Annotated in this window: 44 protein-coding genes and 1 pseudogene; 32 read left to right on the plus strand and 13 right to left on the minus strand. The window is 51.3% G+C overall.

Annotated features, from left to right (window positions below; all coding sequences use genetic code 11):
• Positions 1–446: 446 nt before the first annotated feature.
• The 17 genes and pseudogenes from ABD949_RS19730 (at position 447) to ABD949_RS19810 (ending at position 23,291) form a co-directional block, all read left to right on the plus strand.
• On the plus strand, positions 447–1,352 hold the full coding sequence (locus ABD949_RS19730; RefSeq protein WP_345246182.1) for a hypothetical protein: 906 nt from the start codon (positions 447–449) through the stop codon (positions 1,350–1,352).
• 9 nt (positions 1,353–1,361) lie between these two features.
• Positions 1,362–3,626 carry a pyridoxal-dependent decarboxylase gene (locus ABD949_RS19735; protein WP_345246184.1) on the plus strand — a complete coding sequence of 755 codons (2,265 nt, stop codon included), beginning with the start codon at positions 1,362–1,364 and terminating at the stop codon, positions 3,624–3,626.
• A gap of 40 nt (positions 3,627–3,666) precedes the next feature.
• Positions 3,667–4,773 (plus strand): nucleotidyl cyclase domain-containing protein, encoded by a 1,107-nt coding sequence (locus tag ABD949_RS19740; protein ID WP_345246186.1) that lies wholly within the window; start codon positions 3,667–3,669, stop codon positions 4,771–4,773.
• Between the two features lie 624 nt (positions 4,774–5,397).
• A complete protein-coding gene (locus ABD949_RS19745) occupies positions 5,398–7,806 on the plus strand; it encodes an ABC transporter permease (protein ID WP_345246188.1) in 2,409 nt (802 codons plus the stop codon).
• Positions 7,807–7,900: 94 nt separating this feature from the next.
• Positions 7,901–9,178, plus strand: a complete 1,278-nt coding sequence (locus ABD949_RS19750) for a flavin-containing monooxygenase (RefSeq protein ID WP_345246190.1) — start codon at positions 7,901–7,903, stop codon at positions 9,176–9,178.
• A 387-nt stretch (positions 9,179–9,565) separates the two neighbouring features.
• A complete protein-coding gene (locus ABD949_RS19755; protein WP_345246192.1) occupies positions 9,566–11,743 on the plus strand; it encodes a hypothetical protein in 2,178 nt (725 codons plus the stop codon).
• Between the two features lie 327 nt (positions 11,744–12,070).
• A complete protein-coding gene (locus tag ABD949_RS19760) occupies positions 12,071–12,829 on the plus strand; it encodes an acetylxylan esterase (protein WP_345246194.1) in 759 nt (252 codons plus the stop codon).
• 65 nt (positions 12,830–12,894) lie between these two features.
• Entirely contained in the window at positions 12,895–14,337 is a 1,443-nt protein-coding gene (locus tag ABD949_RS19765; RefSeq protein WP_345246196.1) for a family 43 glycosylhydrolase, read from the plus strand.
• Positions 14,338–14,356: 19 nt separating this feature from the next.
• Positions 14,357–14,818 carry a DinB family protein gene (locus tag ABD949_RS19770; protein WP_345246198.1) on the plus strand — a complete coding sequence of 154 codons (462 nt, stop codon included), beginning with the start codon at positions 14,357–14,359 and terminating at the stop codon, positions 14,816–14,818.
• Between the two features lie 194 nt (positions 14,819–15,012).
• Positions 15,013–15,765, plus strand: coding sequence for a YoaK family protein (locus ABD949_RS19775; protein ID WP_345246200.1), 753 nt, complete (start codon positions 15,013–15,015; stop codon positions 15,763–15,765).
• 235 nt (positions 15,766–16,000) lie between these two features.
• Positions 16,001–17,698 (plus strand): right-handed parallel beta-helix repeat-containing protein, encoded by a 1,698-nt coding sequence (locus tag ABD949_RS19780; RefSeq protein WP_345246202.1) that lies wholly within the window; start codon positions 16,001–16,003, stop codon positions 17,696–17,698.
• Positions 17,699–17,782: 84 nt separating this feature from the next.
• Positions 17,783–19,399, plus strand: coding sequence for a nucleoside hydrolase-like domain-containing protein (locus ABD949_RS19785; RefSeq protein WP_345246204.1), 1,617 nt, complete (start codon positions 17,783–17,785; stop codon positions 19,397–19,399).
• Positions 19,400–19,424: 25 nt separating this feature from the next.
• A pseudogene (locus tag ABD949_RS19790) lies at positions 19,425–19,604 on the plus strand (NAD(+)--rifampin ADP-ribosyltransferase); the annotation flags it as partial.
• A 46-nt stretch (positions 19,605–19,650) separates the two neighbouring features.
• On the plus strand, positions 19,651–20,013 hold the full coding sequence (locus ABD949_RS19795) for an iron chaperone (protein WP_345246206.1): 363 nt from the start codon (positions 19,651–19,653) through the stop codon (positions 20,011–20,013).
• A 91-nt stretch (positions 20,014–20,104) separates the two neighbouring features.
• Positions 20,105–20,788, plus strand: coding sequence for a GNAT family N-acetyltransferase (locus ABD949_RS19800; protein WP_345246208.1), 684 nt, complete (start codon positions 20,105–20,107; stop codon positions 20,786–20,788).
• A 24-nt stretch (positions 20,789–20,812) separates the two neighbouring features.
• The gene (locus tag ABD949_RS19805) at positions 20,813–22,222 is read left to right on the plus strand and encodes an ATP-binding protein (RefSeq protein ID WP_345246209.1); all 1,410 of its coding nucleotides are present in this window, start codon (positions 20,813–20,815) and stop codon (positions 22,220–22,222) included.
• A gap of 160 nt (positions 22,223–22,382) precedes the next feature.
• Entirely contained in the window at positions 22,383–23,291 is a 909-nt protein-coding gene (locus tag ABD949_RS19810) for an NAD(P)/FAD-dependent oxidoreductase (protein WP_345246210.1), read from the plus strand.
• A 67-nt stretch (positions 23,292–23,358) separates the two neighbouring features.
• Here ABD949_RS19810 and ABD949_RS19815 read toward each other — a convergent pair whose 3' ends face one another.
• Positions 23,359–24,171 (minus strand): class I SAM-dependent methyltransferase, encoded by an 813-nt coding sequence (locus tag ABD949_RS19815; protein WP_345246211.1) that lies wholly within the window; start codon positions 24,169–24,171, stop codon positions 23,359–23,361.
• Between the two features lie 126 nt (positions 24,172–24,297).
• On the opposite strand from ABD949_RS19815, the gene ABD949_RS19820 reads away from it, so the two are divergent.
• From ABD949_RS19820 to ABD949_RS19840, 5 genes are all read left to right on the plus strand, one after another.
• The gene (locus ABD949_RS19820; RefSeq protein WP_345246212.1) at positions 24,298–25,341 is read left to right on the plus strand and encodes an NHL domain-containing protein; all 1,044 of its coding nucleotides are present in this window, start codon (positions 24,298–24,300) and stop codon (positions 25,339–25,341) included.
• A 155-nt stretch (positions 25,342–25,496) separates the two neighbouring features.
• The gene (locus ABD949_RS19825) at positions 25,497–26,228 is read left to right on the plus strand and encodes an alpha/beta hydrolase (protein WP_345246214.1); all 732 of its coding nucleotides are present in this window, start codon (positions 25,497–25,499) and stop codon (positions 26,226–26,228) included.
• Positions 26,229–26,379: 151 nt separating this feature from the next.
• Complete coding sequence (locus ABD949_RS19830) at positions 26,380–27,540, plus strand: helix-turn-helix domain-containing protein (protein ID WP_345246217.1); 1,161 nt, start codon at positions 26,380–26,382, stop codon at positions 27,538–27,540.
• A 156-nt stretch (positions 27,541–27,696) separates the two neighbouring features.
• Entirely contained in the window at positions 27,697–28,707 is a 1,011-nt protein-coding gene (locus ABD949_RS19835) for an alpha/beta fold hydrolase (RefSeq protein ID WP_345246219.1), read from the plus strand.
• Between the two features lie 24 nt (positions 28,708–28,731).
• Positions 28,732–29,406 (plus strand): hypothetical protein, encoded by a 675-nt coding sequence (locus tag ABD949_RS19840; RefSeq protein ID WP_345246221.1) that lies wholly within the window; start codon positions 28,732–28,734, stop codon positions 29,404–29,406.
• A gap of 89 nt (positions 29,407–29,495) precedes the next feature.
• Here ABD949_RS19840 and ABD949_RS19845 read toward each other — a convergent pair whose 3' ends face one another.
• Positions 29,496–30,212 (minus strand): DUF4386 domain-containing protein, encoded by a 717-nt coding sequence (locus ABD949_RS19845; RefSeq protein WP_345246223.1) that lies wholly within the window; start codon positions 30,210–30,212, stop codon positions 29,496–29,498.
• A gap of 156 nt (positions 30,213–30,368) precedes the next feature.
• Here ABD949_RS19845 and ABD949_RS19850 point away from each other — a divergent pair, with 156 nt between their 5' ends.
• The 6 genes from ABD949_RS19850 (at position 30,369) to ABD949_RS19875 (ending at position 36,263) form a co-directional block, all read left to right on the plus strand.
• Positions 30,369–31,610, plus strand: coding sequence for an MFS transporter (locus ABD949_RS19850; protein WP_345246225.1), 1,242 nt, complete (start codon positions 30,369–30,371; stop codon positions 31,608–31,610).
• 47 nt (positions 31,611–31,657) lie between these two features.
• Positions 31,658–32,419, plus strand: coding sequence for an alpha/beta fold hydrolase (locus ABD949_RS19855; RefSeq protein ID WP_345246227.1), 762 nt, complete (start codon positions 31,658–31,660; stop codon positions 32,417–32,419).
• Between the two features lie 135 nt (positions 32,420–32,554).
• On the plus strand, positions 32,555–33,577 hold the full coding sequence (locus ABD949_RS19860; protein ID WP_345246229.1) for a Gfo/Idh/MocA family protein: 1,023 nt from the start codon (positions 32,555–32,557) through the stop codon (positions 33,575–33,577).
• 12 nt (positions 33,578–33,589) lie between these two features.
• Positions 33,590–34,381 (plus strand): PIG-L deacetylase family protein, encoded by a 792-nt coding sequence (locus tag ABD949_RS19865; protein WP_345246231.1) that lies wholly within the window; start codon positions 33,590–33,592, stop codon positions 34,379–34,381.
• Positions 34,371–35,300: a sugar phosphate isomerase family gene (locus tag ABD949_RS19870; RefSeq protein WP_345246233.1), complete on the plus strand. Its 930-nt coding sequence runs from the start codon at positions 34,371–34,373 to the stop codon at positions 35,298–35,300. Before ABD949_RS19865 ends, ABD949_RS19870 begins: the two co-directional genes overlap by 11 nt.
• A gap of 24 nt (positions 35,301–35,324) precedes the next feature.
• Positions 35,325–36,263 (plus strand): dienelactone hydrolase family protein, encoded by a 939-nt coding sequence (locus ABD949_RS19875; protein ID WP_345246235.1) that lies wholly within the window; start codon positions 35,325–35,327, stop codon positions 36,261–36,263.
• A gap of 25 nt (positions 36,264–36,288) precedes the next feature.
• Here the strand turns inward: ABD949_RS19875 and ABD949_RS19880 are convergent, their stop codons facing one another.
• The 7 genes from ABD949_RS19880 to ABD949_RS19910 all read right to left on the minus strand — a co-directional run bounded on the left by ABD949_RS19880 (position 36,289) and on the right by ABD949_RS19910 (position 44,083).
• Positions 36,289–36,639 (minus strand): L-rhamnose mutarotase, encoded by a 351-nt coding sequence (locus ABD949_RS19880; RefSeq protein ID WP_345246237.1) that lies wholly within the window; start codon positions 36,637–36,639, stop codon positions 36,289–36,291.
• 37 nt (positions 36,640–36,676) lie between these two features.
• The gene (locus ABD949_RS19885; RefSeq protein WP_345246239.1) at positions 36,677–37,489 is read right to left on the minus strand and encodes a TIM barrel protein; all 813 of its coding nucleotides are present in this window, start codon (positions 37,487–37,489) and stop codon (positions 36,677–36,679) included.
• Between the two features lie 6 nt (positions 37,490–37,495).
• Positions 37,496–38,527, minus strand: coding sequence for a zinc-binding alcohol dehydrogenase family protein (locus ABD949_RS19890; protein ID WP_345246241.1), 1,032 nt, complete (start codon positions 38,525–38,527; stop codon positions 37,496–37,498).
• The gene (locus tag ABD949_RS19895; RefSeq protein WP_345246243.1) at positions 38,527–39,477 is read right to left on the minus strand and encodes an aldo/keto reductase; all 951 of its coding nucleotides are present in this window, start codon (positions 39,475–39,477) and stop codon (positions 38,527–38,529) included. Before ABD949_RS19895 ends, ABD949_RS19890 begins: the two co-directional genes overlap by 1 nt.
• 144 nt (positions 39,478–39,621) lie before the next feature.
• Positions 39,622–40,326, minus strand: coding sequence for a pseudouridine synthase (locus ABD949_RS19900; RefSeq protein WP_345246245.1), 705 nt, complete (start codon positions 40,324–40,326; stop codon positions 39,622–39,624).
• Positions 40,327–40,389: 63 nt separating this feature from the next.
• Positions 40,390–42,849: a helix-turn-helix domain-containing protein gene (locus tag ABD949_RS19905; protein ID WP_345246247.1), complete on the minus strand. Its 2,460-nt coding sequence runs from the start codon at positions 42,847–42,849 to the stop codon at positions 40,390–40,392.
• Between the two features lie 88 nt (positions 42,850–42,937).
• Positions 42,938–44,083, minus strand: coding sequence for a DUF819 family protein (locus tag ABD949_RS19910; RefSeq protein WP_345246248.1), 1,146 nt, complete (start codon positions 44,081–44,083; stop codon positions 42,938–42,940).
• 220 nt (positions 44,084–44,303) lie between these two features.
• Between ABD949_RS19910 and argH the strand changes: the two genes are divergently transcribed.
• Entirely contained in the window at positions 44,304–45,638 is a 1,335-nt protein-coding gene (gene argH, locus ABD949_RS19915) for an argininosuccinate lyase (protein WP_345246250.1), read from the plus strand.
• A 65-nt stretch (positions 45,639–45,703) separates the two neighbouring features.
• On the opposite strand, the gene ABD949_RS19920 is transcribed toward argH, so the two are convergent.
• Positions 45,704–46,519 (minus strand): SMP-30/gluconolactonase/LRE family protein, encoded by an 816-nt coding sequence (locus ABD949_RS19920; RefSeq protein WP_425576778.1) that lies wholly within the window; start codon positions 46,517–46,519, stop codon positions 45,704–45,706.
• Between the two features lie 305 nt (positions 46,520–46,824).
• Here ABD949_RS19920 and ABD949_RS19925 point away from each other — a divergent pair, with 305 nt between their 5' ends.
• Complete coding sequence (locus tag ABD949_RS19925) at positions 46,825–46,989, plus strand: hypothetical protein (protein ID WP_345246254.1); 165 nt, start codon at positions 46,825–46,827, stop codon at positions 46,987–46,989.
• 66 nt (positions 46,990–47,055) lie between these two features.
• On the opposite strand, the gene ABD949_RS19930 is transcribed toward ABD949_RS19925, so the two are convergent.
• The 3 genes from ABD949_RS19930 to ABD949_RS19940 form a co-directional block, all read right to left on the minus strand.
• Complete coding sequence (locus ABD949_RS19930) at positions 47,056–48,309, minus strand: MFS transporter (protein WP_345246256.1); 1,254 nt, start codon at positions 48,307–48,309, stop codon at positions 47,056–47,058.
• 121 nt (positions 48,310–48,430) lie between these two features.
• Positions 48,431–48,616 (minus strand): hypothetical protein, encoded by a 186-nt coding sequence (locus ABD949_RS19935; protein WP_345246258.1) that lies wholly within the window; start codon positions 48,614–48,616, stop codon positions 48,431–48,433.
• A gap of 107 nt (positions 48,617–48,723) precedes the next feature.
• Positions 48,724–51,021: a GDSL-type esterase/lipase family protein gene (locus tag ABD949_RS19940; RefSeq protein WP_345246260.1), complete on the minus strand. Its 2,298-nt coding sequence runs from the start codon at positions 51,019–51,021 to the stop codon at positions 48,724–48,726.
• A 733-nt stretch (positions 51,022–51,754) separates the two neighbouring features.
• On the opposite strand from ABD949_RS19940, the gene ABD949_RS19945 reads away from it, so the two are divergent.
• Complete coding sequence (locus tag ABD949_RS19945; RefSeq protein ID WP_345246262.1) at positions 51,755–52,654, plus strand: site-specific DNA-methyltransferase; 900 nt, start codon at positions 51,755–51,757, stop codon at positions 52,652–52,654.
• A gap of 22 nt (positions 52,655–52,676) precedes the next feature.
• Positions 52,677–52,976, plus strand: a complete 300-nt coding sequence (locus tag ABD949_RS19950) for a transposase (protein ID WP_345246264.1) — start codon at positions 52,677–52,679, stop codon at positions 52,974–52,976.
• Positions 52,977–53,062 lie beyond the last annotated feature (86 nt).

A 53,062-nucleotide genomic window follows, 5' to 3' on the forward strand; every position in this document is an offset into this window, starting at 1 on the left:
CGCCGACTCAGCAAAGATTATGAATGTGACTGTTCATCGGCCGAATCCTTTGTGTATCTGGCGAACATTTATCGCATTAGCCGTAAAATTTAAACAGGTTCTTAATGTTTAGACCAGGTATATAATTAAGAAATATTTTTAGTTTTATAGTACAACTTTCTACAATTATAGAAAGCAAAACGTTATTCCGATTGGAGGAAATAGTGGTGTGTATTTGGCGTTCTTTTTTTGGTTTTTCAAGGTAATATTGGCATCCACATCTAAAAACACTCTCCGTACTTGAAGCCAATTTTGAACACTAAGGTTGATTTCTTATGTCTAAATATGGTTTGAGGAAATTAAACAATAAGCTTAAAAAGTCACAATTGAAAAATCCTAAGAGTACAAATATCTTACATAAAAGAAAGACTAAATTTTGAAATCATTTAAAACCCTTTTTTATCCAAATGGACACACAAACTATCAAAAATGATCCCGATCACCATGCATTTTGTCTTGTGGGGGTAGATACCTTATTCCTCGTTCATCAAATCATGACCCATATGGAGGCTCATTCCTATGAATTGATACTTGAGGTCACTATTCCTGAAGATGTTAAAAAGAAAATTTTAGCAGACAGAATGAAAAATGGAAATTCGTATTATTTGGCCAACTGGTTTGGTTCTGAAGACATTGAAGCCTTTACAGTACCAAGCCTTGCTTCCGGAAACAGAAAAAAGTTTAACGCAAATGTATGGACTTCAGTCGAACCCGCTCAGGAGGTTCCAACTGAACTTGTTCCCGACCAAAAGAAGGGCCCCGACAAAAGACTAAAGGGTATGCACTTGCCTCCAGCTACCTTACCTCAACCACCTTGGGCCGGGTATTGGGGAAAACCGGAAGTTAAACCATGGCTGACTAATGTGATGGTTACGGTAGAAAGGGTAGTTCATTATAGACACATTAACAGAAATGAAAATTCAAGACGATTTGAAGATTACATACTGTTTGGAAGGGGGAAAGAAGCCCATATAATGCATTCTGTCATATGGCAACCAGAGTATGATCATGTAGCCACATTGAAAGAAGCACCTGATTGGATAGATGAAGAGCAATTGATTGCAACAATACATGTCTGCTTCCCTCATCTGCCTTATGACAACTACAGCACCTATTGTGACAATCCATTGAAAGATAAAACTCGTCATCAAGTGCTATATCATGGACTAAGTCAATATAGAGATATGTTCGGAAATCTCCAGAATAAGCTCCCTGAACTCTACATCGACGTTGAACATACCTGGTGGTTCTCTACTAAAGTCATCAATTATTGGAACTATCAGTTCTGTCAAGACAGCAAAGAAATCAGCTAAACTATCATCATGGATATAAACAAGAAAATTGAAGCCCTTAGGGGGCAAATGGCTCTTGCCAAATCTAACGGTACCCAGTCTATGGGTACGTGGTTTTTGGGGCCTAAAGGAGAAAGTCATAATCTACTGAAAGAAATGTTGGAGGAAGCACTTCACCATGCAACTGATGGTAGAGAATCTACTTACCCTAATGACCCAGAATGGGCGAATACAGATTCTCCCGAGTATAAAGCAGAGAGCAAAGTCATCATGAGCAACTTCAAGCAATTGGTGAGAAACTTGGAGACTTACAGTGTTCCCTTTAGCAGTTACCGATATCAGGGCCATATGCTTTGGGATCAATCTCTTCCTTCAGTAGCAGGCTATTTTGCAGCAATGCTTTACAATCAAAATAACGTAGCTGCAGAAGCGAGTCCACTGACTACTGCATTCGAGATAGAGGTGGCAAATGACTTATGCCATATGGTTGGTTACATGGATGATGGAGATGTAGAACCTTGGGGACATATCACTTGTGATGGAACCATGGCCAATATTGAAGCAATGTGGTCTGGTAGAAACACCAAACTCTATCCTTTTGCCGTACTGGCAGCTTTCATTAAAGAAGATTATCTATCTAAACTAAGTAAATTAGAAGTTCAACTAACCGGTAAAAACGCGCCTAGGAAAAAGATACTTGACATGGGCTGGTGGGAATTGATCAACCTGAAGAGAGATGTTATTTTAAGCATTCCCACGCGCCTGTTGCAATTAGCTAAACAGGCGGGGGTTGATAGTACTACGCTTGAGAATCTGATCCAGAAATACACGGTTCAGCAACTAGGCCTTATGAGATTTGCCAATTATATGGATGAACTCTTAGAGGCCGATGGTGAATTCCGGGAGGCTTTAGGCAATATGAAATTGGTTGGCCCTGCCACCATGCATTATTCACTACCCAAGGCTGCAACCCTTATTGGGCTAGGGAGCGGCTCTTTTACCAAAATCCAGATCCAGAGTAATGCAAGAATGGAGATTGATCACTTGGAAAAAACCGTTCAGGAACATTACGAAAAGAAAATTCCGATTATAACTGTTGTGGCTGTAATGGGCACCACTGAAGAGAGTGCTGTTGACGACCTTTCAGGTGTTCTCGAACTCAGGGAGAAAATGAGAGAAAATGGTATGGAATTTTTCGTGCATGCCGATGGAGCATGGGGAGGGTATTTTGCATCAATGTTGAATGCCCCTTCAGAACAATCAGATGCACACCACCACCTTAGAACACATAGACAGTTAGCGCAAGGAAATCAATCAGGGGATGCGCACAAGGAAAATATTGACGCAGCAATCGCATATCAACAACTCAAAAATGCGAGTAAAAATCCACGGGCACATGAAATGTTTATGTTCACTGCTAGCACTGGATTGAACACTCACACTGCCAAACAGTTGGCCAGGCTAAAAGATGCTGACACTATTACAATTGATCCTCATAAATCTGGATTTGCATTATACCCTGCTGGAAGCTTAGTATACAAGGATCATCGAATGCCTCAAATGATTCAGATCACAGCTCCTGTAGTTTATCATGGAGGAGATGCACCTACCACAGGAGTATTTGGTGTAGAAGGATCTAAACCTGGTGCATCAGCAGCCAGCGTCTATTTTAGCCATCGGATCATTAAGCCAGATCAAAGTGGATATGGGAGAGTACTTGGAAGATGTACATTTAACACTAAGCGTTTATTCGCTCAAATGATGGCTATAGAATCAGAGGATTTCAAACTTGCTGCTCTCACAGATCTGAAACCTGAAGAAATAGAAAGAATTAAAGAGTGGACAAAACTTTCTAATCTCGAATTATGGGAAAGACTTAGTGAGAGCAAGATTGAATTCGATCTTTTCCAAAGAACAGGGCCAGATCTGAATATTATCTCCTATGCATTGAATCCTATAATTAATGGTAAAGAAAATAAAGACCCCAAAGTCACCAACGACTTTAACAATTCCTTGTTTGAAAAATTAAGTAATCAAAATACAGATGAGCCGCTTCCTGAAGTCATTGTGACCAGCTCAACTTTCGACTCTGAAAATTCTTCAAATGCAATCAGGTCATTAAGAAATCAACTAAAAATTGATCAAGATGATACTTTAGATATGAATTTTTTGATAACTACGGTAATGAATCCCTGGCTATCAGATACAGATCAGGGTAAACGAAATATGATTCCTGAGATAGTGGGCTATTTGCAGAAAGCCGCTGAAGATCTTGTGCATTCAAAGTATAAATAGTCTCGAACTGAAAACTTTTAGCTAAACAATTTTATACGGTATGGAAACTCTTAAAGGACATGCTACGAAGATGATGAAGACAAAAACTTCATCGAGCCCTAATGCAATTGAAGATTTTAATCATGCGTGGGAAGTGCTTTTTGCATACAGTGGTCCTAGCATGGTATTAAGAGACGTCGTACTGGGTGCCTTGCCGGGGAAGTTTCCCAGTCTTGCCGTAAGACAGGTAATTATGGATAAACATCATGCCATGCATGATTCAATTAAACAAATTGCTTCTTCCGAGCAAGGACAAGTAGACACCTGTGTGTTTTGCAAACTTGCATTTGGCTCCATATACGAAGATCCAAATTTCGGGCGCATAACAATCACAAGAAATAAAAGGAACAAATATTACTGCAATACTTGCGACATGTTCTTGCGCATTTGCCCGGGACATGCATCTCTTGAACTGCCTGTTATGGTAGTTGACGTTAAAGGATCAAGGAAAATCCGTAATAACCCGGAAGTTAGTCTTTATCAGTATTCTAAAATGCTCTCAGATTTTCAATGTTTAGCCGCAGCTGTTATCCAAAAAAATTTGGGCATGGTACTAAACACTGTCGGAGATGCTGTTATCGGAATATGGCCATCTGGTTTTATACCTGAAGAACTTAGAAAAAAACACAATTGGAATGAAAAAGAGCCGGCAAAACTAGCTGCTAAGCTTGCCTTAATTGCAAGTGCGGAACTTGCTAAGCTAAGTCCAGATTCTCATGAATCTGGCAAACTTCCGTTTAAAGGGGCTCTTGATTCAACAGTAATGTCCATTTTTTCTGTTCAATCAAGGAACAAAATAAAAGAGTTCGAATTTTCTGATCTGGATGCTGCGCTTAGCGGAGATCCAATTGTTGATGACTTCGGTAATTTCCCAAATGATGAAGACGATGGTGAATTACAGAAAGGTCCCACGAGCATAGATGTGGCTGGAGAGGCAATAGAATTCACGTCAGAGTTATCGGGCCATAGTTTCTTAAAGGCAGGAGAATTTGCTATTACACAAAGATTAGACAAGGTTGCCGGCAACACTGACTTTGAATATGACGTTCTTGACGAATTCAAAGAACCTATCAGGGTATTAAAAAGAGCTAAATCAATGACATTCTGATAGATGTCATTGATTATAACCGCCCGCTAGCTAACAAAAAAAACCAAAATTCCTTTCACGCTTTTTTCTGGGTTTTTAATCATAGGCGGTTTGTTCTCCTGCGGATTTAAAAAATAAGATTTTGTACGATTTAGCTTTAACAGAAAAAGTGGAAACCTGCCTTTCGGAAGAAGTGGTTATCGAGTATTTGGAAGTGCTGAACAAGGATAAATTTTCCCGGTTTGCCAGCTTCAAGACGAAAGCACAAGTAGTGTTGAACAAACTGCGAGAAATTGCAACTTTCTACAAAACAGACTGAAAAGTCGAAGATTTGACCGATACAAGCGATAACAAGTTTATGCAATTGGCAGCAGTAAGTGCAGCAGACTACTTTATAACAGTAAACACGCTTGACTTCACAATAACCGAGTTTGAATATACCCGCGTTTTGACACCGAGGGAGTATTGGGACAATTACAACCCGAAAGAATAACAATTTTAGCCAACACTGCCTTTGTAACAAGGCGGGTAAGGAGACGTTGTAATCCTTACCCAAGTCAGTCCTACTATGTACAAAACACTTTGTTTTAAGAAACAGAGGTTTCTCGGAGTGGTTTTTTACCGGCACAAGCGCAGATTCAAGATTTGTTTACAAACATCCAATACCACGCCATGTTCAAAAATTACTTTAAGACCGCTACACGTAACCTGTCGAAAAACAAATTTTTCACAACCTTAAATGTCTTTGGCCTGGCACTGGGCATGTCGCTCAACCTACTGGTCGTTGCCATGATCGTGTTCATCTACCAATTCGATAACTTTCATCCGAATAAAGAGAACATATACCGGGTAATCACTCACGTTCAGGATCGGCAGGAGAACCCGTCGTTCGCATCCGTGCCCATCGGTGCGACTCAACTGCTGAAAGGCAATGTCATAGGGGTGGAAAAGGTTGTTCGTATTCACCAATCGCTTCCCCGACATGTTCGTTATGCCGACAATAAAATTCCTGTAAGCGGATACTTTGCGGATGCAGCGTATCTCTCGATGTTTAACTTTCCCCTGCTGCGGGGCAACCCCGCCACTTCGCTGGCACAGCCCAATACGATGGTTGTTACCGAGGCCGCTGCGGCCAGAATCTTTGGGAAAAAGGACCCGATGGGCGAAATTGTATCCATCGAGCCATTTGGTGAAGTGATGGTCACTGGGGTAGCGAAAGACATGCCGAAGAATTCGCACTTGAAAGTCGAAGCGTTGGTCTCATTCGCCACGCTCACCTCGCATCATGGCGCGTCTTTTACAACCGACGAAAAGAATTGGAATAACTTCCGCAATTCATACACGTATCTGCAACTCGCTGACAATTCGAGTCCCTCGGCCATCGAAGCGTTCCTCAACAGTGTTGCAAAAGAAAAATATACGACACCTGAGTTCCAGGCTTCGTTCGAACTTCAGCGGTTCGATACCATTGTTCCCGGGCCTGAGCTGGATAATGACATGGGCAACGAATGGAGCTACCAGGAAATGGCGCTCATGGGAGTTTTACCCCTGATTATACTCCTCACAGCATGCAGCAACTACGTGAGCCTCGCTATCTCCCAGTCGCTCAAACGGATGAAAGAGATCGGGGTGCGGAAGGTGATGGGCGCACGGAAAAGACAGATCTTTATGCAGTTTGTGATGGAAAGCACCATTATTATGCTGCTGGCGGTGTCACTGTCGTATTTGTTCTTTAATCCAGTTCGCGAAGCCCTGTCGCTTACCGCCGAACATGATTCGGTTGATTTGAATCCGACGCCCGGAACGTTTGCCGGTTTCATAGCCTTCGCCCTCCTGGTTGGGGTTGCTGCGGGCATTGTTCCGGCGCTCCATTTTTCAAAAATCGGCCCCACCCTGGCGCTGAAAGGGAAGGAGCCGCAAACAAAAAAGGGAGGCTGGTTTTCGCTGCGCAAAGTCGTGATCACCTCCCAATTCATCCTGTCGCTGGGTTTTATCATGGCCATGGTGGTTATGATGCAACAGTATCGGTACTCCATCCATTATGATTTTGGATTCGACCAGGAGAACATACTCAACGTTGACCTTCAACAGGCGGATCCGCAATTGGTCAAAAATGAATTTGGAAAGCTTTCCTTCGTTTCTCCGATCGCTATGTCGTCGCACCCACTGGGAGCCGGTAACGTACCGGGGTTATATGTGAAGCGGGTGGCCCATTCAGATTCCATAGCCGCGAGCAAGATGGCCATCGATGAAAACTTTATAACCAACATGGGTCTGCACCTCGTGCTGGGAAGGAACTTCACCAACGATGCCGGCGTAAACTCGCGTTTGATCATCATCAATGAAGTATTTGCAAAAAAGCTGAGCCCGGATGACGCTTCCGGCGCCATCGATCAGGTGATCATCCTGCCCGATAAACGAGAAGTGAGGGTGGCGGGTATTTTGAAAGATTTCCACTACGCAAACCTGAAATCTCCCATTGGAAACTTTTTCTTCGAATATGCGCCCGAGAACTTCAACTATGCGAATTTTCACCTCCTATCAACCAACAAGCCCCAGGCTTTCAGGGACATGGAAGCAGCCTGGAAAACTGTCGGGAAAGGGGACACGTTTAAAGCCGAATTCCTGGCCGACCAGATCCGCGATGCCTATTCGTTTTATAACAGCATTGTGAAGATGTGGGGGTTCCTGGGACTGTTGGCCATCACCATAGCATGCCTGGGGCTATTGGGCACGGTCGTGTTCACGGTCAAAAACCGGGTCAAAGAAGTGAGTATCCGGAAAGTGATGGGTGCCTCTTCCGGAAGCCTGGTGTACCTGCTATCCCGGGACTTCCTGGTGCTGCTGGCCATTGCGGCTGCCGTTACCATTCCAGGCGTCTACCTGTTAATGGAGTTGATGCTGCAAGAGGGCCAGTATTATCATGCGCCCATTGGTGCGGTTGAAATCGTCATAAGCCTGGCGGTGGTGTTAGCCCTTGGACTGACAACCATCTTCTCCCAAACGTTGAAGGCGGCCAATACAAATCCGGTGGATAATCTTAGGATGGAGTAATCCAGACAACGGTTTTTCCAAACCGGAAGCTAACTGGTCAGGTACTATTTTCCCATTAATGCGTACCTTACCTTTCGGGTAAACTCCTACCATCATGGATCATCCTTTAGTTGATGTTGTTGTCGTCGGTGCGGGTCATGCAGGCCTCAGCATCAGCAAACTGTTAGCCGATCACCAGCTTTCGCACCGGGTATTCGAACGGGGTCAGATTGGCGAAACGTGGCGCTCCCAACGCTGGCAGTCCTTTAAACTGAATTCGGTCAACCGACTAAGCCTGTTACCGGGACAAAGCCCCGTTTTCGAGGATTCAGAGGCTTTTTCGTATGCCCCGGCCTTTGTCAATCAACTGGAAGCCTATGTTCGGGAGTTCAACCTGCCCGTTGTTGAGCATGCGGTTGTTACGGCGATCGAAAAAGAGGAAGCCCGCTCTGGCTTTGCCATTACCGTAACCATAAACGGCGTTCCGCAGACCTGTTACAGCCGACAAGTGGTTGTTGCTTCCGGCGGGCAGAACAAACTAACCATTCCGCCTTTCGCGCACCAGATCGCTGCCGGCATTGTACAGCAACATGCCGCTGAATACCGCAGTGCGGCACAGTTGCCGCCAGGAGCCGTGCTGGTGGTGGGCAGTGCGCAATCGGGCACGCAAATAGCCGAAGACCTGAGCAACGCGGGCCGAACCGTTTTCCTGTCTACCTGCAAAGTGGGCCGTATACCCCGAACGTACCGGGGTAAGGATATCTTCGACTGGATGTTCGGCATGGGCCTGTACGATACGATGCGTGATGAGGCTAGTCCCGAATTACTGCGCACGAGACCACCGCAGGTTTCCGGCGTCGGCATCCGCGGAAAAACCTGCAGCCTGCAATCCCTGGCCCAAAAAGGCGCGGTGATTTTGGGCAAAGCCGACCATGCCGATCGTGACACCGTCTACTTACAGCCCAATGCGGCTGAGCATGTGCTGTTTGCAGATGCGTTTTCTGCCAAGCTGAAGAGCGCCGTTGACGGCTACATTGACCAGCAAAACATAGCGGCCCCCGCGCCCGACGAAGACCCGAACGACCTGCCCGACGAAACGGCTTCCTGCGCATCGTCTATCACCACGCTGTCTTTAAAAGCCAATAACATTACCTCCATTATCTGGGCAACGGGCTTCACCGGTGATTTTAGCTACCTGAAGCTACCCGTTTTCAACGAAGACAAAACGCTCAATCACCATAATGGCGTCTCTGCGGTAGAGGGCCTGTACTTTCTGGGGCTTCCCTGGCTGCGCAGAAGGGCATCGGGCATTATCTGGGGCATCCAGGACGATGCTGTCTCGATTGCCCAGCGGGTTTTACAGTTTCATGAATGCCACGAATCGGTCGTCTGAACAGCCGGTACCCGTTCCTGAATATTCCGCTTTGCCATGCAGCCGCTGATAGCCGAAGCGATGGAGCCAATAGTAAGTTCATCCAGGAATTGCGGCCGACCGTTTGGTCACAAGAAATGTTACGACGGACCGCATCAAGACTACTTTACGTTATGCGTTCGCTCAATCTCACCCATAATGCGTTAACAAACAACAGTTCACCAATTGAGCTGAGTGAGATTTGGAAATCTTCGAGGAAAATGCAAAATTTAGCTTGGGGCGTAAAATATGCATCTATTTACGAGTTGGCTGCAATTTTATTTCGAAATGCCTACAAAATAAAATCACCGAAAATTCAGGAACTCATTTGTACAGGTATAATCTCAACGATTGTAAACCGTAAAGGGTATGAAAAAAAATGAAAGCCTGCCGTTTGTCAGAAAAGCTAAATCCTTTCTTTACCATGCCTGGTACCTCCTAATTGCTTTCGTCGTTATTGCGATGTATAAAACGCCAACTAAAGAGGTAAATATAGGAAACAACGACATTGGAGGAACGGTTACAGGGCCCAATGGACCCGAAGCCGGTGTGTGGGTAATTGCTGAAACCTACGACCTGCCTACCCGCTTTGCGAAAATCGTAGTGACAAATGAATCCGGTCAGTATCTGCTTCCTGAACTTCCAACAGCAAACTACAAAATTTGGGTCCGGGGTTATGGGCTGGTTGATTCGGAAAAGAAAGATGCAAAACCTGGGAGCAATGTTGATCTAACTGCCGTAATTGCTCCTTCGGAAAAGGAAGCTGCACAATATTATCCGGCAGGCTACTGGTTTTCGCTGCTTAATGTTCCTGATAAATCCAAATTTCCAGGTACCGGACCAAATGGTAATGGAATTTCTCCAAACATAAAAGTCCAGGCTGATTTTCTTAGAAGTATTAAGTCAGGAACCTGCCTTGCCTGCCATCAGCTCGGCAGCAAAGGAACGCGTGAGTTTCAGCCCTCGCTTGGAAAATTTGCGAGTTCGGTAATGGCATGGGAGAGAAGATTACAGTCGGGCCAGGCGGGCGGGCAAATGGTTGGCAGCATGGTGACCATTGGTCGTGAACAGCTGTTAAAGATGTTCGCAGACTGGACCGATCGAATTGCGCAGGGCGAAGTTCCATCAAAGCCAAAACGGCCAGAAGGAGTTGAACGCAACGTTGTCATCTCACAGTGGGACTGGGCAGATCCAAAAGCCTACTTGCACGATGTGGTGTCAACCGATCGAAGAAACCCAACAACGAATGCCAATGGTCTGCTATACGGTGCTACGGAGCTGAGTACAGACTATCTTCCTGTTCTTGATCCTATGGCAAACAAGATCAGCCAGGTGCCCCTTTCTGTTCTTGACCCCAATACCCAATCTGCATCAGGAGTAGTAGTACAACGATCACCATACTGGGGAGACACAGCGATATGGAACAGCAAAACCAATGTTCACAATCCTATGTTCGACAAAGAAGGGCGTGTGTGGATCACAGCAACAGTTCGACCTTCAGACAATCCTGACTTCTGCAAGGAAGGGTCTGATCACCCATCAGCAAAAGTTTTTCCTGTTGACAAATCATATCGGCAGCTCGGTGTTTATGATCCCAAGTCAGGGAAATACACGCCCATAAACACCTGTTTCAGTACGCATCACCTGATGTTTGCCGAAGATGGTAACAACACGCTGTGGACCAGCGGAGGGGGACAGGTAATAGGGTGGTTCAACACGAAAAAATATTTGGAGACAGGAGATGAAAAAGCAGCACAGGGCTGGACTCCAATTATTCTTGACTTTAATGGAAATGGCAAACGTGATGTTTATACCGAACCTGATGCACCCAATGACCCAAAGAAGGACAAGAGAATCGCCAAAGGTTTATATGCGTGTTCACCTGCGCCTGATGGTTCTGTATGGGGATCCAGCCTTGGTTATCCAGGTGCACTGATCCGGTTAAATCCAGGAAGCAATCCTGCTGAAACAGCTCTTGCAGAATATTTTGAGCTTCCACTTAATGAAAAGGGTGAGCCGATTGAGGGATTTTCTCCGCGCGGCATGGATGTAGATCGGAACGGAGTGGCCTGGGTTGCTTTGGCCAGTGGTCACCTCGCCAGCTTCGATTGCAGAAAATGCAAAGTACGCAACGGACCAACAGCGACCGGACAGCATTGTCCTGAGGGCTGGACGTTTTATACAGAGCCACTTCCGCAATTTAAGGGTCTGAATATTCCAGGCAGTGCGGAGTCCAGCTACTATACCTGGGTAGATCAGTTCAACACATCGGGGCTTGGAGAAAATACACCTATCAACACGGGTAATGAATCTGAAGGTCTTTTAGCGTTGAAGGATGGAAAGTGGGTGGTACTTCGTGTCCCCTACCCGTTGGGATTTTATACCAAGTGGATGGATGGGCGGATTGACGATCCCAATGCCGGATGGAAAGGGCGCGGATTATGGGCAACAATAAGTACACGCGCACCTTTTCACATGGAAGGTGGAAAAGGTACACCGAGTAAAGTTTTCAAGTTCCAGATACGACCTGATCCGTTAGCGAGATAGATTTATGCGTGTCTGCTATAGTGTGTAATATCTGAAGCTACCCGTTTTCAACGAAGACAAAACGCTCAAGCACCATAATGGCGTCTCTGCGGTTGATGGCCTTGTTGGCGAATGGGAGCAGATACTACTGGCAAGGGATGATAACCGAAACGGTAAGATGTATGATAAAGATAACAATAATGAAAACCGCGGTATCGTCTATTCCGTCTCTAAAAACGAATTGATTTTGTTTAAGGCAGGATCGATGTTCTCGGTTTACAAACGCTTATAATCAGCAACAAGTAATTCCTTCAGCCATGCTTCTTTGATTTACCAGGGACATCTTCTATGAACAGAAAATACAACTATTGGTTGCCAATTCTAACGCTGGTCGTTTTAGCAGGCTTACAACCCGGTGGCGGTACCGCTTTTGCCCAGGGGCCGGGACCGGGGCAACGGCCCCCTCTCCCGCCCATACCTTTAAAAAGCGATACCACCCATACCCTGTCCAAACACTTCATACCGGCCTCGGCCGCCAAAAAAGCACCGGATGCCAAAGGGTTTATTCAACGCTGGCTGGTGCTGGAACCGGTCAAAAAAGATATTGTCCGAAATAATATTTTCACGGACAACTACCTCCGAACCACGTTTTCAACCGATAACTTTTCCCCTGATTACACCACCGTTCCCAAACATGGCCAAACGGTAAACGTGGGCAACCAGGCACTGAAATGGTATGCGCTGGACAGCAAGGCCTTCAACGTTAATTTATACCATTTTACCTACGCCCTCAACAAACCCAGATACGGCATACTGGTCTGGCTGGTCACGGTCATCAATAGCCCCGAAGAAATCAAAAACGTCAGGCTGGCGGCCGGCTGTAACTCCGGCAGCATGTGGTGGCTGAATGGACAGGAAGCTTTGCTGCTGTCGGGTGACCGGGATATGATTGCCGATAATGGTACCTCCGCCCGGTTAACGCTCAAAAAGGGCCGGAACATCATCCGCGGGGCCGTCATCAACGGGCCGGGTATGGCTAATTTCTGCGTTCGTTTTTTAGACGAGAAAGGTGCACCGGTGAAGAATATTAGTATTAGCGCGGAATGAGCGATTAAATGAATGAATGAGTGACTGAGTGATTGAGTGAAACACAGTAGTTTACTTGTTACAATATGAGACGATTGAAAGCCGGCGGCCTGATAGCGGGATTTGCTTTATTGATGACCCAAACCGTACTGGCGCAGGTCGGGAGACCTTTTATCCATGATCCTTCTACCATTGCCGAATGCGAGGGCAAGTATTACACCTTCGGCACGGGCGGGGGCGGATTAATTTCCAACGATGGCTGGACCTGGTACGGGGGCGGGGTAAGACCGGGTGGTGGCGCGGCTCCCGACGTCATCAAAATTGGGGATCGTTACCTGGTCACATATGGAGCCACCGGTGGATCACCCAGCCACAAAGGCGCTATCCTGACCATGTGGAACAAGACCCTGGACCCCAAGTCGCCTGATTTTAAATACTCTGAACCGGTGGTGGTGGCCACGTCGGATGGCTATGAAGAGAACGACGCTATCGACCCAGGTGTGATGCTGGACCCGACTACCGGACGCCTTTGGCTGACCTACGGTACCTATTTTGGCTATACCCGCCTGATTGAGTTAGACCCCAAAACCGGAAAACTCAAGGCCGGTAATAAACCCGTGGATGTAGCCATCGTCTGTGAAGCCAGCACCCTTGTCTACCGCGACGGCTGGTATTACCTGCTGGCCACGCATGGCAGTTGTTGCGATGGGGCCAACTCGACCTACAATGTGGTGGTGGGTCGTTCCAGAAAAATAACCGGTCCTTACCTCGATAATGTAGGCAGAAGCATGCTGGAAGGGGGCGGAAAAATGGTGGTGGCTACCCGTAGCGAATTGATAGGCCCCGGCCATTTTGGGCACATCATCCTGGAGAACGGCGTCGAAAAAATGTCTCTCCATTACGAAGCCGATTTAGCGCAGGGCGGTCGCAGCGTATTGGGCATCCTGCCGGTGGTCTGGAAAGATGGCTGGCCGGTTGCCGGCGATAAGTTCAAAGAAGGCACCTACGAAATTGAATCCGTCCGAAGAGGCTACGCCCTGGAGCTGGCCGTTGATTTTACCCGAATGCCCGTTGCCCCGCGCAGCTTTGCTCAGCCTAATACTGAGCCGATCAGGCCCGTTCCGGCGCAGCAATTAGCCGATGTACAGAAAACCTGGCCCACCGGTCCGATCAATCTGCGAATAGGCGACTACATGTCGCGTCCCCATCAGCAATGGACGATCACCGATGCGCCGGATACCACCGGGTATTTAGGTGGCCCCTATTACAAAATTGTTCTGGCCGGAACCGATCGGGCCTTAGCGGCCACGGCCGATGCCGAAGTCATCACCGTACCGGCCTTTACCGGCGCTCCCGAACAGTTATGGCGTATCGACCAGTTGACGGACGGCACCTACCGGATCATGCCCAAGGTGGTACCCAATTCAGGCAGGAAGCTGACGCTGGTCTCGTCCGGAGACAGCACACCCACGCTGGCAGAATTTGATTTCAGCAGCGATAATTCCAAATGGAACTTCAGGGCTCACTAAACGTCTACGCCTTTAGCTTATGCTTCGCGAGCTATTCACCGACCTGCTCCTTCAGAATCAAGTCAGTTGTCACTTCGCCTTCAGCGAGTTGACTGCCGGGAACCTGCACTACCGACTCACTGACGAAGCGGCATCAGCCGGATTCATCTACCGGCACATCGGCGAGACCATGAACCTGTTTGGCTATTTCTTTGGTTTTCCCACCGATGTACCCAATACGACCATGGGCCAGCCAGACACCGGTCAGGGTGAAGACCTGGCCGAAAGCCGCAGGCTGGTCGAGAAGGGATATGCGCTGCTAAGGACCATAATCGAACAGACTGCCGACGCAGAATGGCAGAACGCAATCGATACGCCCTTTTTCGGTAGCGTTACCAGGGCCAGACTATTTGCCCATGTGCTTTACCACACGGCATACCATGCCGGCCAGATTGGCTTAACGCTTAAGAAAGGAGGAACGCCAACCCGTCACCGTTTATAGCCACAGCCACCGACTCAGCGCTGAGCACCCCGCCGGAAAGTTTACTCACCGTTAATTCCTGGACTACAATCGAAAAGATCACTTCGATGGCGGACTGGAAGTATGAATGGTATGCGCCCTCATCAATTCGTATATTTGCAACTTATAGACCGTTTTAGGCCATCGCATCCGGCGAATAGGTTGACAATAAATTCATGTTCAGGCACAAAGGAAAGACGAGGACATTAAAGCACAATTTACGGATTGCTTCATTGCTGTCGTTTGTGGCTGGCATTGTAAATGTGACCGGCTTTTTAGCGGTTCAACGCTTGACAACAAATGTAACGGGACACTTTGCTTTTTTTGTGGACGAAATTTTCAAACTCAACTTTTGGCTGGGGTTTATCTATTTTTTATACATTTTTTTCTTCTTCCTAGGTTCCTTCGTGTCAAACCTGATCGTTGAAATTATTTCAAAAAAGAACGACAGATTTATTTATGTTATCCCGACGGTTTTTGAAAGTTTTATTTTATTGTTTTTAGCCGTATTCGGGCAATTTATGATTTCTCAAAACCCCAATTTCCTTGTTTGTTCTTTGCTTTTTGCAATGGGGTTACAAAACTCATTAGTAACGACAATTTCCAATTCAACGGTTCGAACAACGCACTTGACAGGACTGTTTACCGACTTAGGCATTGAACTATCTCAGTTGTTTTTCTACAAACAAAAAGACCAAAAGCACAAGCTCTTCTCCTCAATAAAATTACGTCTGACCATTATTATTTTTTTCTTTTTAGGCGGACTATTAGGCGGCATATTTTATTCGACCCTGAAACTTTTTGTATTAGCCATTGCCGCGACAGTGTTAATTATCGGGATATTATATGATGACCTTAAGTTGAAATTAATAAAACAAAACAGAAACCACAACAACGAAAAAAGGCATACAACCGCACATTTTCAATAAGCGTATAGAGGTGCTTCTTTACCCCATTTAACGCAAATACAATGGCAAATGTCCACCTCTCCCACCATATCCAGTGTTGTACGGTAGTCGTATAGTGGCCACCCCAGGTCAGGGTTCTAACTGACCCTTATGTCGTTGAATTTTTACAGAACGGTCAGGCTTTAGATAGAATTCAGGTAGCTCCTTCTTTATACTCGTGAATGCTATCCTACGTCTCTATCAAAATCCTACCCCTATGCACAAGCCTTCCGACGGTATACCCTCATCAAAACGACACAGCCTCTTGACAGGCATCCTCTTGTGGTTTTGCTTATTGCCCGGGGCGATCGGGGTATTGGCACAGACCGAAAGCGGGACTGCTCAGGTCGTCATCACCTCCCTGAATCAGAAAACCGGGGTCCGTACCACCGAAACAGGGGAGCTACAGGTAAATGTATCACCAAAGGACGCGCAAACCATAAAGAAGCGTGGATGGGTCCGGTATAGTGACTTTGGCACCCGGGCCGACGGCAAGACCGATGATATGGCCGCCATCGCCGGAGCCCATGCCTTCGCCAATCAGCAGGGGCTGCCGGTAAAAGCAGACAAGGGGGCTACCTACTACATTGGTGGGAAGGAGCGCACCGCCGTGGTCCGGACGGATACCGATTTCGGCACAGCGGCTTTTATCATTGACGATACCGACGTACAAAACCGGAATGCCTCCGTTTTCCTGGTCAGCTCCAGTCTGCAGCCATTTCCGGTACAAGGCATAACGTCCCTGAAACGGAATCAGGAAAAAATTGACGCGGTGTTGCCCGGCCCCTGTCTGATTACGGTTACCAATGCCAACGTGAAGCGCTACATCCGCTTTGGCCTGAACCAGAACAACGGAGCCGCGCAGACGGACATCTTCATGGTTGACAAAACCGGCAGGGTAGACATGAACGCGCCGATCATCTGGGACTTCGACCAGATTACGGCGATCAGTGCCCTGCCCATCGACGAAAAGCCCCTGACGATCACCGGCGGACGGTTTACCACGATCGCCAATCAGGCTGAATCGAAGTATACCTATTATAATCGGAACATCGCCGTCAAACGCTCCAATGTGGTGGTTGACGGGCTCGAACACCGTATCACGGGCGAAGGAGACCACGGGGCACCCTACGGCGGCTTCCTCAATATCAGTGACTGCGCTTATGTCACCGTCAGAAACACCATCCTGACCGGCCACAAAACCTACAGTACCATCGGCGCAGCCGGAAAACCCGTCTCCATGGGTTCATACGACATCTCCGCCAACCGCGCCCTGAATGTCTCCTTCATCAACTGCCGCCAGACCAACGACATCAACGACCGTACGTATTGGGGGATCCTGGGGTCCAACTACTGCAAGAATATGCTGTATGATGGTTGTGTCTTTTCCCGGTTCGATGCCCACATGGGGGTAGCCAATGCCACCATCCGCAACTCGACGCTGGGCCACATGGGCATCAACGCCATCGGCAGCGGAACGTTAACGGTGGAAAACAGTACCATCCGCGGCAATACCCTCGTCAACCTGCGCTCCGACTATGGCAGCACCTGGCAGGGAGAGTTCGTGATCCGCAACTGCGTTTTTGTGCCGGCGGGCGGCAGACCCACTACCGCGTCCCTGATCGGTGGATCGTATTCCGGTCAGCATGATTTTGGTTATATTGCGTATATGCCGGAACGGATCCTCATTGAGAACCTTCGTATCGATGATACCAACCATCCGGAAAATTACCAGGGGCCCGCTATTTTCGCCAATTTCAATCCCCAGATGATCGACGACTCCTATAAGGAGCAGTTTCCGTATGTCATTACCAAAGAAGTGATACTCAAAAACGTGACCACCACCAGCGGCAAGCCTCTGCGCATCAGCGACAATGCGTACATGTTCAGGCATGTAAAAGTGCGCTCAGAGTAAATGAGGCATAGGAGAAGACAGGTAACGCCAGGAGACTGGAAACAGAGCCTCTATGAAAAACCAGTCGTACAAACACAAACAATAATGCGCTTACCTTACCAACGTTTTCTGAGCAAGGCTCGCCTGTATGTTCCTGGGATTCTGCTTATGTGCTTTTGGGTCAACCGGGCAGCGGCACAACTACCCGCTAAACAGGTACGACCCCGCATCGTGATCACGGCTGATCCGGAACTCGACGACAATAACTCACTGATCCGTTTTTTGCTCTACAGTAGTGATGTGACCATAGAAGGTCTCGTCTATGCCAGTAGTCAGTTTCACTGGAAAGGCGATGGCAAAGGAACCCGGTGGTATGTGCCCGGTCGGGAGTATTCCCGCTTTGGCCTGAATCTGTGCCCTTGTGAATCATGGCGCTGGGCAAAAGACGAACGCTTCATTCACGATGCCGTGGAGGCTTATGCCAAAGTGTATCCCAATCTGAAAGTTCATAACCCGAACTACCCGACACCCGAGGCCATGAAAGCCAAAATCCGGTACGGCAATATTGATTTTGACGGGGATATATCGAACGATTCACCAGGCTCCGATCTGATCAAAACGCTGATACTGGACAATAAACCCGGACCGCTGTTTATCGCAGCCTGGGGAGGACACAGTACCATTGCCCGGGCGCTCAAATCGATTCAGGAGCAATACGAGTTCACAACCGGCTGGGAAGCGCTTAAAGAGAAGATCTCCCGAAAAGCCGTACTGCTGCCATCCGGCGACCAGGATGACACCTATGCGCTGTACATCAAACCGAATTGGCCCGCCATTGAATACCGGCAGTTCAGAGGAGGACCTAACTACGGCTATGGTGCGCAATTGCGGGCCAGTCAGGAGAACGCCGGCTATCTCACGGCCTCCTGGATGAAGGAGCACGTTTCCAGCCGTGGTCCGCTGGGGAGGCTATACCGGGTGTGGGGTGACGGTAAGCAAATGGTAAAGGACGATAAGCTGGATTATTTTGGTCTGGCGGGATACACCAGCGACCAGCTAAAACAGATGGGGTATGTGGTCTGGATGCCTGTGCAGGCACCAGGCTCCTGGCTGGGGGAAGGTGACAACCCCACATTTATGAACATGCTGGGCAACGGACTACGGGCCTATGAGGCCGTCTCCTATGGCGGTTGGGGTGGTCGTGGAGATGCCAGTCAGGAACGAAGAAGCGTATCGTTTGCCCCGGCCGACACCTCCGCTCAGGGGATGATAACGGCGCTCAGCACTATGAACAGCGAAACAAACAGGGATGCCAATGGCGTTGCCTATCCAAACTTCTTTCCGCAGGCCCAACGCGATTTCGCGGCCCGTCTGAAATGGTCGGTAACGCCTGCGTACGCGGGTGCCAATCACGCACCGGTTGTCAGAATGGAAGGACCGTTGCAGGTACTGGCTTCTGCCGGAGAAAAAATACGGCTGAATGGCGCTGTTTCCGATCCGGATAAAGATAAGGTTTCCATCAACTGGTGGCAGTTCCAGGTTGGCACCTATCCGAAGCAGGTTGTGATCGTCAATTCGACCCCGGCGCAGGCAGAGGTGCAGATTCCGGCTGATGCCCTCCCCGGCCAGACCATTCACCTGATCCTGGAAGCAACCGATAGGGGTACGCCGGCGCTCACGAGCTATCAGCGTGTGATTATTACAGTCAGGGACAAGCGGTAAAAACCGGTCTTGGTTCAGTAACGTAATGATCGACTATTCACAACCATTTCGCTATGGCACGAAGGCCAACCTGAAGCCGGGCGACCTGATTGAACCTGGCTTTCAGTCAAACTACGGCCAGCGGAAGAAGGCCAACTATGTCTACCTGACTGCCACCCTGGATGCCGCTACCTGGAGAGCCGAACTGGCCCTGGATGATGGTCCCGAATTATTACCTGATATTGTACTTAATTTTGTAAAAAGATAAACGGATGAATACTGACTTCAAAACTGTTGATGAATACATAAATTCGTTCCCACAGGATGTCCAGGCTTTGTTAAAAAAGTTCAGGGAATTAATTAAAGCCAATGCACCAGAGGCAGTGGAGAGTATTTCTTATGGAATGCCTGCCTATAAGACAAATGGGAAGCCTTTAGTTTATTTCGCTGGCTTCAAGAAACATATTGGTTTTTACGCAACGCCGACCGGACACGCCGAATTTGCAGACGAGCTTTCAACCTACAAGCAAGGAAAAGGATCTGTCCAATTCCCACTAAGCCAACAAATTCCCTATGATTTGATACGGAGAATTGTCGCATTCAGAGTACAGGAAAATGCGGGAAAATCAAAATGACCTGTGTTGAATCTCAATTATGTTACCCACCATGAGAGAATTCATTACTACGCTATTCTAAATATTTGCCGGCAAAAGAGTTACCCCTTTAATGACCCATATTCTTGATAATCCCATCTGGAATGGCCTGAACACCGGCAATAAGCTATTAGCCTATGGCAGCGAAAACGCTAAGTACCTGAAACGGGACGTTGGAATTTTTGCCGGCCTGAAAACCAACAGTGACAGCGACTTAGAAGACCTGCTTGCATTTCTTCCCATACAAAGCCGGGTTGTTCTCTTCTCCCCAACCGATATAGCCATTCCGGCCGGTTGGGGCATGACGTTGAAAAAGTCTATTTTTCAGATGGTTTATCAGGGCCAACCTGCACCGTTGGTCGGGGACCATGAAGTAATCCCACTACAGGACAAGGATATTCCGGCTATGCTGGAACTTACCGCTTTGACTAAACCCGGTCCGTTTCTGCCCCGCACTATTGAGTTTGGGAATTACGAAGGTATATTTTGCGAGGGTGAGTTAATTGCCATGGCCGGGCAACGCATGCAACCTGACCCGTATACCGAGATAAGCGCCGTGTGTACGCACCCGGATCATACCGGAAAGGGATATGCGGCCAGACTGATCCGCAGTCAGATCCGCAGCATAACGGCCGCAGCCCGCATCCCGTTTCTTCACCTCGACCTGGACAATACCGTCGCCCGTACCCTGTACGAAAAGCTGGGCTTTCAGACAAGAAGGCAGATCCTGGTGTATGTTCTTGAAAAAGAAAGCTAACTTGTCATACTAACGTACCCGGACATGCAACCCCTATCTGTTGACGATATACGAAAGATAATCGCCCTGAGCGACCTGCCCGATGAGCATTTGCAGTGGATACTCGACCACTCGGAGTATAGCACGTATGAAGACGGCACCCAACTTAAGAAAACAGGCGACGAGGCCGATGTCCTGATCATGATCCTCGAAGGAAAAGTCAGCTTTTACTTTGATCACAGTGGCCGTCTGGTATACTACTTTTATTACGCGAATGACGACTTAACGGGCGGTGTCGGCGGGTTATTTCCCTACTCCAGGATGAAAGTCTACCCCGGCTGCTCCTTTGCGGTCGGGCATCTGCGCTGCCTTAAGCTTCATAAAACGCATTTCCCCGAGCTGGAACATCTCAACCCTGATTTGATTCAGCGGCTCACCGGTTACATGACCGAACGGGCAAAGCTCGTGGCGACAATGAAAAGTCAGCACGAGAAAGTGAGTGCGCTGGGGCAATTGGCGGCCGGCATAGCGCATGAGTTAAATAACCCCGTGGCGGCCATTCACCGCTTTGCCAGTGAACTGAACAAACGATTAACCCGCAATTATGAACTCACGAAAAATCTGCTGGCGTGTCATTTGACCCCTGACTCTATTCAGCGTATCCATGCACGGGTAGAAGAAATAGAGCGCACTCCGGCTCAACCCATAAAGCGGACGGCTGTTCAACGCATGCAGGATGAGGATGAATTGTCGGACTGGCTGGAAGATAACGGCCTTGCCGAACGAGAAATAGCCGAAACGTTAGCCGACGCCGGATTTTCAGTTGACGACCTTGAAGACATCCGTACCCGTGTAGGGCAGGAGGCATTAAATGCTGTGCTGCCTTGGCTGGAGAACCTGCTGAGCTCTCATAAAATCTTACAGGAAATGGGTGAGGCTTCCAGTCGTACCTCACACCTGGTGGACTCCATCAAAAGCCATGTGCAAATGGACAGGAGCCAGGCGTTGCAACCCACCAACATTCACGAGGATATCGAAAATACGCTGCTGCTCACCGGCTTTAAACTTCGTGAGAAAAACATTGAGGTAGCGAAAAAATTCTGTCAGAATCTGCCCCCTGTTCCTGCCTACATCAGTGAACTCAACCAAGTGTGGACAAACCTGATCGATAACGCGGTCTTCGCCCTTGGCCCCAACGGCAAACTAACCATTGAAACCTCCTGCGATCCCCAACACGTAACCGTAAGCATTTTGGATACTGGAACGGGTATTCCGCCGGAAAACCTGTCCCGAATTTTTGATCCGTTTTTCACCACCAAAAAAGTAGGAGAAGGCGCGGGCATCGGATTAGATATTGTAAACAGGGTGATGAAACTTCATAAAGGGGCGATAACCGTTACCTCGAAGCCTGGCCGAACTGAGTTTGTGGTTACGCTGCCCGTTGCCCAACAGTAGCAGCCCAACAAATGAGCGCTCTTATTTGCAACATTGTTGCAAATAAGAATTATCCTCATACCTTTGTCAGCGGTATGGCAAGCGTTTTACGGGCTGGTTAGCCCGGCTGATAGCTGCCATGGTACCACTTCCATGATCAGCTTTTACAAACGACACGCACATGACTGGTAGCAACGAGTTTGACGTAATCATTATTGGCGGGAGTTATGCCGGCCTATCAGCGGGTATGGCTTTGGGCAGAGCCTTGCGACGGGTTTTAATCATTGACAGTGGAAAGCCCTGTAACCGGCAGACTCCTCACTCGCATAATTTCCTGACCCAGGACGGAAGAACGCCCGCCGACATCTCAGCGCTGGCGAAACAACAGGTTGGGCGCTACAATACCGTGACGTTTTTTGAAGGCCTGGCTACTACCGGCGCTAAAACCGAACAGGGCTTTGCTGTTCAGGCGCAATCAGGTCAGGTGTTTTACGCAAAGAAGCTAATTTTTGCCACGGGGATAACAGACAAACTGCCCGGCATTGAGGGGTTTGCCGAGTGCTGGGGAATCTCTGTCATCCATTGCCCATATTGCCACGGGTACGAAGTAAAAAGCGAAAAAACCGGCATTTTGGCCAATGGAGACCAGGGTTTCGACTTCTCCAAATTGATCAACAACTGGACAAAAGACCTGACTTTATTTACCAACGGCCCATCAACCTTGACAGTTGAACAAACCGAAACGCTAAAAAAGCATTCGATTGCAATTGTTGAAACTGAAATTGATCGGTTTAACCATACAAACGGGCACATCCAGACTATCGTTTTCAGGGACGGCTCAAAAACGTCGGTTAAAGCCCTGTATGCACGGCCACCTTTTGAGCAACATTGCGATATCCCCCAGCAGTTGGGCTGCGAACTGACCGAGCAAGGGCATATCAAAGTGGATACCCTTCAGAGGACCACTATTCCGGGCGTGTTTGCCTGTGGCGACAACGCAGCACCGATGCGGTCCGTAGCTAATGTAGTAGCCATGGGTAACTTCTCAGGTGCGGTTGCAAACAAAGAACTCATCGAGGAAGAATTCTGACCACACCAGACCCGGCAACCCGGAAAACGAGCGCCAGCATTATCGATCCTAACGGTCGAACATGTTGTCAAACCTGCACCGTAACCCGCAGAAAAGTTGCCGGAATTGAGGTGGTAGTCTGGTCAGCGCTTTGGTTTTGGCTGGTAAACAAGTCCTCCAACTCCCGTTGCAAGTCCGCAGCTTTGCCGTTCTTTTCGGCGGCTTCAAATGCATTCATGGTGGGGCCGTAGTAGTTCCGGAACCGGTCGACAAATTCGGCGGGCGAGTACGGGGCATTGAAAATAAAGGTATCCCGCTCGAAGGAGACATTTTCTTTTGGTATGCCGGCAGCTTCGAACCGGTCGACGGCATGCCCCTCTACCCCCCACAACATGGGACTGATAAACCCTTCCGGCGGTGGGGGCGTATAGGCCGAACTGATGCGCAGGATCTGCGCCACCAGGGTGGGATCGCCCGGTATCCAGTTACCCATCACCACCCGGCCGCCCGGGCGGGTTACGCGCACCATCTCTTTGGCTACGTCAACCGGCCTGGGTGCAAACATAGCCCCAAAGATGCTCATGGAGAGATCAAACGTATCATCCTTCAGTTCACGCAGATCGGTAGCATCGCCCTCCTGAAAGCGGATGTTGGTCAGTCCCTCCTGTTGCGCCCGCCGGTTCCCGGCTTCGACCAGATTGCGCGCAATATCGACACCTAATACCTCGGCCCCTAACTTAGCGGCCGGAATAGCCGTGGTTCCATCCCCACAACCCAGATCAAGGACTTTAAGGCCGGGCGTGATCCCCAGCTTATCGACCAGTGCGGCACCGCTCTCCCGCATCGTTTCGGCGATTTGGGTGAAGTCGCCCTTTTCCCAGAGTGCTTTGTTCGGGTTCATGCCTGTTTGGTTTAGCAGCAGTAAGAATTTACTGCACGTACGGCTTCACTACGTTATTTAGCGGGAAAACGACTACTTTCCGGCTCAAAAACCGATTCAACTGTCATCCGATTGTCACCCACCCCCATGAAAATCAGCTTCTTCTTCGTTATCCTGCTTACCGCCGGTGCCGTTCAGGCCCAACCGCCAATCCCCAAACTCCCCTCCTCGCCCACGGCGATTGTAGTCGATAGCCGGGACAACCTCATCATTCACGCGTATATGGGCCGGATGCTTAAACTCAGCCCCGACGGTACGCTGTCGGTCATTACCGACGATATCCGCAAAAACACCAGGTCCCCCTACCCCAAGTGTTCGGCCATGGCCATCGACAGCCGGGATAACATCTATATGGCCGACAATGAGATGATCTGGAAAATGACGCCCGACGGGAAAGTCAGCCCCTTTGCCGGAGTGCCGTTTACCACTACCGTCAAGGATGGCCCCCTGGCAACGGCCCAGTTCCGCAGCATCGAGTACCTGGAGACTGACCCGGCCGGCAATATCTACGTGACCGAGCGGGATAACACCAACAAAGACAACCTGGGTGACTTTTACCTCATCCGTAAAATCGACACGAACGGTCAGGTGGCTACGTTGCTCAACACCCGCGAAAACCCGGCGCTCAAATCCAGATGGATTGCCGGTATGGGCGTCGACCCCAAAGGCAATTTGTACGTCAGCGACGGCAGTGGTCGATGTATCAAAAAAGTGGAGCCCAACGGTACCATCAGTACGGTGGCCGGCCTGTGCGGCAAGCGGGAGTTTCACCCCGTCTACGTACAGGGCGACATCAGCAAGGCTGAATTAATGGCTCCCGAGGACATTCTCATCAATCGCAACGGCGACGTCATTTTCGCCGACGGACGGCTGAACCGCATCATCCGGGTAGCCAACGGAACCGTAGCGACGCTGGCCGGCAACAGCGAGATTCAGCCGAATAACGTCAATATGGGCGGCCGCTCCAAAGAAGGGTATAAGGATGGGAAGGCGCTGACGGCCCTGTTCAACTTTCCGCAGCGCTGCGCCATTGCCATCGACAGCCGGCAGCACATCTACATCCTCGACGGCGGCAACGACTGCATCCGGCGCTTATCTGCCGATGGGGTGGTTACCACGGTGGCCAAATAGCGAAAGCCAAAATCGACGAACGGAGGCCCCTGTACGAAATAACGGGTATAGCTGCATACAAATTCGCCAACGGCTCCGCTGGCGTGAAAAACGTTCATACATTTACGAAGTAGCTGACCGCGAACGCTCCTATGCCTGTCACACCCGATCAACCTATGAAACCTAAAAAGCGACCTATACGAAACATTTTAAGAACGGTCTGGGTAGCGGGCGGATTATTCTTTACGGCATGGTTGTTTTATTCCTATCAGTCGCACAACGTTGACGTACGGTTTCTTCAGGATAGCAGGCAGACAAACGTCGACGAAACCAGTGACTTTTATGTGTTTACACCCACTGCCGCGTTCAAGGACGTTTTGATTTTTTATCCGGGTGCTATGGTTGACCCGAAAGCGTATGTGCCGCTTTGCCGGAGCCTTGCAGACAACAACGTAAAAGTCTATGTAATCAAAATGCCTTTTCGGCTTGCTTCAAAAGGGTATACCAAGCCTAAGGCATTAGGCCTGTTTGCCGACACATCAAAGACCTATATTTTGGCAGGGCATTCGCAAGGGGCAAAAATGGCGGCCCAATTCGTGTATGAAAATCCGGCTTTAATCGACAAATTGATATTGATAGCCACTAGCCACCCAAGAGATATATCCCTGGCAAACAGCAAAATACCCATCCTGAAGATTTATGGCTCATCCGACGGCGTTGCCGACGAAGAGGCTATTCTGAACAACAAAGCCAAACTACCGGCATCCACAAAATTTGTCCGGCTAGCGGGAGCAAATCATGCGCAGTTCGGCTATTACGGATTCCAGTTGGGCGACAATACAGCCACCATTAGCCGTGAGCAACAGCAAATCGAAACACGGAGCACTATGCTGGAATTTCTGAGATAGTCAAACTAAGGCAGATTATGCGGCTGATGAACGTATAATCACCAACCGTAAACTAACTGGCTTGTCTATAAGCAACATAAGGTTTGTATATTTACTCAGGGTGTGTACCCCAATACCGTAGCGTTAGAACCATTAAGAGGAGGCATACATCATGCTGTACCTATCCGGAATCATTCTCTCCTTCTTCCTTTCTTTTGTGTTGATAACCAAAAGAAACAAAACGCAGGCCGACTACGTACTGGTAACCTGGCTAAGCGTAACCGGCTTTCATCTGCTCACCTTTTACCTGGCGTATACCAATCAGGCTTCCGTTTACCCTACGCTTATTGGGCTTGGCATTCCATTACCGCTGGTACAAGGGCCTTTTTTGTATTTATATACCACCCTGCAAACTTCTTCTGCTTCCTTTACGAAGAAACAGGTACTCCATTTTCTGCCCCTGCTTTTATCATACGGGCTGTTCGGTGAGTTTTTCTTTTTGACATTCGACCAGAAAGTTGCCTTATTCCAGCAGAAAGGACAGGGCTTTGAAATACCCAGTCTGATCAATTTATACGCCATCTATCTATCCGGGATTGTATACGCAAGCCTGTCCGTGGTTCGCTTAGTGAGTTATCGAAAGACCCTGGTTCACCAGTTTTCCAATACAGAACGAATCAATTTCAACTGGCTATTGTATCTGATCATCTGGATTGCAGCCATTTGGGTCGTGATTCTCTTTGTTCAGGAAGATACCCTGATATTCGGAACGGCTGCCCTGTTTGTGCTGTGGCTGGGTTATTTTGGCATCCGGCAGGTGCAGGTATTCAATCAGGGTTCTCCGCAACCGCAACGGATACCGGTAGCCACCGGCGATGCACCTGAAACCGATGGTAGCGCAGACGATTCGGTAATGGATTCTCCAACCCTGGACGATACCAGCCCGGTAAAGTACCAGAAATCGACCTTAAGCGAGGAGGATGCGTCGCTGATTCACGAGCGACTGAACGTGCTGATGGCCGAACAGAAGCCCTATACCAACCCGGACCTGACCCTGAACGATTTAGCCAGGAGCCTGGGCGTTCACCCCAACCACCTGTCGCAGGTCATCAACTCAAAAGAAAACAAAAGCTTTTATGACCTGGTGAACGAAAAACGCATCGAGGAATTCATCAGGCTGATCTCGCAGGACACCCACCAGTTGTATACGCTGGTATCCGTGGCCTATGACTGCGGCTTTAACTCCAAAGCATCGTTTAACCGGAACTTTAAGAAATACACCGGGCTTACCCCGTCTGATTACGTAAAAGAAACCAGCAGACAGGCCGCTTAACAGGTACCATTCCTCATTGACAAGGTATCATCACTCAGGATCAGTTGATTATCAGAACTTTACACCCCAATCACAAACAGGTCTCATCCTTCACGGTAAGTCGTTTCGCCGAAATGTCGCTTCTACTTTTGCATCGTTATCTAAACACACCGCAAAATGAAAGCGAAACAAACACTTTTCACACTGGCATTAAGTGCCCTCCTGTTCGTCTCCTGCAAAGAGGAGCGATTCATTGATCAACCCGGCAACCTCGTCCCAAAAACCGTGGACCAGGACGCCGGCCTTCCGGCCATCACCGTCAACGGTGCCAGACTCCATTCCGAAGCCTTTGGCCATCCGGACAGTCCCATGATTGTGGCCATTCATGGTGGCCCCGGCGGTGACTACCGCTACCTGTTAAACCTCAAACAGCTGGCCGAACATGGGTACCGGGTCGTGTTTTACGACCAGCGCGGTTCGGGCCTGTCGCAGCGTTTCCCCGAAAAGTCTTATACTGCATTAGGGGCCAAAGCCGTAGATCTGATGTATGACGACTTGAGGGGAGTGATTGCCCATTACCGGACCAGTTCCAGCCAAAAGGTATTTCTGCTTGGCTATTCCTGGGGAGGTATCCTGGCAGCGGGCTATGCCGGCAAGCATCCGGAGGCCATACAGGGCCTGGTCGTTTGCGAACCCGGCGGTCTGCGCTGGGATGATATTATGACCTTCGTGTCAAAATCCCGATCGTTCAATCCCTGGAGCGAATCGCTGAACAACGCATCCTACCTCGATCAGTTTACCGCCGGCAAGGAAGACCAGCACGATATACTGGATCATAAGTTGGCCCTGCAATCCGCTAAGGATGAGGTTACCGGCGAAGACAATACAACACCGGGGAGTTTCTGGCGGTCGGGTGCCGTCATTAACACGGCCCTTTTTAAAGTTGGCCGAACCTATAAGCCTGACTTCACGAAAGGACTAAGCCGTTTCAGCACGCCAGTGCTGTTCCTATACAGTGACCAGAACAAAGCCTATCCGCCCGCCTGGGCGCAGCGCATATCCGGTGCGTTTCCGTCGGCCGATCTTTTCCAGGTATCGGGCGTAGGACATACCGGCATTGTCAAGGATAAAACGACCTGGCAGCAGGTGACCCTGCCTAAAATGCTCAATTACTTTAAAACACGATAAACCACACCATAAAATTTAAACATCATGAACCGTTTTACTACATCAATATTAGTACTGGCTCTTACTTGCCTTTTCAGTTCGGCACAGGCCCAAACCATCAACTGGGGTAGCCTGAAAGCAGAAAACAAACAACTCATTACCGTCAACGCCGGTTTGGAATACGGCGCTGTGTATGGGATAGGCTACGGGTACAAGATTAACAACAGGCTATTCCCGATTATTGCTACTGTGGAGTACTCCGCACCGACCGGCGATAAACCGTATGATGATTTCAAGACGAAAATCGGCGGTCAGATCCGATGGGTCAAGCTGAACAACTTCCAGTTCAGTACCAAACTGCACGGGGTGTTCCGCAGCTACCAGAATGAGTTGGTCCGGATGCTAAATTTCGGGAGTGATCTGTCGGGGATTGCCGGCTACTATCGTCCCAACTGGTTTGTGGCCGGTGAATTGGGTTTTGACAAAGCAATTGTCACGCATTTCGATCATTCCCAGGCGTATAGAGAGCAATATCCGGGCGTGGTGGATGGCTGGTACGAACCGGCAACGGGCGGAAACCTGTATTATGGGCTACAGACCGGTGTTTCCTTCAGACGGCACGATATCTCGGTTCGGGCCGGAAAACTGCTAAGGCAGGATTTCAAAACCGCGCCCATGTTACCGTTTTACGGCCAGTTAGGCTATACCATCAGATTCTGATCACCTGTTGATTTTACATAAGAAAGCGAGCTGGTGCAGCACCGGCTCGCTTTCTTGTAGTTGATAGCCAGACCAAATTAAAGCTGATTTTAAAATTCAGCGGACGCTGACTGAAAGCGAGGCTGCTTTGTTTTACCGCCTTTTATCAGCAACCAGACGGCCAGCGCCAGTTCGCCCAGCGCCATCGGCAGACTTAACGCCATTTCAACCGTTCCTTTATACTGCCCGTAATCGGGTACAGCCAGATTTGCCAGATTGCTAAGGAAATAACACAGACCGGCAAAAAGCGCTAACCCGGCCAGTACCTTTGGCACAAACCGGGACATGAGCGCCAGGTACCCAAGCAGCGTCAGGTGGAAACCAAACACCACTAAGCCCAACGACCACACATCCTGAAAAGCGTTCAGGCTCCGCATAATCAGACTTTCGGCTGGGGCGGCATCGTTTAATAGCGGTAAGACAGCCAGCAGATTCATCAGGGCAATTCCTAAAAATGGAGCGTAGATGATGCGCAGCCAGGCCGTTAACAAAGACAAGGCTTCATCGACTGGCTTAAAAAAGTAGTAGAGCGCCCAGGCAACCACCACGTCCAGCAGCATAATCACCAGAAAGGCCACAATCACCCACCGGAACAAATAGGCCGACTGGTTCAGGTTCGTTACCGTGGCGGCCCCATCACCGGCCACATAGATGCTGCCAAATCCGTAGCCGTAGCCAAACCCGGCCACGATGGCCATGGCTACCAGTGAATATCCGGCTACCAACGCCATCCGTCGTTGCACTGCGGGAGTTATATCGTTCATCATTGCCTTTTACTCAGTGGTTTATGGTACACTATTAAGACCTGCCAAATATACGCGCATTGGCTTCTGGTACGAAAGCAGTTGCCTTCCACTTACTTTGAATTTGTCCGTTTACTAAACCAGCCTTCCAATTCTGCCCTGAAACAGCCATTTTGCGGAATGGTCGGGCAAACGTTGCGTCTATATCGGAATGCGTACCGGGGCTTTTCGCCCTCGGTATGGCTGCTGGCGGTGGTGATGTTCATCAACCGCAGCGGCACCATGGTATTGCCGTATCTGACGCTGTACCTGACGCAGCATCTGCACTACAGCGTCACCGATGCGGGTATTATTATGGCCGTGTATGGAACCGGGGCACTGGCCGGTACTTACCTCGGAGGCCGCCTGACGGATCGCTTCGGCTTCTACCCAATTCAGTTTTTCAGCTTACTGCTGGCGGGTATCTTCCTGCTGGTGCTCCAGTATGTACACAGCTTTGCCGGCATCTGCGTGAGTGTGTTCCTGTTTACGCTGGTGGGCGATGCCTTCCGACCGGCCAACTCAGCCGCTATCGCCTGGTACAGCAAGCCCGAAGACCGCACCCGCGCCTATTCGCTCAACCGGCTGGCCATCAACCTGGGCTGGTCCATAGGCGGTGGCATCGGCGGCTACCTGGCCTCCATCGATTATAGCCTGCTGTTCTGGGTCGACGGGCTGACCTGCATTGTGGCGGCTCTGGTGCTGCGTGTTATGTTGCCGGTCCCGGCGGGCAAACCAGTAGAAGCGCACGAATCGGGCGCCGTAGCTGCCCCTGTACGGTCACCGTACCAGGACCGTTTCTTCATGGCGTTTCTGGTCTTCACGACCTTGTTTGCCATGGCCTTCTTTCAGATATTTACCATGGCCCCGCTGTATTACAAGGAGGTACTCCAATTTAGTGAACGCACTATCGGTGCGCTGATGACCATGAACGGGCTGATGGTGGCTTTCGTGGAAATGGCGCTGATCTATGCCCTGGAACGCCGGTTTGGACCGCGCAAGATGGGGCTAATTGCCTGTGGTTCGCTGCTGACAGGTCTGGCCTACCTGCTGCTGATCGCCGGACTATGGCCAGGTTGGGCGTTTATTTCCATGATCGTGCTCACCTTCAGCGAAATGCTGGCCATGCCGTTTATGCAGTCCTTCGCCGTGAGTCGCTCCGATGTCCAGAACCGGGGGCAGTATATGGCGCTGTACTCCATGGCTTACGCGTTTGCCCAGATCACCGCCCCGGCCATAGGATCCCAACTTGTGGCGCTGGCCGGGTTTACTACCTTATGGCTCGTGCTGGCCGGCTTTGCCTTCTTGTCTGCGGCTGGTTTTGTGTGGCTGGGGCAACGGTCCCTTACGGCCGTGCCAAACGTTGAACCCTCGACGATTTAACGATGAGGAAAATCTTTATTCTCACTTTACTAATCCAGATCAGTGGTATGAATACACATGGGCAGGTACCGGTAAAAGCGGAGACGGTTCAACTAAACGGCATAGGTCTCTATTACGAAATTTATGGTCAGGGAGAACCCTTACTGCTGCTGCACGGCTGGACGCAATCGTCTCAATCCTGGAAAGAGCATATTCCGGATTATGCCAGGCGTTTTCAGGTCATTGCCGTAGATTTAAGGGGTCACGGCAACACCAGTCCGCTCACCGCCGATTTTTCCATAAGAAAGGCGGCAGAGGATGTGCATGCGCTACTGAACCATCTGAAGCAGAAACCGGTAAAAGCGATAGGTCTGAGTTATGGCGGCATTATTCTACTGCAACTAGCTGCCACTTACCCCCAGTTGATCGACGCTATGGTTACGATCGGCGCTGCTTACAACTACAGCGGGAAAGATAACCAGACGCAGCATGCGGCCATTTCATTTGAAAACCTGCCCAGCGAGTTAGTCGATCAGCTAAAAGGGCTGCATCACCATGGCATGGCTCAGATCAAAGCCTTGTTTGATCCAGGTATCGATTACGAAATCCGCCTATCCAGTCAGGATTTGCAGAGAATACAGGCCAAAACTCTGGTGATTAGTGGCGATAACGACCAGGTTGCAATGGTGCATACCGCCTTCAAACTGCACCAGGTCATTCCCCATTCGCACTTATGGGTCATACCGAACGCCGGCCACACACCGATTTACGGGGAACAGAAAGAGGACTTTATACAGGTAACAACAAAGTTTTTATCCGACAGTCAGTAAGGCCGAGCAGCGGTTTCGTCGGTTCAAAGGAAAGGTTATTCGGAAAAATATGGGTATTTGGTGTGTGCGTCTGCCCTTAATTTTTAGTTTTGGTACCGATAGTACATAAGTTCCTAACCTTTACCCTTGATACAGATGAAAACCTTCAATGTAGGCATTATTGGCTACGGCTGGGTTGCGTCGGCCCATATTGCGGCCATCAACGCCAGCCCCCTCGCGCAGGTTACCGCCATCTACTCCTCCCGCCCGCTCAACGATGCGGAGGTCAGTACCCAATGGGGATCTACCATCCGCACCTACACCGACCTGGATGCCATGCTGGCCGACCCCGATCTCCACATTGTTTCCATTTGCAGCTACCCGTATCAGCACAAAGACCACGCTATTGCCGCAGCCAGGGCCGGTAAACACCTGATCATCGAAAAGCCGCTGGCTCTCTCCTGGGAAGACTGCCTGGCCGTAGAAGCCGCCGTGCAGGAAGCGGGCGTAAAAACCTGCTTCTGCTTTGAGTGCCGCTATTCGAGCCAGTTTAAGGCGACCAAAGCCGTTATCGACGAAGGGCTGCTGGGTGAACTACATTACGGCGAGATTGACTATTACCACGGCATTGGCCCCTGGTACAGCCCTTTCCGCTGGAACATCCGTAAAGAGGCCGGGGGCAGTTCACTGCTCACCGCCGGTTGCCACGCCCTCGACGCGCTCCTCCTCTGCATGGGGACCGAGGTGGAAGAGGTAACCAGCTACGATACCAAATCGCGGAGCGAGTTCTTCAAGCCCTACGAATACCCCACCACCAGCGTCACGATCCTGAAGTTCCGGAACGGACGCATCGGCAAATGTGCGGCCGTGGTCGACTGCCTGCAGCCGTACTACTTCCATACGCACCTCTGCGGCAGCGAAGGCAGTCTGCTCGATAATAAGTTTCATTCCATGAAATTAGGTACCAACCGGAACACCTGGAGTACCCTCGCCATGAACATGCTCGACTCCGGCGACGTCTCCGACCACCCGTACCTGACTCAGTTCAACACGTTTTTCCAGTCATTACTAGCCGGCACTGACATGCCGCTCACCACGTTGAGCGATGCCATGAAAACGCACGAAATCATCTTTGCCGCAGACCAGTCGGCGGCAACTGGTAAGCCGGTACGGTTGTAAGAACGGTACACCATGAGAACCGCTATGGCCATTGCCGCCCATCCCGACGATATTGAATTCATGATGGCCGGCACACTCCTGCTACTGAAACAGGCAGGCTATGACATCCATTACCTGAACCTGTCGGGCGGGAACTGCGGCAGCGTGGAGTATGACTCGGAAACCACCAAAAAGATTCGTCTCGCCGAGGCCCAACAAGCTGCGCAGGTGCTGGGTGCGCACTTTCATCCGCCGTTCTGCAATGATCTGGAGATTGTTTACGACCTGAAAACGCTGCGCCGGCTGGCAGCTATTGTTCGGGAAGTAAACCCAGCGGTGGTACTGACGCATTCATCGGTGGATTATATGGAGGACCACAGCAACACCTGCCGGCTGGTGGTAACGGCTACGTTTGCCCGAGGAATGCCTAACTTTACCTCGGTGCCCACCCGCCCGACGGGCAGTTACGATTGCACCCTGTACCACGCCATGCCACACGGCCTGCGCGACCCGTTTGGCCGACCCGTGATAGCCGGTGCTTTTGTGAATACCACGGCTGTTCACCGCATCAAGCTGGAAGCGCTGAAAGCCCACCAGAGTCAGCAGAACTGGCTCGACGTGAGCCAGAACCTAAACTCCTATCTGCAAACCATGGAAGACATGGCGCTGGAAGTCGGGCGAATGTCGGGTAAATACCTGTACGCTGAGGGCTGGCGACGCCATCTGCATTACGGCTTCTGCGCACCCGACGCCGATCCGCTCCAGGAATTAGGAGATGATTATTTTATCAACGAAGACTTTTACAAGACATACCATGCCCCGTAAACTCAGTTCCATTGCCCCCGACTGGTGGGACTATACCACACTGGATACCGCACTCATCGAAGAAGCGGCCCGGCTCACACCCGACCAGATGCGCTCACTCTCACGGCCCGGCTTTAACGTGGTGTTCTACGACACCCTCGAAGAGTTCTACCTGGCCGAAGCGCTCGAATACATTACCGCCTGGCGGCAATCGACGCCCGACAATCCGGTGGGCATCTGCGGCCCCATCGGGCCAACCGAACAGTTACCCCTGGTGGCGCGTCTGGTGAACGAACTGGGCATTTCGCTTAAATCGGCCCACTTCTGGGGTATGGACGAATGGTTCATCGACGGCAAAGAAGCCCCTTCGGACCACCCGCTCTCGTTCGAAAAAGCGGACCGGCAACTTTGTTTCAGCCGCATCCGGAAAGAGCTGGTTATGCCCGACGAAAATCTGCATTTCCCCAAAGCCGATACCGAAGCGTACCGCAAAAGCTGGGAGGGCGTTCGCTGCGCCGTGATGCAGGGCGGACAGGGCGACATTAAACACTGGGCGTTCAACGATCCACCAAAGCGGGAAGGGAAGTATGCCGATAATCCGCCCACACCCGGGGAGTACCGGCAACTAGCCACGCGGGTGGTCGATCTGCACCCGATTACCATTGCGCAGAACGCCCGTACTTCCGGCGGAGGCAATATCGCGCTGGTGCCGACCAAAGCCCTCACTGTAGGGCCGGTTGAAACCTGGCAAGCCGAGAAAGTATCCATCTGGCATGCCGGTACGCACGACAATCCGTTCGGGCAACGGCTAACGACCTACATGATTTCGCAGCGCATTATGGATACGTCCGTGCCGATGTCCCTACTGGCCGACCACCCCAATGTCCAGTTCAATTTCTACCGCCCCGGCATCGGCACCTGCGAGGTTGAAATGCATTGAGTAAACGCAAGACTTAAGACGCTAATGGCCATACACACACGCTCCGAAGAAGCTGCTGCCGACAAGAGAAAGCAGCGGAAGGTACTCTACCAGTTGCTGGGTCGGTTACCGGACCGCAACCGGCCCATAGCAGCAAAACTCATATCTACAGAGGAAACGGACGAGCTAATCACCGAAAAACTGCTCATGGACATCAACGGGCTGGAACCGGTGCCCGCCTACTTTACCCGGCCAAAGAACGCACAAGGTAACGTCCCGGTCATTCTGTTCAACCATTCGCATTTCGGGCAGTACCATGTCGGCAAAGACGAGTATGTAAAAGGGCGCAAGGAGATGCAGAGTCCGCCGTATGCGCTGGCGCTGGCACGGGCCGGTTATGCCGGCTTATGCCTGGATAGCTGGTGTTTCGGCGAGCGGAAAGGCCGCACAGAACTGGATATGTTTAAGGAGATGCTCTGGAAAGGGCAGGTGATGTGGGGTATGATGGTGTACGACAACCTCCGCGCGCTGGATTACCTCCAGACCCGGCCTGAGGTAGATATGAAGCGTGTCGGCACCATAGGCATGTCTATGGGCAGTACCATGGCCTGGTGGCTGGCGGCTATGGATGAACGCATCAAGGTCTGCGTAGACCTCTGCTGCCTTACCGATTACCAGGCGCTGCTGGAGGAAAAAGGGTTGTCGCTCCACGGCATCTACTATTACGTACCCGATCTGCTCAACCATTTCACTACCTCGCAGATCAACGCCCTGATTTCGCCCCGCCCTCATTTCGGCCTGGCCGGTCGTCTCGACCCGCTGACACCGCTGAAAGGACTGGAGAAAATTAACCGGAATCTGAAGGAGGTATATCAGCGCGAAGGAGCGCCTGACGCCTGGCAACTAAAAATCTACGATGTAGGCCACCTGGAAACCGCCGATATGCGACAGGATATTATGGCATTCTTTAAGAAGTGGCTGTAAAGGGTTGATTAGTTGAGTGGCTTAACTAATCAACTTCCTTCTCAAACTGGAAGATTTGCTCCATCAACACCCATTTTTCGCCGGGTTTAGCATTGGGCAGGGGTTGCTGAAATTTCCACATCAGCTTCTCCCAGGCCTGTACGTGGGGGTTAGTGGCATCCCGTTCGGCTTTCTTCTCGAACGTGAAGTCGTCGTCCGTTTCCAGGATCATAAACATGCGGTTGCCGGTTCGGTAAATCTGGAGGTCCAATACGCCGGCTGCCAGGTCGTTCTGGCGAACTTCCGGCCAGCCTTTACCCGGCGCGTGCCATGCTTCGTATTCTTTAATTAATTCCGAGTCTTCTTTGAGGTCAAGTGCCAGACAAAATCGTTTCATAGGGTATGGGTACAGTTGAAGTAGCTTGACGAAAGATCTACCCGAAATACTGCCGGTAGGCGTTGATGGTCTGTTCGGCCGCAGCATCGGGATCGGGCCAGGGAAATGCTTCGGCCGAGATATAACCGGTATAGCCAATATCTCGCATAGCCTCCGCAATACCCTCCATGGCCGTATGCCCGCCACCAATTGGCCGGCGGTTGCTATCGGCAAAATGCACATGACCAATAGCCGCACCCGCCGACCGGATACTGTCGGGTATAGAAGCCTCCTCGATGTTCATGTGGAATAAATCGGCCAGCAATTTTACGTTACGGGTCGACAGGTTTTTCAGCAACGCAACGCCATCGTCGAGCCGGTTGATCAGGTTGGTTTCGTAGCGGTTCAGGGGTTCGTAGATCAACGGTACCCCTTTACGTTCGGCATAATCGCCGAGGGTATTCAACCCCTCGACCAGCCAGTTGATCGCCTGCTCCCGCTCGACGCCGGCGACCACATTGCCCTGCATGGAGCCGATGATGGCCGGAGCCCCCACCTGCGCACCAAATGAGATCATGTCCTGAATAAACGCTATCGCCTGCGCCCGAACGGCCGGGTCGGGATCGGTGAGTGTCAGGCCGTGAATTACCTTGCCGGCACCGGTCCCCACCGCCCCAATCGACAACGTATGTTGTTGGCTCAGACGTTTCAGATGGTCAGGATCAATGGCATCGGCCGAAGCCGTAAACAGTTCGACGCCGTCGAAGCCCAGACCGGCAGCTTTCGCCATACCGGCTTCCAGATGGTCCCAATAAATCCAGGGTCCGGTTTTAATGGACGGCACCAGCGCAATCGTCACACAGGATTTCATATCGCATCAGGCCTTTTCCAATTCGACCATGATTTTGGTAATCAGGCCGGGGTTCGCCGACCATTCGGCCAGGGCAGCACCAGCCTCGTCCAGCGAAACGGTTCGGCTAATAACCGCATCGACCGGGAAGCGCCCCGACTCCAGGTACCTGATTACATCCGGAAAATCCCCCAGGCAGTTTCGGGAGCCCAGAATTTCAATCTCTTTCCGTACGAAGGTGCCGGTCTGGTAGGACACCGGCTGTTTGGCATAGCCGATGTAAACGACCCGACCGGTATACGCCACTTCGTCCACGGCGGCCCGATAGGTAGCCGCATTACCCACCGCTTCGATGACGACATCAGGTCCATCGCCGTTGGTGATTTCCATCAGCGCTTCATGCAGGTCGGTTTTGGTGGTGTTGATGGTATGCGAGGCTCCCGCTTTACGGGCAATGTCCATTTTAGAATCATCAATATCAATGGCAATCACCTCGGCTCCCCGGTCGACCGAAGCCGCAACGGCCCCCAATCCCACAATGCCGCAGCCAATAACGGCCACCTTCTCCCCGGCCGCCACCCGACCCCGGGCAGCCGCGTGGAAGCCGACCGTCAGCGGCTCCACCAGCGCCAGCTCGCGCAACGACAGTTTGTCCGACGAAAACAATTTTTCCCAGGGAGCCACAATATATCGGGTCATGCCACCGGGTCGGCGTACACCCATGGTTTTGTTATCCTGACAGGCATTCGGACGACCCTTACGGCAGGAAATGCAAACCCCACAATTCAGGTAGGGATTGACGGTAACCTTCATGCCCGGCCGGAAACTGCCGGGCACATTTGGGCCGGTCTGGACAATGGTAGCGCCAATCTCATGACCTAGTACATTCGGGTATTCCTGTAATTCAAACATCCCCCGGAAGCCGTTCAGGTCGCCCCCGCAGAAACCGACATGACTTACCTGCAACAAAAGCTCTCCTTCACCTGGTTGGGGCATATCAATTTCCTGAACGTCGGTTCGGCCGGGTTCAAGCAGCACTAAGGCTCGTATCTTATCCATCAGACAGTCGTTAGTTTAGGAATGTAATTATCGGGCTTACCTTCAAACCACATCTGGTTTTTCACCGGCGCCACCAGGCTTTCAACTTGTTCCAGCAAGCCATCAGGTATGGTAAAATTCAGCACCCGCACGTTCTTTTCAACATAATCGGGCTCGGCCAGGCCAACAATGGTGGTAGCAATCGCCGGATTATCGAGCGCGTACCGCAGGGCAACGTCGCTCAGGGCCATGCCATAATCCTGACACAGCGCCAGCAGTTTGGGCTGCATGTCTTTAATACCCTGTGGGGCATTATGCCAGGCCGGGATTGGCGCATCCGACAGAATGCGCTGCAATAACGGCGCGGCATTCATCAGGCCAAAGCCTTTTTGCCGGGAAAGCGGCACCAGGTCCTCGTTGATTTCGTCGTTGAGCAGCGTATAATGCCCCCACGACAGCACCACGTCTACGGCTACCGCACGGGCAATCTGCGCCAGATACCGGACAGGCAGGCCGGAGAACCCAATATACCGGGCTTTACCCTGCTCCTTCACTTTTATAGCGGCCGGAATAGCCTCGTTGAGTACCTGCTCCCGGTCGCCAAACTCAATATCATGGACAATATAGAGATCGACATAGTCGGTCCGCAGGCGTTTCAGCGACTCGTCAATGCTGCCGAGGGCCCGATGGTAGGAGAAGTCGAATACCCCGTTGCCGTACCGGCAGCATTTAGTGGACAGGAACAGATCGTTACGTTTAGTCAGCAGGGCTTTTCCCAGGCGCTCTTCGGCGAGTGTATCGCCGTAGAATGGAGCTACGTCGAAGAAATTAATACCATGATCAATAGCGGTGTGAACGGCCCGGATGCCTTCCCGCTCATCCGTGACGTTGAAAACATTACCCAGGGGCGATGCACCATAACCGATTATGGAGACGTCCATATTCGTTTGCCCCAGTCGTCTATACTCCATAAATCAATTGATTGCGAATTTAAGATTGCAGGCTCCGGATTGGTAGTTTTTCTCTTTCTGAGGTCATTGCCAGCCGAAACGCGATCCTATTGAATTATATCAGCGAATATTGTGTGATACCCTATAAAGCGCCATAAACCAAATTTATAACCTATCGCCGGCTAGTTGCTGCCCAAACAGCAAGGTGAGCATGCGGCTAAACTCAGGCTGCAAAGGCGCTGAAATCATAACGGCTTCCTGCGTCTGTGGGTGCCTAAACCGGAGCGTCTGCGCGTGCAGCAGCATCGTGTCCATGGCAAAGCGCTCCTTAAACAGCCTGTTCTGTTTGTTGCAGCCGTGCGGCCGGTCGCCGATGATGGGGTGCAGGATATGCGCCATGTGCTTGCGCAGCTGGTGCATACGCCCGGTGGTGGGTGTCAGTTCCACCAGCGAGTAGCGGGAGGTAGCGTGCTTGCCGAAGGGCAGGTCAACCTCGGTGCGCTGGAGGGTTTTCAGCACTGTAAAGGCCTCCTGAAGCACGCCATCCTCACGGCGTAACGGATAATCAATTTCCTGCTGATCGTCGGTGTAGCCGCGCACAATGGCCAGGTAGGTTTTTTGCACTCCGCCTTCGGCAAAGAGCATCTGCATGGCCGCATTCATGGCCTCGCTGAGGGCAAAGAGCAACACCCCGCCTGTTTTCCGGTCCAGCCGGTGTACCGGGTATACGCGCTGGCCTAACTGGTCGCGGAGCAGTTGAACGGCAAATTCACCCGCATCGCTGGCAATGGGCGAGCGGTGGACCAACAGCCCGTGCGGTTTGTTGATGGCAACCAAGTCCGAAGATTGATACAGTAGGGAAAGCGACAAGCGATTGGGGATTGGGGATTTGGGCTGAGGAAACGGTACGCCGGAGCGACAACTCGCCGGTGTTTAGGTTTCCGCCAGCCGGAGGGTATCGAACATCCAGCGGATTTCGGAGAACGATACGTCTTCACCCAAACCGCTCCTGGCTTCACTCAGCGAGGCCGGTTTGTGTTCGTCCAGGTAGGCCCGGATCTGATCAGCTTTCTGACGGGGTATCAGGTCATACACCGACAAATCACCGGTTTTGATGAACCGGCCCAGATGGCTCTCGATGGTCGATACGGTGAGGCCCCGTTCGGCGGCAATGTCGGCGACTGCCTTTCCGGCCTTAAAGGCATCATAGCTCACCTGAAACGTACTGCCTTTGGCGGGCCGCTCCGGCTGCTCTGCTTTCGGCCGCTTTACCGGGGCCGGCGTCTCCTCTCTGGTGACTCCGTTGGCGGTACACCATTCGCAGATCAGTTGCAGCAGGTCATCGCCAAACTGCCGGGCCTTGGTCTTACCAATACCTTTAACGGCCTGTAGATCGTCGTGGGTCTGCGGTAACTGACGCACCAGTTCCTGTATGGTTTTGCGGGGCAGCACCATATAGCCCGATACGTCGCTCTCGGCGGCCAGGGCATCGCGCCATTTGACAATCAGCTTAAAGAGCGCCGGGTGGGCAATCTCCTCCGACGCCGTTTGTTCGGTCTCAGGCAATTTACCAATGTTTGATTTAAACGTCAGCTCCGCTTGATTGCGGGCTTTGAGGTAAGCCAGCGCCCGGAAACCATTCTGGCAGCTTTCAAAGCAGGCCAGCTTAACGAACAGCTCTTTTTCCAGCTCCCGCAAAGCCTCCAGCAGGGCTTCCCTGACCTGTTTGTTGTCACAGTCGGTGGGCAGCCGGTGCAGGGTTTGCAGCAGTGCCGTCCAGAGCAGTTCTTTGAAATAGCCACCCGCTTTGGTCAGCCGCTCCTGCAACGCCGGGTTTTCTTCGGGTGATAGGCCGGCCGAAAAATACTGCGCCAGACTACCCTGAAAGCGACCGGTTACGTCCAGCACCTTTTCCCGCAGAATGGTCTCTATTCGCTCCAGTTCTGTGACCAGTTGGGCATCCACGCTGCTGGTATGCTCCTGCACCAGTTTGCGGGCCCGCTGTAGCGCATAAGACGCCTGCCGGAACGCAAACAGTTCAGTCAGCAGGTTCTCCTGAAAGGTTCGCCGGGAGTGCTCCAGTTCCTGCTCCGAGGGAATTTTGGTCTGTACTTCCTGGTGAAATTCATCCAGCACCGACTCCGATTTAAGGCTATTGAGGGGGATAGGCGACGTGAGAACAATACCCTCCAGGGTTTTGCAGCGGCTGAGGGCCACGTACACCTGTCCGTGCGCAAACGCAGCGCCGGCATCGATAATAGCCCGCTCGAAGGTCAGGCCCTGGCTTTTGTGGATGGTAATGGCCCAGGCCAGTCGCAGCGGGTACTGCCGGAACGTGCCGATTATATCTGCCTTGATTTCCTTGGTAGCCGGGTCCAGGCTGTATTTATGGTTGCTCCAGTCGACCGGCATCACAGCAATCTCGTCGGCACTGTCGGGCGATTTTACAAAGATGACATCTTCGGCGATTTCGGTAATACGGCCCAGCTTGCCGTTATAGAACCGCTTCTCCCGCGACATATCATTCTTGATGAACATCACCTGCGCCCCGACCTTCAGCTCCAGTTCGGCATCACCCGGATACGCATGGGCCGGAAACTCGCCGTCGATAGCGGCCTCGAAACGGACCAGTGGCGTGGTCAGCTCCTGTAACCGACGACTGTTGATCTGCTGGGCCGAAGCGTTGTGCGTCGATAAGGTAATGTAAGCCTCTTCCCCCTCCGGTCTGAAGTCGGGAATGTGCCGCCGGTTCAGTTCTTCCAGTTGTTGGGTGGTTATGTTTTTCTCCCGAACGCCGTTCAGGATGTCGATAAACCGATCATCCGACTGCCGGTAGATGTGCGTCAGTTCAATGGAAACATAGGGCGTTTGCTGGAGGGCTTTGCTGCCGAAGAAATACCCGCTGCGGTAGTGCGGACTCAGCAGCGTCCACTCCTCGTCGCGGATCACCGGCGGCAACTGCTGCATATCGCCGATCATCAGCAACTGGACCCCGCCAAACGGCTCCGACCGGTGGCGGAACCGGCGCAGCACCTCATCAATACCATCCAGCACATCGGCCCGTACCATACTGACTTCGTCGATCACCAACAGGTCGAGTGTGCGCAGCAGGTTAATTTTCTCCCGGCCAAACTTCCGGGCTTCGCGCTGCGCCCCCGGTACCAGCGGACCAAAGGGAAGCTGAAAAAACGAATGAATGGTAACACCCCCGGCATTGATGGCCGCTACCCCCGTCGGAGCGACCACCACGAGCCGTTTCGCCGTCTGGCTTTTAATCGCGTGCAGAAAGGTTGTTTTGCCGGTACCCGCTTTGCCGGTCAGAAAGATATTCCGGTTGGTGTGCAGTACAAAGTTGCGGGCGAGATCGAGTTTCGGATTAACGGGAGCAGCCATTATCGTTCAGAATAATCAGAATAAATCGTAACGTTGAGACGTTTTTGCCTATAACAGGCCACAGGTTGCGTGTACCAAATTTACGAAATTACCAGGACTTTAGCACCTCTGCCACGGCAATACCCAGGTAGCTGCCAATGGCGTTGCCGAGGGAGCCGACCAGTACCGCTGGCAACTGCAAATCGGGCCGTTTCAGGCTGCGGGCCAATGCCAGGGCCGAAGTAGCGCCCCCGATGTTGGCCTGCGAGGCTATTCCCAATACATCCCAATCCTGCCGGAATAATGCCCCAATACCGAACAAAATCAGCGCATGGATCACCACCAGAACGCAAATCATGCCGAACAGCACAGCCGCCAGTTGCCCATCGCGCAGCAGCGCGGCAATATCGCAGTAGGCCCCAATCACCGCCAGAAACAGGTACACGCCAAACAGGCCCAGCAGCCGGCTCCCCCGCAATCGATTCACCCACCGGAACTGCGCCAGCCCCAGCGCAATGGTGGTCAGAATCAGCACAAACGGAATGGCCGGAACAAGAGCCGCCAGCCGCTGCGACAGAAATATGGCTCCCACGCCCAGGGCAAGCAAAACGCCCAGATCCCAGGGGCTTATCTCTTCGGCATCGCTATACGGTTTATGAGCCGCGCCGGGAATTGACTTAAACGTCGATGGTATGTGCTGGCGGGGCCGCACCCGCTGCAAATACTGCGGCAGGGCCAGCGTGGCGACCATCCACACCGCCGTCAGGATGTTGTCGGCAGCGGTGGCCGCCGTGAACAGCGTACCAACCTTGGCCACGTTGTAATGCAGGGCGACCGTGTGAAAGTTGATGCTTCCGCCGATGTACGTACCCGTAAACATCCCCGCCAGCGCATAAAACAACGGCCCTACCGTGTCGGGACCGGCAAACAGCCACATGCTTACCACTACCCCCGTTACGGTACCCACCGCTCCGACCAGGAACATGGTCAGCATGGGCAAGCCTACCAGCCGCAGGTCTTTCAGATTCACATTCAGCAAGAGCACAAAGAGCGAGAACGGAGCCAGGTAGCTGAAAATGCCATCGTACAGGGACGTATCGGTGGTTGGGATCAACCCGAAATTAGCCTGAATGGCGGTTAGGATAATCACCAGCAGGGCGGTACCCAGGTGGCGGAAGAAGGGTCTGGTACTGAGCCATTCGCAGATGGCTACGTTCAGGCACAGCACGAACAGAATAAACAGGGAATCAGTCACGGCAGGTTACGGTAGTTGGCAAAGCCCGTTCAAGTTAGCGCCAAATCCCGAACTTCCCACGCTAATACCAATACCAGAACCAAACCCCGAACTGTTCCCATCACGCCCTAAAACTCCTACCTTTGCCATTCCAATAAAATTAACAACCAAGAGTTGCTGAGTGCCACCAAGACTGACGCGTCAGCCAATCACTCATTCACTCATTCACTCATTCGCTACTGTGAAACTCTGGCAAAAAGAAAATACTGCAACATCCGAGCAAATTGAACGCTTCACCGTCGGCCGCGACCGCGAGATGGACCTGTACCTTGCTCCGTTTGATGTACTTGGTAACCTGGCCCACGCCCGGATGCTGGAGTCGATTGGACTCCTGGGGAGTGAGGAGTTAGGCCTTCTGAGTGAAGAGTTAAGAGTTATATACAGGGAGATTCAGGAGGGGCGGTTTCAGATCGAGGACGGGGTAGAGGATGTACATTCGCAGGTGGAGCTGATGCTGACTCGCAAGTTGGGCGATGTTGGCAAGAAGATTCACAGCGGCCGCTCCCGCAACGATCAGGTACTGGTGGACCTGAAGCTGTTTACCCGCGCCCGGCTCTGGCAAGTGGCAGAGGCTACCCGGCGGGTGTTCGACCGGCTCATTACGCGGTCGGAGCAGCATAAGGATGATCTGCTGCCGGGCTATACGCATTTGCAAATCGCCATGCCGTCGTCGTTCGGTCTTTGGTTCGGAGCGTATGCCGAAGCGCTTGCCGATGATATGCTGACGCTGCAAACGGCGTTCCGACTGGCCAACCGCAACCCGCTGGGCTCCGGGGCCGGATACGGCTCGTCGTTCCCGCTCAACCGTACCCTGACGACCGAGTTGCTGGGATTTGAAGGGATGCACGTCAACGTCGTGTACGCCCAGATGAGCCGGGGCAAAACGGAGCAGACGGCCTTGACTGCCCTGGCGGCCGTGGCAGCTACGCTCTCGCGCATGGCCATGGACATCTGCCTGTACAACAGCCAGAACTTTGGTTTTCTGACCCTGCCCGATGCCCTCACGACCGGCAGCAGCATAATGCCGCACAAAAAGAACCCCGACGTCGCCGAACTGCTCCGCGCCAAGAGCAACCGACTGAAAGCCCTGCCCATGGAGGTAACGCTGGTGATGAGCAACCTGCCCTCCGGCTACCACCGCGATATGCAGATCCTGAAAGAGGTGCTGATGCCCGCTTTCGACGAAATCCTGGATTGCCTGGCCATTACCGACTTCATGCTGGAACAACTCCAGGTCAAAACCAACCTGCTCGATGACGCTAAATACGATCTGCTGTTCAGCGTGGAGCGGGTCAATGAACTGGTGTTGCAGGGTGTACCGTTCCGGGAGGCTTACCGGATTGTAGGCAAGGAGATTGGCGAAGGCACGTATCAGGCACCACGCACCTTGCAGCATACCCACGAGGGTAGCATCGGCAACCTCGGTAACGAGCAGATCGTGCAGCAGATGGATGCCGCCCTGCAGGGTTTTGGTATGGAGCGGGTACAAACGGCTATTGCACAGTTATTGGCTTAGCGTAACACAGCGGACAAAAGCTTTTGTCCGCTGTGTTACAAAACCACTGCAAATAGTTCAACGGGTTATTCAACCCGATACGCCACCAGTTTATTGCTTAAGAATGTCGGCACGACCAGCAGCTTTTTGCTGCGTACGTACTCGATGTCGGCGGAGTTAATTTTCTGCTCGCGGGTATCCAGCAGTTGCTGTTTCTGACCGTCGGCGGTGATGTGAAAGAGCTGCCCGGCCCAATCCGAGACAAAGAAGTTGCCTTTGCCGTCGGTTACAATGCCATCGGTATTACCCATGCCATCGGCAATGGTCATCATGGTTTTGGTCTCCAAGTCCACCGACCGCAGGGCACCGTTTTTGGTGCTGCCAATCATGAGCCGCTTTTTGTCTACAGCCAGCAGACCATTGGGACGATTGAGTTGCTCGCCTTCCATCCAGACCTCCCATTTGTTGTCTTTAAGCCGGTAAATTTTATCGTTGCGGTTGTCCGACACATATACTGTACCGTCTTTGCCTATGGCCACGTCGTTCAGGTAAGCGCCTTTGCCAACCCCATCAAAGGTTTTTTCGGCCTGTCCATTCGCCAGGTTAATGACCACCAGCCGGTACACATCCGTCACGTACAATTTACCCTCGTGAATACCCATACCTTTAGGCGCGTTCAGGCCGGAGGTCCACCGCAGGTTCTCGATCTTACCATCCAGCGATACTTTGGAGATAAAGCCGTTGCCGTCCAGTTCATCCGACTTACCGTCGATATTAGCGACGTAAAGCACCTTCCCTTTTTCGTCGTACAGCACTGATTCCGGCACGCGCAGGGTGGTATCCGTTTCCCAGACCTTGACGAGTTTTACGGGTTTAGGTTTACTGTTAGGCAGAAATGCCATCAGTCCGTAACCGAGAAGCCCTACCAACAAGGCACCCGTCATATGTAATTGTCGCATGATAAAAAGGGGTTAACTGACATAAAAATAGCAACAAACAGGGAGTTGCAAATTATTTGGTTGAAACCTACTCTCTGCCAAAGAAAGCAACTTTGTTTTTAGATTTTTCTAATGAATTTTTAAGTATGAAGAAAAACTAGTGAACAATCTGAAAATGAGGGTGTTTAGATACGCACAACCTCAGATACCTTTATTTCAGTGTTATGGAGAACTATGCAACAGCAATTGCACGGCCTCAGCGGTCTGCTATGCCCCTTAAGGACAGCATCCGGGACATGATCCGGCTGCAGCGCGACTACAACCTATCCGATGAGCTTTTCTGGGAGGTATTCAACAACCGGGTGTTATTGAACGAGCAAATTGACGTTGATGATTTTCTAAGGGATGTTTACGGCCGGGGTGCTCTGGCGTAAGCCATTCAGGTAAAGAGCGAAAGAGTGATAGAGTGTTTTTGACCCGCTCTATCACTCTTTCGCTCTTTATGACAGTTTCACCGAGAACAAATCCCTCGTACGAACGTACACGTACGTCACCACTACTAGCGTTACCGCACCGCCCAGCATCACCGAAGGCACCGTACCGAACAGCCGGGCCGCTACGCCGGACTCAAATGCCCCAATCTCGTTTGATGAACTGACAAACATACCGTTGACGGCTGCTACCCGGCCCCGCATATGGTCGGGCGGAAATATCTGGAGGATTGTCTGCCGGATCACCACACTGACGCTATCAAAGGCGCCTGTCAGAGCCAGCGCCAGCAACGACAGGTAGAAGTTGGTGGAGGCCGCAAATACCAGCGTAAATACCCCGAAGCCGGCCACCGCCAGCAGCATATTGCGCCAGGCATTGTGCGTGGGCGGGTACTTTGCCATGAGCAGCATCGTCAGAATGGCTCCGACCGAGGGGGCCGCCCGCAGAAAACCAAGTCCTTTTGCCCCTACCTGTAATATATCTTCAGCAAAGACCGGCAGAATAGCAATAACGCCCCCGAACAGCACCGAAAACAGGTCCAGGGAGATGGAGTAAAAGATAATCTTATTGCCGAATACAAACCGGAATCCTTCTTTCAGACTGCTCAGGAAGTTGCCCTGTGGGGTGTCGCTGACCGGTACCGGACGACTCCGGATCATCGACAGCAGCCCGTAACAGACGCACAACATACCGATTACCACCAGCAGCGAGTTATCGAGACCCAGCCAGTAGTACAGAAAACCGGCCACCCCCGGCCCGGCAATGGCCCCCGCCTGCCAGAACGAACTGCTCCAGGTCGATGAATTGGGATACAACGCTCGGGGGACCAGAAACGGCTTCAGCGACGAACTGGCCGGAGAGTAGAATCCTTTAGCGGCCCCAATCAGCATCAGCACCCCGTAGATGATCGCCAGCCGCGCAGCCTGCGAAAACCGGACCACCACCGTCGGTTGAAACACCAGATACAGGATGACGGAACCCAGCAAAATAACGATCAGGCTGTTCTGAAGGATGCGTTTTTTGTCGCGTCGGTCGGCAAGGTGCCCGCCGAACAGAGCGACGGCAATAAAGGGCAGAGCCTCGGCCAGCCCGACCAGACCCAACGCCAGCGGATCATGGGTGATCCGGTACAGCTCATACCCCAATATAACCTCCTGAATGAGAAGGCCGGCCGTAATCAGAAAACTGTTGGCGACAAAATAGCGAAATTCAGGTATGCGTAAGGCTGCGTACGGGTCGTGCGGTAATTCGGTGTAGGTCATTCCCAATGAAAATGTGTTGGCAAAATAACCGTTTTGCCGACACGCGCTTTTCCTTGTAATCAGAATCAGGCAAAATCAGTTCACCCGACACAGCAAAGACCTTTCGATTAAAAGTATGTGCTTACCGGTTAACGAGGTTCCAGATATAGACCAGGGAAATCAGCAACGTCAGCACCGCAACCTGAAACCAGATCCGGAAACGTCGTTTGCTCTGGGCGGAGCCATCCAGCGAAAGTAAACCAAACGAAAGCGGGATGCCAGCCCCAATCAGCGAACCCACACAGAGTAGCAGGCTAATAATTTGCATCGGATTAAGATGTTCGACTAAAAACAATACCGTAAGTATTGTTTAGACGCACCACCGATGTCTGAGTAACCGGCCGGTACAAAAAATTGTAATGACTCCGCTATCGTTTAGTCAGCGCCGTAAACGGCGGCCAGAATAAAATCGACAATAAGTTGTGGATTCGGTAAACTGTGCGGATGGTGTTTGACGCCGGGTTTGTGAATCACCTGAATTGTGCCACCCATCTGCTTCACTTTTTGCGCAAACAGGGCGGTGTTTTCTTCCACCGGCACCACCTCGTCGGCATCGCCCACGACGTGCAGCATGGGGTAGCCACCCTTAACAATGTCGGTCACCTGATCCAGCGGGTTGTTGCGAAAGGCTGCCGTTTCGGCTTCTGTCTGGTAGCCGTAGGCCTTCTTGAACAGCTCCCAATCAGCCGGGCTTCCGGGGCCTTTTCCTTTGCCACCCGGCCAGCTCCGCAGATCCAGTACGGGGGCATCGGCGTAGACGCAGGCCACCTTGTCGGGGTTTCGGGCGGCCCAGTTGTAGACGTACACCCCGCCCCGGCTCAGGCCCTCCAGCACTGCTTTTTTGGCCAGACCCGCCGTTTGCAGAAACTGGTAAAAGTTGTTCCAGATCGTTACGGCTTCCTGATTGCCAAACAACTCGGCCACGTCGCAGTACACCAGGTGAAAACCCCGGTCCAGCAGAGCAATGTCGGTCTGCGGCTCATGCCCCCAGAACCGCGCCCGCCAGATCCAGGGCTGACCAGCCGCTACCACGCGGGGCTTTACAAGTTTGGCCTTGCGACCTCCAAACGTAAAATCGGCGCAGTCGTAGCCATGGAATGAGGTGACCTGATACGGTACCTTCAGTCGCTGGAAAATATCAAAACCGGCTACCGCTTTCGTCGTAATCGCGTCAGACACCCGTTTGGCGATCAGGGTATTGCCGGCCGGGTCTGGATGAAGCTTGTCCGGGAAGAGGGCTTCCCGCTCCAGCGTCAGGGCGTGCAGGTCAATCAGTTCTACCTTCTCCTCGTACGCTACCTGCCGGATGCGGGGAATGATCTGCTGCGTTATGACCGCATCGATCTGGCGGGTGGTATCGGTCAGATACGAAGCCACCGGCAGCAACACAATGATGCGCGGCCGGGACGGCAGATCCTTAAACGACCGGATCAGCGCCTGGTAATCGGCCACAAACCGGTCGGTTATCTGCAGGCGGTAGGGCAAGCGGCTGTCGTTGGTCCCCAGCTTAATGGTGACGATGTCGGGTCGGCTGTTGAGCGCATCCTGATACCGGGGGGTGGCTACATACGCATTGGTAGTTGTGCTGATGAGTGTTTTACCGCTGACGCCGAAGTTATACACGTCGTAATCGTACCCCAGCAGGTTTTGCAGCTGGGCGGTATACCCTTCCACATCCGGGTACTTCAGCACGGTACCATGGGTAATGCTGTTGCCAACGCAGGCTACGCGAATACGCTTCGGCCCTGTTCCGGTCAGGGTAGCCCGAATCCGTTTTTCAATCTGGTCATAGTGCCTGCGGGCCTCGGCCATGGGTAATCCCGGAGCCATGTCTGGACGCTTGTGCCCCGTAGCCCCCAGCCAGGCGTTTTTCATGATGCCCTGCCGCTGGCTCACCAGGCGCAGAATTTCTTCGCCCCTGGGGTGTACCGATACACTCGACAGCATGGTGGCCGTATCCGGAATGGTTTCGCCCAGATACCGGAGTACCGGCTTTGCCATCAGCCAGTGGCCCAGTTCACCGGGATGTACGCCATCATTGGCCAGTTTAAACGCGGGATCGGCTTTCCGCTTGTCGTCCAGCAACCGGGTCATCGGAAAATGAATATCGGCCACCTCCCACTTCAGTGAATCGCGCTGCGCCAGCAGCCACTCGGCATATGCATCCAGCGTGCGGTTGTAGCCCTGCGTACCCAGCGTTTTGTCGTCATGCACCGGCGGGGTCAGGAACACAATTTTTTTGGCCCCGCTCTTCTTCAGTTCACGATGCAGCCATTTCATCCCCTCCCGGTACGCCTTAAACCGCGCCCCCTCCAGCGGCATATAGATGCCATCGTTCATGCCGTAGCAGGCAAACACCACGTCGGGACGGGTCTGGGCCAGCACCCGGTGCAGCCGTTCGTGCAGGTCGGGCCGGGGAAAGCGGCCATCGGCATGGTTGGGTTCGCTCAGGCCGGAGACGGTTTCGCTGGGCAGGCCGGCATTGATAAATTCCAGTTGCTGGCTGGGGTAGTGCGTGCGCCAGTAGGCTTCAATTGCCGTTACGTAGGTGCCCGAATAGGTAATGCTGTTGCCCAGGAACAGGATGCGTTTGGTACCTTTCGGAAACGGGTTGGCCTGGGCGAGTAGAGCCGACAGGACTCCCATCAGGAACAGCAGGGCTATTTTTTTCATGAACAGATTAGGGTCTCTGGTTTAGGAAGTTCTGCGGCAAAGGTACAGCGCTGGGGCATAAAGCCGATGCGGTGTATTTTTCAACTACTACAGGTTAAAATTAGGCCGGAAGAATTTAACAGATTGTCCTATTTAACAGTTTACCTGATTTTTTGTCAAAAATTTATACAAATTATCAGGCAAATTGAAGGCGAACACTATACCATGTAGTTTCTACCAGTACTGTTTACTATCGCGCTTGACTTAAAATCAGGGCAAAATCTGCTTAGTTGGAGATTTTGCACCAAAAGCGTATCTTCTACGTTGAACAGCAAAAATCGACAATCGTTATGGCGTTGCAGTACTTATCGGATGTGCATGGAAATCCCACAACGGCAAAGGTCAGCGCTGTAGCAATCTAAAAGCCAATATGCGTTTGCCCAAATCGCTTTCTACGGCTATCTTGCCGACTAAAACAACCTGAGATTATCAAGTAAAACAGACAACTCATTGTAACATAAAAGCATAGCGTTGCTAACGGTTTCTCTGACTTGAAAACGGCAAATTTTTAAAGATCGCAGAGAAGCAGTTAAGGCGGACGCACCCGAACGGGTGTGTCCTCTTGCTGTTTCTATATAGTTGTGATCGGGCATTGCCGTGCCTCAAGTCAGCTATCATAGGCAGCGGAGGTTCACACCCTGTTTTTTTACCTCCTGAGCCTCGGGGTAGTCCACAAATCACCCGACGCTCGACAATGCCCGAACTCCGCTGGCTTGGTAAAGATAAAGTAGTCAATCACCACCTCGACGTACCGTTTCGGGTACTCGAACCTCAATATACTTTTGGTCTGGCTAACCACGAAAACCGCATTATACACGGCGACAATCTGGAAGCCCTGAAAGCACTGCTCCCCTATTACGAAGGCCGCATCAAGTGCATCTACATCGACCCTCCCTACAATACCGGCAATGAGAACTGGGTTTATAACGACAATGTTAACGACCCTAAAATTAAGCGGTGGCTCGGCAAAGTGGTAGGCAAGGAAAGCGAAGATTTAAGCCGCCATGACAAATGGCTGTGCATGATGTACCCACGTCTGCAACTTCTGAAACAGCTACTAGCAGATGACGGAGTTTTGATTGCTTCTATTGATGAGAACGAGTACAGTAGCCTTAAATCTACTTTGGATGAGCTCTTTGCAAGAAGTAATGCAATAGGCACTATCATTTGGAAAAACGCTACTGATAATAACCCGACAAATATTGCTGTCGAACATGAATACATTATAGTATATGCAAAAGATAAAAAGCGACTCCCTGCAGTATGGAAATCGGAGGATATTGAAATAAAAGGTAAGCTTATCGAATTAGGCAACCAGTTAAATAGAATTTTCGACGACGAGGCTGATTTACAGAGGGAGTATACTCGCTGGCACAAAGACAACAAACCATTTATATGGCCGTTTCAGGACTATAAATTCATAGATAAGGGAGGTATTTTTACAGGAAGCCGTAGCGTACATAATCCGGGTAAAGAAGACTATAGATACGATGTATATCATCCAATAACTGGAAAGCCTTGTCAACAGCCTATGATGGGGTATAGGTTTCTTCTTAGCCCCCTAAATAACTGGACCAAAGATTCTACAAGTTGATAAATGCTAACTTGTAGGAGCAATGAAAAGAAGACACTGGACAGCAGACGAAAAACTTAAGATCCTTTTAGAGGCAGAACAGGAAGGCATCACCGCCACCATTCGCAAACATGGTATCTACAGCAACACCTTCTATCAGTGGAAAGAGAAGTATGATACAGGTGGTCACCAGGCACTCGCCAGCAAGCACTACCAGATAGATCCTGAGCTAAAACGCCTACAGAAGGAGAATCAGCAGCTCAAGCAGATGCTAGCCGAAAAAGAATTAGCCCTGCGCATCAAGGAGGAGCTTTTAAAAAAAAGGGTAGTCCTAAAGTTGTAATGATAGGTTGTAGTGAGTCACTACAAACCGAATGGAGTTGATATGTCGGTTCAGCTTTTTAGAAAAGGACAAGCTCAACCGCACTA

Origin of the sequence: Nibrella saemangeumensis (genome assembly GCF_039541915.1) — a bacterium.
GTDB classification, from domain to species: domain Bacteria; phylum Bacteroidota; class Bacteroidia; order Cytophagales; family Spirosomataceae; genus Nibrella; species Nibrella saemangeumensis.

Excerpts from the sequence above, each read along its gene's own strand:
- ABD949_RS19855 (WP_345246227.1), top strand. The coding sequence starts at position 31,658 with ATGAATACACATGGGCAGGTACCGGTAAAAGCGGAGACGGTTCAACTA.
- ABD949_RS19850 (WP_345246225.1), top strand. The coding sequence starts at position 30,369 with ATGGTCGGGCAAACGTTGCGTCTATATCGGAATGCGTACCGGGGCTTT.
- ABD949_RS19815 (WP_345246211.1), bottom strand. The coding sequence starts at position 24,171 with ATGAACCCGAACAAAGCACTCTGGGAAAAGGGCGACTTCACCCAAATC.
- ABD949_RS19795 (WP_345246206.1), top strand. The coding sequence starts at position 19,651 with ATGAATACTGACTTCAAAACTGTTGATGAATACATAAATTCGTTCCCA.
- ABD949_RS19835 (WP_345246219.1), top strand. The coding sequence starts at position 27,697 with ATGAAAGCGAAACAAACACTTTTCACACTGGCATTAAGTGCCCTCCTG.
- ABD949_RS19780 (WP_345246202.1), top strand. The coding sequence starts at position 16,001 with ATGCACAAGCCTTCCGACGGTATACCCTCATCAAAACGACACAGCCTC.
- ABD949_RS19950 (WP_345246264.1), top strand. The coding sequence starts at position 52,677 with ATGAAAAGAAGACACTGGACAGCAGACGAAAAACTTAAGATCCTTTTA.
- ABD949_RS19905 (WP_345246247.1), bottom strand. The coding sequence starts at position 42,849 with ATGGCTGCTCCCGTTAATCCGAAACTCGATCTCGCCCGCAACTTTGTA.
- ABD949_RS19880 (WP_345246237.1), bottom strand. The coding sequence starts at position 36,639 with ATGAAACGATTTTGTCTGGCACTTGACCTCAAAGAAGACTCGGAATTA.
- ABD949_RS19865 (WP_345246231.1), top strand. The coding sequence starts at position 33,590 with ATGAGAACCGCTATGGCCATTGCCGCCCATCCCGACGATATTGAATTC.
- ABD949_RS19775 (WP_345246200.1), top strand. The coding sequence starts at position 15,013 with ATGTTCAGGCACAAAGGAAAGACGAGGACATTAAAGCACAATTTACGG.
- ABD949_RS19765 (WP_345246196.1), top strand. The coding sequence starts at position 12,895 with ATGAGACGATTGAAAGCCGGCGGCCTGATAGCGGGATTTGCTTTATTG.
- ABD949_RS19785 (WP_345246204.1), top strand. The coding sequence starts at position 17,783 with ATGCGCTTACCTTACCAACGTTTTCTGAGCAAGGCTCGCCTGTATGTT.
- ABD949_RS19875 (WP_345246235.1), top strand. The coding sequence starts at position 35,325 with ATGGCCATACACACACGCTCCGAAGAAGCTGCTGCCGACAAGAGAAAG.
- ABD949_RS19895 (WP_345246243.1), bottom strand. The coding sequence starts at position 39,477 with ATGGAGTATAGACGACTGGGGCAAACGAATATGGACGTCTCCATAATC.
- ABD949_RS19930 (WP_345246256.1), bottom strand. The coding sequence starts at position 48,309 with ATGACCTACACCGAATTACCGCACGACCCGTACGCAGCCTTACGCATA.
- ABD949_RS19935 (WP_345246258.1), bottom strand. The coding sequence starts at position 48,616 with ATGCAAATTATTAGCCTGCTACTCTGTGTGGGTTCGCTGATTGGGGCT.
- ABD949_RS19945 (WP_345246262.1), top strand. The coding sequence starts at position 51,755 with ATGCCCGAACTCCGCTGGCTTGGTAAAGATAAAGTAGTCAATCACCAC.
- ABD949_RS19840 (WP_345246221.1), top strand. The coding sequence starts at position 28,732 with ATGAACCGTTTTACTACATCAATATTAGTACTGGCTCTTACTTGCCTT.
- ABD949_RS19825 (WP_345246214.1), top strand. The coding sequence starts at position 25,497 with ATGAAACCTAAAAAGCGACCTATACGAAACATTTTAAGAACGGTCTGG.
- ABD949_RS19870 (WP_345246233.1), top strand. The coding sequence starts at position 34,371 with ATGCCCCGTAAACTCAGTTCCATTGCCCCCGACTGGTGGGACTATACC.
- ABD949_RS19750 (WP_345246190.1), top strand. The coding sequence starts at position 7,901 with ATGGATCATCCTTTAGTTGATGTTGTTGTCGTCGGTGCGGGTCATGCA.
- ABD949_RS19845 (WP_345246223.1), bottom strand. The coding sequence starts at position 30,212 with ATGATGAACGATATAACTCCCGCAGTGCAACGACGGATGGCGTTGGTA.
- ABD949_RS19805 (WP_345246209.1), top strand. The coding sequence starts at position 20,813 with ATGCAACCCCTATCTGTTGACGATATACGAAAGATAATCGCCCTGAGC.
- ABD949_RS19860 (WP_345246229.1), top strand. The coding sequence starts at position 32,555 with ATGAAAACCTTCAATGTAGGCATTATTGGCTACGGCTGGGTTGCGTCG.
- ABD949_RS19810 (WP_345246210.1), top strand. The coding sequence starts at position 22,383 with ATGACTGGTAGCAACGAGTTTGACGTAATCATTATTGGCGGGAGTTAT.
- ABD949_RS19735 (WP_345246184.1), top strand. The coding sequence starts at position 1,362 with ATGGATATAAACAAGAAAATTGAAGCCCTTAGGGGGCAAATGGCTCTT.
- ABD949_RS19740 (WP_345246186.1), top strand. The coding sequence starts at position 3,667 with ATGGAAACTCTTAAAGGACATGCTACGAAGATGATGAAGACAAAAACT.
- ABD949_RS19885 (WP_345246239.1), bottom strand. The coding sequence starts at position 37,489 with ATGAAATCCTGTGTGACGATTGCGCTGGTGCCGTCCATTAAAACCGGA.
- ABD949_RS19730 (WP_345246182.1), top strand. The coding sequence starts at position 447 with ATGGACACACAAACTATCAAAAATGATCCCGATCACCATGCATTTTGT.
- ABD949_RS19925 (WP_345246254.1), top strand. The coding sequence starts at position 46,825 with ATGCCCCTTAAGGACAGCATCCGGGACATGATCCGGCTGCAGCGCGAC.
- ABD949_RS19760 (WP_345246194.1), top strand. The coding sequence starts at position 12,071 with ATGAACAGAAAATACAACTATTGGTTGCCAATTCTAACGCTGGTCGTT.
- ABD949_RS19755 (WP_345246192.1), top strand. The coding sequence starts at position 9,566 with ATGAAAAAAAATGAAAGCCTGCCGTTTGTCAGAAAAGCTAAATCCTTT.
- ABD949_RS19800 (WP_345246208.1), top strand. The coding sequence starts at position 20,105 with ATGACCCATATTCTTGATAATCCCATCTGGAATGGCCTGAACACCGGC.
- ABD949_RS19830 (WP_345246217.1), top strand. The coding sequence starts at position 26,380 with ATGCTGTACCTATCCGGAATCATTCTCTCCTTCTTCCTTTCTTTTGTG.
- ABD949_RS19940 (WP_345246260.1), bottom strand. The coding sequence starts at position 51,021 with ATGAAAAAAATAGCCCTGCTGTTCCTGATGGGAGTCCTGTCGGCTCTA.
- ABD949_RS19770 (WP_345246198.1), top strand. The coding sequence starts at position 14,357 with ATGCTTCGCGAGCTATTCACCGACCTGCTCCTTCAGAATCAAGTCAGT.
- ABD949_RS19920 (WP_425576778.1), bottom strand. The coding sequence starts at position 46,519 with ATGGCATTTCTGCCTAACAGTAAACCTAAACCCGTAAAACTCGTCAAG.
- ABD949_RS19890 (WP_345246241.1), bottom strand. The coding sequence starts at position 38,527 with ATGGATAAGATACGAGCCTTAGTGCTGCTTGAACCCGGCCGAACCGAC.
- ABD949_RS19820 (WP_345246212.1), top strand. The coding sequence starts at position 24,298 with ATGAAAATCAGCTTCTTCTTCGTTATCCTGCTTACCGCCGGTGCCGTT.